The following is a 55232-nucleotide window of genomic DNA, read 5'->3' on the forward strand; positions in this document are numbered from 1 at the left end:
GGGATACCGGCGAGAATTTCCAGCAGCGGCTTGACCGTCGCGCGGAAGCCGGGCGCTGCATACTCCGTGAGATAGACGGCCGACAGGACACCGGTCGGCACGGCAACAGTCATGGCGAGGAACGAAATCACCATGGTTCCGAACAGGACCGGGATCATGCCGAAAGCGCCCTGTCCCGCAACCTGGTCCGCACGGATGGCGATCTGAGGCTCCCAGCGCAGGCCGAAGAGGAACTCGGTGATCGGCACTTTCGTGAAGAACTGATAGGCCTCGTAGAGCAGCGAGAAGACGATCCCTGCTGTCGTCAGAACCGCAACGATGGAGGAGAACAGCATGAACAGGGTGACGGCGCGCTCGACGCTGTGACGCGCCCTGTAGCGCGTGCTGATCACCCGCATGCCGAAGAAGGCGCCAACCACCACCAGGGACGCAACGACCGCAATGATCGCAACATTGGCTATCTGCTGAAGCGACCGCAAATGCTCGACTGCGGCCATAACTTCCGGAGAAGGCTCGCGGAAGATGTTCCCAGACGCCACCTGCCGGATTTCACTGATGAGAAGCGCCTTTTGCGGCCCCTCCATCATGTCCGAGCCCGGAAACGAGGCCATGACCAGCTGATTGATGATGTTGTCCTGACCGAGAAGCCAGAGAATGAGGAAGATAAAAGCCGGGATACCGGTCCAGATCGCGGCATTCAAGCCGTGATAGATCGGACGGGAATGAACCTTGATGCCCGATGCGGAACCGGCTGTCGCCTTGGCGCGCCCCGTCCCCATGAAAGCGACGATAAATGCGGCAAGCGCCATCAAGCCGAACAGATATCCAGACATACGACCCCCTGAACACAATGAAAACCGCCCGCCATCATGGCGGGCGGCGATGTTGGTACGCTCAGATTAGGAGCCGAGCTTCTTGGCGCCGGAAACGGCGTCCTGAACTTCCTTGCGCTTGTCGTCGGAGAGCGGGGTCAGGCCGCGCTCAGCGAGATAGCCTTCCGGACCCAGGGCTTCTTCAGAAGTGAACTCGGTGAGGAATTCCTTCATGCCCGGGATAACGTCGCGGTGCGCATTCTTCACGTAGAAGTAGAGCGGACGGGCGACCGGATAGGAGAAGTCAGCGATGGTTTCGAAGTTCGGCTCGACGCCGTTGACCTTCACGCCGACCAGCTTGTCGCTGTTTTCGTACAGGAACGAATAGCCGAAGATGCCGATGGCGTTCGGATCGGATTCGAGACGCTGAACGATCAGGTTGTCGTTCTCGCCGGCTTCAACGAAGGGACCGTCCTGACGCATGCGCGAGCAGACTTCGTTCCACTTGTCGGCGTCAGCCTTCTGGAGATCTGCCATGCCAGGCAGGTCCTTGCAGCCGTCATGCATGACCAGTTCGACGAAAGCGTCGCGGGTACCAGATGTCGGCGGGGGGCCGAAAGCGATGATGTCGATCGCCGGCAGGGAAGCGTCGATGTCCGACCACTTCTTGTTCGGGTTGGCAACGAAACCGCCATTGCCATCCGGAAGCTCAGCAGCGAGAGCCTTGAAGATCTGCTCTTCGGTCAGGTCGAGCGCAGCACCGGCGCGCGAATGAGCGATGGCGAGGCCGTCGTAGCCGATCAGGGCTTCGGTGATGTCGGTCACGCCATTGGCAGTGCAGAGCTCGACTTCCGAGTCCTTGATGGCGCGCGATGCGCCGGTGATGTCGGCGAAGTCAGGGCCGATACCGCCGCAGAATGCCTTGAAGCCGCCGCCAGTGCCGGTGGACTCAACAACCGGAGCAGCCGAGCCAGTCTTGTTGGCGAATTCTTCGGCAGCTGCCTGCGAATAGGGGAATACCGTCGAGGAGCCGACAACCTTGATCTGGTCGCGAGCAACTGCGGCACCGCTGAATACTACGGATGCAGCCAGAGCGGCTACGGTAAGTTTCAGAGCGTTCATGTTCCATCTCCCGTTTTATGGGCTTGTGTGTCTGAGGACCGCGATCGCGTCTGTCGCGCCCCGGCAGAGACGTCTTAGCGGCTCTTCGCCCTTGCTTTTATGTCAGTTCGATGAAACATTTGTGACAAAATTAGATGTTGAATTACAACAACTTAGTGATGGCGCATCGCGCAATCACACCGTTTTATGTCAAAAACGGACGGTGAAGACGCTGCCCTCGCCAAGCTCGGACCTGACGATCAGGCGCGCACGATGGCGGGTCAGGATATGCTTGACGATGGCAAGGCCCAGACCGGTCCCTTTTTTCGAGCGGCTATCCTCGACATTCACGCGGTAAAATCGCTCGGTCAGGCGCGGCACATGTTCCGCCGGAATGCCAGGACCGTGGTCGCGCACGCTGACCTCCGTCGCACCGCCAGGGTCCCGGCGCAGCGCAACTTCCACCACTTCTCCATCCTGACCGTATTTGCAGGCGTTTTCGATCAGGTTCTCGAAGACTTGGACGAGCTCGTCGCGCTCGCCCAGAACCTCGATCTTCTCCTCGGGCAGATCGAGCCGGATCTCGACGCCAAGTTCGGCGGCCAGCGGAGCGAGACTGTCCCTGACATGACCGAGGATCGGCGCGAGCTCCACGCTCTGGTCCGGCGCCACATGGGCCTTCAGCTCCAGCCGCGAAAGGGACAGGAGATCATCCACCAGGCGGCTCATGCGGTTGGCCTGATCGAGCATGATTGCGAGAAACCGGTCCTTGGCCTTGGCATCGTCGCGGGCCGGGCCCTGCATGGTCTCGATGAACCCGCGCAGCGATGCGAGCGGCGTGCGCAACTCGTGACTGGCATTGGCAACGAAGTCGCTGCGCATGCGATCGAGGCGACGTAGCTCGGATATGTCCCTGAACGACAAGAGGAAGTAGGAAACGCCGGCTGCCTTGTCGGCGTCGATCGGTGCTACGCGCACAACATAGACCCGCTCGGAGGGATGACGCTCGGAATGTTCGATCTGGTTCGGCTGGGAGGTTTCGGTCGTTTCCCGGATCATGTCGAGAATGCCGGGGGAGCGCCAGCGGGTCGACACATGCAGGCCGGCGACAAGCTCGCCGAACACCTTCTCCGCTGCCTGATTCTGGGCGACCAGCTCAGCCTCAGGGCTGAGGACGAAGATCGGCATATCAAGGCCGTCGAGCGATGCCAGGATAAGGGGAAGCGGATCAGCCGGCGGGCTGGGCACCATCACGTCCAGCGTCGTCACGACCGGCGTGTCTTCCGCCGGCAGCTGCCGAAAAACCACGAGAAGAAAGAGCAGGACGAACAGCAGGATGGCGTATCCGGTGGCAGCACCGGTCGCCCAGGCGCTGACCGAAAGGACCGCGGCAGCGAGAATATAGACCCAGGCCGAAAGCAGCCGCCGGAGATCTTTGCGCCATCCGTCACCCTTATCGTCCTGCATTCGCGCGCATTCCCCGCCTTGTCCTGGTTCAAGCCTGATAGTCCTGATTCATGACAGAAGTTACACCGCTGTGCCATCGCTTGGCCGGCCTTTCCCCGGTGGATCGACCGAGGCGCCTCCAGATGGAACCGAGATGCTTGAACTTCATTTCGGCTTGGGCTCAAGTAAGGTCATTGGCAATTTACATGGCACAGGGAGCCGAGGATGGACGCGCAAACGGAAAGCAGGGCAGTCACCCTTTCGGTCGGAGGAACCCAACAGGTCTTCGACATCGACCTGCCGGACCTGCCGGACTGGATCGAAGACAAGGCGTTGAAGTCCGGGGGCTTTCCCTATGACAAGAAGCTCTCGGAGAAGGACTATGAGAAGGAACTCATCCAGCTTCAGATCGAGCTGGTGAAGGTGCAGTTCTGGATGCAGAAGACCGGCGAACGCGTGATGGCCTTGTTCGAGGGCCGGGATGCGGCCGGCAAGGGCGGCGCCATTCATGCGACGCTTTCCTATATGAACCCCCGTTCCGCCCGCGTGGTCGCCTTGACCAAGCCAACGGAAACCGAGCGCGGCCAATGGTATTTCCAGCGCTATGTCTCGCACTTTCCGACGGCCGGCGAATTCGTTCTGTTCGACCGCTCCTGGTACAACCGCGCCGGCGTCGAGCCGGTCATGGGCTTCTGCACGCCCGATCAGTACGAGAGCTTTCTTGAGCAGGTGCCGCGCTTCGAGAAGCTGATCGAACGGGAAGGCATCCGCTTCTTCAAATTCTGGCTCGATACAGGCCAGGAAATGCAGCTCAAGCGCTTTCATGACCGCCGGCACGATCCCCTGAAGTGCTGGAAGCTTTCACCGATGGATATTGCCGCCCTGCACAAGTGGGACGACTACACGAAAAAGCGCGACCGGATGCTGAAGGAAACCCACACCGAGCGTGCGCCGTGGACGGTGCTGCACGCCAATGACAAGCGCCGCGCGCGGTTGAACCTCATCCGCCACATGCTGCTGTCGCTAGACTACGAGGGCAAGGACATCGAGAAGATCGGCAAGCTCGACAAGAAGATCATCGGCAGCGGCCCCGACTTCCTGAAGTGACCTTTTTGTGGGGCCGTCTGCCCCCACCTCATCCCGCGTCCGCGACCGTCACTGGCCGGGCAGCACGCGGATCGCGTAAAGGTTCACGCCGCGTCCGGTGCCCGCGAGATCCGCATTGATCAGGAGGCGACCCGGGGTGGACGGTGCCATTCCGTTGTCGAAGGAGACGCGGAACAGCGCATCGAGCTTCTGCGGGTTGACCGTGAACCGATGGCGCGGACAGTCGCCCATGCGCGGAAAATCGCATTCGACGGAGATCTGGACCGGCTCGTCATCCATCGACTGCACGGTGAGCGCAATCGTGGAGGTGCGGCCTGCCATTTCACGCAAGACCTCTGTCGGGACCGTCACTTCGATCACGCCAGCCTCGTCACCGCTGCGCGAGACGATCTGCGCGGCACTGCCGTCGCTGGCCGTGACGATGTCGACGAGCGCGTTGGCGCGGGGACGAAGCGCCGAGACCTGCTGTGGGGCAAAGACCTCGACCCAGTCATCCGAGAAGCCACCGCGTGCATCGAGCGCCTGCGGTCCGGCGGATCCGGCCGGGACTGCCTCCTCTGGCGCTCCGGTAAAGTCTTCCGATTCCGCGCGCGGCGGCGGATTGGGTACGGAGGTGTCGCGCTCGGCATCCGTGAGCAGCAACCCGGAAGAGTAGATCCACCATGCGCCGATCCCAAGCGTCGCGAGGAAGATCGACATGATCGTCAGCCGGGCGACTACCCCGCGACGCCGGCGCGGCGCACGTAACGGGCGTTCGGACCGCATGTCGGGCATTGGCCCTTCGTCATCGGCATGGGCCTCGACAGAAGCTCTCGGCTCAAACTCAGCCTCCTCGTCGAAGGAGGGCTCGCGATAGGCGGGGTGAGCGCCGCGTGGCGGATCACCCGCGGTGAAACCGGGTTCGACACGACCGGTTCGCCGGTCGGACGGCGTTGGTGCCGGCGGCTCGGCGGCCCGCTGAGGGGGCGGCGGCACTGGCGCAGTCGGCTGTGGTGCGGCCGGTTCGGGCCGCACCTCCAGGCGGGCGCGCTCTTCGAGCTCGATGGAATGGATCAGCGCCTCCAGCCGGCGACGCTGATGGTTCACAGCTTCGGGGTCGTCGATGTTCTGCTTGCGCAGGCCCGTTTCGAGGGCCTGGCGGGCGGATTGATAGACCCGAGCCCGGGCCTCCGCATTCGAGCGGTCGGCGCGCTCCAAGGCGTTTCTGATGGCCGTTTCCAATCCGCTCATTGGCCGCCATACTCCTTCGGGGATCGCCCCAGCCACATCGCAATCATAGTTTCGATTCGGTAAACTCTGGATATTTCAAGCACAAGCCCGGAAAACCCGTATGGGGCCGAATAAACACAGGAATGAGGCCGAGAGGCCGATGGCAAGGACCCCACAAATGGACACGCGCAGCGCCGTTGACCATAGGACCGGCTTTCCTCGGCGTCCATGATCTGTTATTTGACGTTTGCGTAAACGTAAACTTCATGGGAGGTGAAGTGATGGCCCTGCCGCCGATCCTGAAAGACAATCTGAGGCTCCCCGTCGTCGCCTCGCCGCTCTTCATCATATCACATCCGAAACTGACGCTCGCCCAATGCAAGGCGGGAATCGTCGGTTCGTTTCCGGCGCTGAATGCGCGGCCGGAGGCACAACTCGACGAATGGCTGGCCGAAATCACCGAGGATCTCGCCGCTCATAACGCGAACAACCCGGACCGTCCGGCCGCCCCCTTCGCGGTGAACCAGATCGTTCACATGTCGAACAAGCGGCTCGAGCACGACCTGATGATGTGCGTCAAATACAAGGTGCCTATCGTCATTTCCTCGCTCGGCGCCGTGCCGGAGGTCAATGCCGCCGTGCATTCCTATGGCGGCATCGTCCTGCATGACGTGATCAACAACCGCCATGCCAATTCGGCGATCCGCAAGGGCGCCGACGGCCTGATTGCGGTGGCAACCGGAGCGGGCGGCCACGCCGGCACGCTCTCGCCCTTTGCCCTCGTCCAGGAAATCCGGGAATGGTTCGATGGGCCGCTTCTGCTCGCCGGGGCGATCGCCAATGGCGGTGCGGTGCTTGCTGCCCAGGCGATGGGCGCCGACATGGCCTATATCGGCTCGCCCTTTATTGCGACTGAAGAGGCACGTGCATCCGCCGAGTACAAGCAGGCAATCGTCGACGCCCATGCCAACGACATTGTCTATTCCAACTACTTTACCGGCATTCACGGCAATTATCTGAAGCCGTCGATCGTTGCCGCCGGCATGGATCCCGACAACCTGCCGGTTGCCGATCCCTCGAAGATGGACTTCGACAAGGCGACCACCGGGGCCAAGGCCTGGAAGGATATCTGGGGCTGCGGCCAGGGCATCGGGGCGGTGAAGGCCGTCGAGCCGGTCGCGGCCGTGGTCGACCGGTTGGAGCGCGAATATATAGGCGCAAAAAAGGCGATTTGCGGCTGAGACTGCCGCTGCTAGCGTCCCCGCAACACTGATTTGCGGGGACCCGACATGCGCCTTTCCATCTTGAGCCTAACGCTTGCCGCTCTGGCCGGCAGCTCCTTTGCCGTCAACGCTGCCGACGGCGCCTATAAGGAGTTCAAATCCTGGCAGGTGAGCTGCTCGCAGACACTGTCCTGCAGCATGCGCCAGTTCATCTCAGACAGCCCCGTCTCAGGCTTCGAGCTGCAGCGCAGCGGCTTGCCGGAAGCGCCCGTCGCGCTCTTGATCTCCCCGTCCGAGACCGCGCTTCTTGAGGGCGAGGGTGAGATTGCCGTTGCGATTTCGATCGATGGCGGGGCGCCGGTGAGCTTTCAGAACGGCGACATCGCTGTTGACGCCAACGCCGCCGCTCTCTCGCTGTCCGGCGACTTCATCGGCAACGGCCTGATCGACAGCCTGAAGAATGGCACCACGGCGAAGATCACCATCTCCCGCGGTCAAATGACCGCGGAAGGCGAGATCCCGCTGGCTGGCGCTGCCGCAAGCCTGCTCTTCATTGACGAATTCCAGAGACGTGTCGGTCACCTAGATGCCATGAGCGCCAAGGGCGACAAGGCCCCAAATCCACCGCCGCCAGTCTCTGACATCCGCCGCTTCTCCGACTTTCCCGAGACGGTCCGCGCCCGCTTCGCCGATGGCGGCGAATGCGCAGAAACGGAAGAAACCATGCTCGAGGGCAACGCGCTTGCCCATAAGCTGGCCGAGGAGCAAACGCTTTATGTGACGCCCTGCGGCATGGGTGGCGCCTACAACTTTCCCTACGCCGTCTTCGTGGACGTCTATGGCACCGTTTCGACACTGCCTTTCCCGACGATGCAGGAGGGCGCACCGAGTGCGACAACCAGCGCCTTCAATCTCAGCTATGATTACGAAGCAAAGACCTTCTCGGCCTTCTTCAAGGGACGCGGCGTGGGCGATTGCGGAACCTTCAACGAATGGAAGCTCGCCGAGGGCGCAATTGGCCCGCAACTCGTGCTCGTCGAGGAGGCATTCCGGGATTGCCCGGCCGAAATCGACGAAAACGAGACCATCGATCTTCAGAACTGGCCGAAGACCTGGCCGTTGCGGTAAACGGAAAGCCAGCGCGGCGGCTGCGGAATTTTTCCGCCGCCGCCGAAATGCGTCTTGAAATCAGAAGGCAATCCCTGTATCAGCCCCTCACCAAACGCGACGGGGTTTTTCCCTGCACAGCGGGCGCCGCTTTAGCTCAGGTGGTAGAGCACATCATTCGTAATGATGGGGTCGCAGGTTCGAGTCCTGCAAGCGGCACCATTTTCCAAGATAATTCTAGGGCCCGTCCCTTTCCCACTCGGCCATTCTGTGCCATGAGCGCCGTCGGGCGCGAGTGCCGTAAACTTTAGTACGGGCTCGGGCGGGTTGATTGACGTCTCTCCTGCTGCAGCGCGATTACGCTGCCGTCCACTTTACCCAATTCCATCGATCCGAACAGCAAAAGGGCCCCGACAAGCGAGGCCCTTCCACGGCATAGTGGTGATCCTCCGATCAGATCCAGTATGGCGGAACGCCATAGTAGTCATAGACCGAGCGGCCATTGTTACGATACCAGTCGTCGCTGTCGTCAGTGGCGCGCGGTGCACCCTCGACTTGCTCCTTGGTCAGGTCGATGCGATAGCCGTCAAGGCTTTCGTCATAGGTCAGCTTTTCCCAGGGGAGCGGGTAGTAATCGTCGCCGATACCCCAGAAGCCGCCAAAGCCCAGAACGGCGTAGGCGACACGGCCACCCTTCTTTTCCAGAATGACGCGCTGGATGGAGCCGATACGGTCGCCATCGCGGCCATAGACGGCTGTCCCTTCGACCTTGTCGCTGGCGATCAGGCTCGGGGTGTCCTTGACGTAAGGATCCTGGCTGGCGGCGGTGTTACGGTTTTCGTGCAACATGGGAAGTCCTCCTTCTTGGTTGTGCATGAAGAGTTAACGGACGCCCCAGCGCATGGTTCCCCACAAACGACTTGCAAAGCCGAGCGACGCAATGTTGACGTTTACGTCAAGGTTATATAGCCTTCCCACACTTGCACTGCCGGTGTGAAAGCATAAGCTTTCGGGACCTGAGGAGGAACCAGCCCCGAAAGGGCGTGCCTGGCAGACCAATGATTTTCGGGAGGATTACATGACGGAAACCCTGAGCCGCCTCAGCGGCCGCGCCGCAGAAAAAATCTGGGTCAACTCCTATCCGGCATCGGTTCCGGCCGAGATCGCACCGCATGCGCATTCTTCGCTCGGGGCGCTTTTCGAAGCGAGCTGCGCGAAATTCGCCGATCGCCTCGCCTTCTCCAGCATGGGCCGCGGCATGACCTTCCGCGAACTGGAACAGCAGTCCCGCAAGGTCGGGGCATGGCTGCAGTCGAAGGGCCTCGTGAAGGGCGACCGCGTTGCCGTCATGACGCCGAACATCCTGCAGAATCCGGTTACCGTCTACGGTATCCTGCGGGCCGGCATGACGGTTGTGAACGTCAACCCGCTCTATACGCCGCGTGAACTGGAGCACCAGCTCAAGGATTCGGGCGCCAAAGCGATCGTCGTGCTCGAGAATTTCGCCCATACGGTCGAGCAGGTGGTGGCGCGTACCGACGTCAAGCATGTCGTGGTCTGCACCATGGGTGACATGCTGGGCTTGAAGGGCCATATCGTCAATCTGGTCGTTCGCAAGGTGAAGAAGCTGGTGCCGGCCTGGTCTATCCCGGGTCACAAAGGCTTCAAGGCGATGCTAGCCGAAGGTGAGAAGCTTACGCTGAAGCCTGTCGACGTGGTGTCGAGCGACGTCGCCTTCCTTCAGTACACGGGGGGCACCACGGGTGTGTCCAAGGGCGCCACCCTGACGCATGCCAACCTGCTCGCCAACAAGCAGCAGATCGCGCTGTGGCTGGAGGCCGCCTTTGCCGGACAGTCCCGTCCGGACGTTCTGAACTTCGTCTGCGCGCTGCCGCTCTACCACATCTTTGCGCTGACGGTGAATTCGCTCATGGGCGTGGCGCTTGGCGGCCACAACCTGCTGATCGCCAATCCGCGCGACATCCCGGCCTTCATCAAGGAGCTGCAGAGCTTCAAGGCGCATGTCTTCCCGGGCCTCAACACGCTGTTCAACGCGATGATGAACAACCCCGAGTTCAAGAAGATCGACTTCTCGTCGCTGATGCTGGTGCTCGGCGGCGGCATGGCGATCCAGCGTCCGGTTGCCGAACGCTGGCTCGAGATGACCGGCCGTCCGATCACCGAAGGCTACGGCCTCTCGGAGACATCGCCGGTCGCGACCGTTAACCGCCTGGATGCGCGCGAATTCACCGGCATGATCGGCCTGCCGTTGCCTTCTACCGACATCGAGATCCGTGATGAGGACGGCGCCACGATGGCGATCGGCGAAGTCGGCGAAATCTGCATCCGCGGCCCACAGGTCATGGCCGGCTATTGGCAGCGTCCGGAAGAAACCGCCAAGGTGATGAGCGACGACGGGTTCTTCCGTTCCGGCGACATGGGCCTGATGGATGAGCGCGGCTATGTGAAGATCGTCGACCGCAAGAAGGACATGATCCTGGTCTCCGGCTTCAACGTCTATCCGAACGAGATCGAGGAAGTGGCCGTCATGCATGCCGGCGTACTCGAATGCGCCGCCGTTGGCGTGCCGGACGAGCATTCGGGAGAGGCGGTGAAGCTCTTCGTGGTCAAGAAGGACGAGAACCTCACCATCGACGAGCTAAAGGCGCATTGCGCTGCCAATCTCACCAACTACAAGCGGCCGCGCTACATAGAATTCCGCACCGAACTGCCGAAAACCAATGTCGGCAAGATCCTGAGGCGAGAGCTGCGCGACGGAAAATAAATCGATTTAAATTTGGGGAGGCTCTAGCCTCCCCTTCGTCTTGATCCCGTCTCAACTCACTAATAAGGTCCCCGGCATCATCGTCGAACCAGGGACATTCCGATGCAATCCATCATCGACACGCTGACGAGCACGGTCGCCGCCACCCATGCCGAAGACCTGCGCGCCGCCTTTGCCGCAGATCCGCAGCGCTTCAGCCGGTTTTCCGCTTCGCTCGACGATCTGTTGATGGATTACTCCAAATGCGCCGTGAATGACGACGTGCTCGAACAGCTCGAGCAACTGATGACGGCGGCTGGCGTTTCGGAAAAGCGCGATGAGATGTTCTCGGGCGCGCCGATCAACTTCACCGAAGGTCGCGCCGTTCTCCATACCGCGCTTCGCAACCGCTCGAACCGTCCTGTGATGGTCGATGGACGCGATGTCATGCCCGACGTCAACGGCGTTCTCGAGGCCATGGGCAAGTTCGCTGACGGCATCCGCTCCGGCGAGATAAAGGGTGCTACCGGCAAGGCGATCACTGACGTCGTCAATATCGGCATTGGCGGCTCGGATCTCGGGCCTGTCATGGCGACGCTCGCGCTATCCCCCTTTCATGACGGCCCGCGGCTGCATTTCGTCTCCAATATCGACGGCGCACACATCGCCGACACGCTGAAGACGCTTGCACCCCAGACCACGCTCTTCATCGTCGCCTCGAAGACATTCACCACCATCGAAACGATGACCAACGCCCAGACGGCGCGTGCCTTCATTGCCAGCACGCTCGGCGAAGCCGCCGTCGGCCACCACTTCTGCGCCGTGTCCACCGCGCTCGACAAGGTCGCGGCCTTCGGCATCGACCCGGCCCGCGTCTTCGGTTTCTGGGACTGGGTCGGCGGTCGTTATTCGATCTGGTCGGCGATCGGCCTGCCGCTGATGATCGCCATCGGGCCAGACCACTTCGGCGAGTTCCTCGCTGGCGGCCATGCGATGGACGAACATTTCCGGACCGCACCTTTCCGGCAGAACCTGCCGATGCTGCTCGGCGCGCTCGGCGTCTATCACCGCAATGTCCTGGGCTATCAGACACGGGCGATCCTACCCTATGACCAGCGCCTGTCGCGCTTTCCGGCCTATCTGCAGCAGCTCGACATGGAATCGAACGGCAAGAGCGTGACGATCGATGGCAAGCCAGTCCAGGGCGCGTCCGGCCCGGTCGTCTGGGGCGAGCCGGGTACCAATGGCCAGCACGCTTTCTACCAGCTGATCCATCAGGGCACGAGCGTGATCCCGGCCGAGTTCCTGATCGCCGCCAACGGCTTCGAGCCGGAACTCCGCCACCAGCACGAATTGCTGATCGCCAATTGCCTGGCGCAGTCGGAAGCGCTGATGAAGGGCCGCACACTTGCCGAAGCCAAGAGCCAGCTGACCGCCAAGGGCGTATCCGACGAAGAGGCCGATTTCCTTGCCCCGCACCGCGTCTTCTCCGGCAACCGCCCCTCGATCACCTTCGTCTACGAGCAGCTGACCCCATTCACGCTCGGCCGCCTCATCGCGCTCTACGAACACCGCGTCTTTGTCGAAGGCGTCGTGTTCCGCATCAATTCCTTCGACCAGTGGGGCGTGGAGCTTGGCAAGGAACTGGCGACGGGGCTGTTGCCGGTGGTACAGGGGAAGGTTGCGGCCACAGGGCATGACAGCTCGACGGCGGGGCTGGTCTCGGCGCTGGCGGAGCGGAAGAAGGTGTAAGTCGCGAGAACTCCCATCTGATGCGGCATCTGGAAGTTTTAACGATTCGCTACTAGGTTGCGAACTCAATCACTGTTCGCGGCTATTGCATGAGGCTTTGGCGCTGGTGCTCGGATTGTCCATGATCTGGATATATCGAGCTAGCGAGAGAATCCCATGACAACAGTCCCCTCCATAAATTCAGCGGCTCTTCTGATCCTCCAGCAGACAGGCCCCATACAAACGAGCCAGCAGCAAGCCGCTGGTTCCGACGACTTGCTGGCGGTCGCAAATGGCATGAGCAAGCAGGTCAGCAGCGATCAGCAGCCGACGCGGGCCCAGGCAAAAGTTTCGGAATCCCTCTTCAGCGTGAACCATGTCAGCATCAACAAGCTGAAAATGGATCTGATCGACCGCACCGGCAAAGCCCTCGGCGTCGATCAGGCCGACTATGCCTCGAGAAAAGACTTCGTCGATGCCATGCAGAAAGCGCTCGGGAAACTGAAGATGGAAGGCGGAGATGACGCTGTTCGGGGCCTGGAGAAGGAACTCGGCCTCGACAAACTCGGCGTGTCCATTCAGGACGTGATTGACAGCGCCAAGGATCCCGAGGCGAACGACAAGCTGACCAAGGCCCTGGAGAAACAGGCCAAGATCAATCTCGGGCTCGACGAAGTCGCATCACAGCGCTTTCCGATCCAGTTTGACGAGGCTGGAACCTACGGTCTGCAAAGTTTTTGACCAATTCACCGGGCCAGCCCCCAAAGCGGCCCTGTTTGAGTTGAGGCGACTTTGATACAAAGTTGACAGAGCGTATGTCTGGGGAACACCATGAAGATCGCCAAATGGGGCAATAGCCTCGCTGTTCGCCTTCCCGCAAGCGTAGTCGATGCGCTGAGCCTAAAGGAGGGCGATGACATCGAAGTTCGCGCTGTCGACTGGCGTGTGCTTGTTGTTGCCCGCAAGCCAGCCCCGCAAGATCTTCTTCAGCGCTTACGAGCCTTCCGGGGACGGTTGCCGCCCGACTTCAAGGTTGACCGAGACGAGGCAGATTGGCGATAGGTTCGTCATATGAACTCGCCGGCCGCCGGCCTGCCCCTTCAAAACCCAATCTCCGCCGCCGTCGGCGGATTGGCCCCTGCCCGCGACACGGTCACGGCGGCAGCCTTGGCCCCCACCGTCAGCGCGTCGCGTACGGCCTCTTCCGAGAGCGTCGTGACCTTTTCCTTGGTCAGCAGGCCCTGACGCTTCAGCGACGCCAGGATGCCCGCGTCGAAAGTGTCGCCGGCGCCGACGGTGTCGACGACTTCGACCTTGTTCGAGGGCACTGAGACCTTGAAGTTGGCGGTATAGGCTGTCGCACCTTCAGCCCCCTTGGTCAGGACGACGAGCTTGGCGCCGCGCGTCAGCCAGTAGGCGGCGCGTTCGTCCTGGGTTCCCTGGAGATCAAACCAGTCGAGGTCTTCGTCGGAGAATTTCAGGATATCGGACATGTCGGCCATGCGGGCGATGCGGGCCTGGTGCGCCGGCTTGTCCTTGATGAAGCCGGGGCGGATGTTCGGGTCGAGCGAGATGACGCGGGTCTTGTGCTCGCGCGTCATCAACGCCTCATAGGTCGAGCCGCAGGGTTCGGGGATCAGGCTGATCGCGCCGAAATGCAGGGCCTCGCAGCTGTCATCGAGCTTGGGCAGATCGGCTTCTGATATCATCCGGCCGGCCGTGTTTTCGTCGTAGAAGGCATAGGATGCCTGACCGTTGGTGAGCTTCACCAGCGCGATCGTGCAAGGGCGCGAGAGCGTCGCGCAATAGCTGAAATCGACGCCCGAGGATTTCAGCGTGTCGCGCAGGATGTCGCCCAGCATGTCGTCGGAGAGGCCGGTGAAGAAGCCGGTGTCGATGCCTAGCCGACCGAGCGCTATCGCCGTATTGAAGATCGCGCCGCCGGCATAGGGCGCAAAAGCGCGCTCACCGAGCGTGGTTTCGCGTGGCAACATGTCGATCAGTGCTTCGCCGCAACACAGGATCATCTCGACCTCCCAGTCTTCAGTTTCAATCGATTTAAACCAAGTCGCTCTCGATTTCCAGTGCGACTGCGGGCATTTGCTCAACCGAGCGACGAAACCCCACCATTGCGGCCCGACCAGGCGAGTGGCGCATCGAGGAAGGCCTCGACCTCCGACAGGGTTTTCTCGTCGAAGAGCTTCTGTTCGCGGGCCACCGCCAGCACGTTGCGCCAGGTGGCGATGTAGTGGAGCTTGACCTTGCCGTCGTCGAAACGCTGCTCAGCCTCGGGGAAGATGCCGTAGAAGAAGAGCGCGATGCCGTGGTCGACCACACCGCCGGCAGCCCTGATTGCATCGATGAACTTGAACATGCTGCCGCCGGCGGTCGTCAGGTCCTCGATGACGAGCACGCGCGACCCTTCCGGCATGTTGCCCTCGATCTGAGCGTTGCGACCATGACCCTTGGGGGCTTTACGCACATAGATCATCGGCAGGCCGAGGCGATCGGCAAGCAGAGCTGCGAAGGGAATGCCGGCCGTTTCGCCGCCGGCAATGCAGTCGAACTGCTCGAAGCCGGCATTGCGCATCAGGGTGGCTGCGGCGAAATCCATCACGGTGGAGCGGACACGCGGATAGGACAGAAGCTTGCGGCAGTCGATATAGACAGGGCTCTTCATGCCGGACGAGAGCTTGTAGGGCTCGGCCGCATTGAAATGCACAGCCTTGATCTCCCAGAGCATCTTCGCCACGAGTTCGGCCATCACGGCGGGATCGGTGAAGGGGGTCTGGATCATGGCTTTCTCCTGTCAAACACGGTCAGAAGCGCAATAGCAGCAAGCCGCGCCGCCCGCCAGATGGGCGCGCCATGGAACATTCCTCGTCAGCGGGTCTTTAGTGCTCGTCGAACCACAAAGGAATACAAAGCCATGGACAACATCCTCGTCATCCAGCCGCTCGTCGCGCTCATTGCCGGCGTTCTCATCCTGATCATGCCGCGCCTGCTCAACTATGTCGTCGCGATCTATCTGATCGTGATCGGCGTGCTTGGCCTCTGGCCGCAGCTCGGCTCGCTCGGAACCTGAGCGCGTCGCTGATCAGGTAACGTCCCAGAGCAGCGGGAATTTCGGATCGAAGACGGTGACCGGGCCCGCACCGGTGGAGATCTTCGTCGGAAACTCGACCGGTTCGTCGCGCTTCACGAGGGTTATCCTCTCCTCGTTTGCGGGCAGGCCATACCAGGCCGGCCCGTTCAACGAGGTGAAGGCCTCGAGCTTGTCCAGCGCGTCCTCCTGTTCGAAGACATGGGCGAGGCAGCTCATGGTGTTGATCGAGGTGTAGATGCCGGCACAGCCGCAGGCGCATTCCTTCAACGGATCGACATGCGGCGCGCTGTCGGTACCGAGGAAGAACCTAGCATCGCCGGAGACGGCTGCCTTGCGCAGCGCCTGGCGATGGTTCTCGCGCTTGGCGACCGGCAGGCAGTAATAATGCGGCTGGATGCCGCCGACGAGAATGTCGTTGCGGTTGATGATCAGGTGATGGGTGGTGATCGAGCCGGCGAGATTGCGATCGGCCGATCGGATATACTGGATACCGTCCTCAGTGGTCACATGCTCCATGGTGACCTTCAGCTCCGGCAGGCGCTTGCGGAGCGGCTCAAGAACCGTGTCGATAAAGACCTTTTCACGGTCGAAGATGTCGACTTCGGGCGTTGTTACCTCGCCATGGACGCAGAGCGGAAGCCCGACCTTGGCCATGCGCTCGAGCACCGGCATCGCCTTTTCCATGTCGCGCACGCCGCCATGGGAGTTGGTCGTCGCACCTGCGGGATAGAGCTTCACTGCGGTGATCAGGCCCGAGCGCTTGCCCTCCTCCACATCATCAGGATTGGTGTGTTCCGTGAGGTAGAGCGTCATCAATGGCTCGAAGCGGTCGCCTTGTGGCACCGCCTTCAGGATCCGCTCGCGATAGGCGCGCGCGTCATCGGTCGTCACCACCGGCGGCACGAGATTCGGCATGATGATCGCACGGGCGAAGTGGCGGCTGGTGTCGCCGATCACGCCTTCCAGCATGGCGCCGTCGCGCAGGTGCAGGTGCCAGTCGTCGGGGCGGCGGATGGAAAGGGATGACATGGGGCGAGCCTCCGGCTTGACGAGAACTCGCCGCCCTTAGCATGTCCATCCAGCCGGATCAAAGGATCAGGCGACCCGTTCGTTCGCGGAAGCCACCGCCTTGTCGGCCTCTTCCATCTGCTCGCGGCGATCCTGCTCCATGATTGCCTGGATCCGCGGAAGCGCCCGCCCGAAGGCGGCCACACAATCCGGATCGAACTGGGTGCCGGCACGGCCGAGGATATGCTCGACTGTGCGCTCGAAGCTCCACGCCGGCTTGTAGGGGCGTTCCGTCGTCAGCGCGTCGAAGTTGTCCGCCACGCAGACGATGCGGCCGGAGATCGGGATCGCGGTCCCGACGAGCCGGTTCGGATAGCCCTGTCCATCCCAGCGCTCATGGTGGCTAGCTGCAATCTCCGAGGCCAGTTGCAGCAGCGAGGAACGGGAGCGCCCGAGGATGTCGCTGCCGATCTCCGCGTGAGACTGCATCTGGCGATATTCGGCTTCAGTCAAGCGGCCCTGTTTCAGAAGAACCGTGTCGGGCATCGCGACCTTGCCGATGTCGTGCATTGGGGCCGCGAGCCGAATGTCGTGGCAGACATGGCTCGGCAGACCCAGTTCGATCGCGATCGCTTCCGAATAGGCCGCAACGCGCAGCGTATGGCGGGCCGTCTCCGGGTCCTTGTACTCGGCCGCAAGTGTCAGGCGATGGATGATCTCCTGCTCGCGTTCACGCAGTTCGCCCACAGCACGTTCGACCTCGCGGCGAAGCCACTCGGCCTGGTCGGCCAGCTGGCGACGGGCACGGGCGAGGCTGACGATGTTCTGCACGCGCGCCTGAAATTCGACTGGGTTCACCGGCTTGGTGAGGAAATCGATCGCACCGGCATTCAATGCCGCCATGCGAGTGGTCATGTCCTTGTCGGCGGTAACGAAGATGACGGGCACTTCGGCATATTTCTCGAAGCGGACGATCTCCGTATAGAGCTCCACTCCGTTATAGACCGGCATCTGGTAATCGATGATGGCGATGTCGAAATCGAGCTCCGGCAGGGCTGACAGCACAGCGTCGGGGCTCGCAAAAGGCAGGGCTTCGCAGTGATCGAGCTTCGCGACGAGCTTCGTCAGGAGCTTCAGATTGGTGCTGTTGTCGTCCACCAACAAAATACGCATGAACGCCTCCGTGCTTCTCAGGCAACCAGTTTGAATTTCAGCGCGAGAATTTCCTCGCCCAGCATTTCGATATCCGCGGCCGCCGGTCTCTGGCTGCGCAGCGCATGGGCCTTGACGGCCAAATCATTGAGCCCGACATTCGAGGCCGCGCCCTTGATGGTGTGCAGGACCCGGTCGATTTTCTCCGGATCGTTGCGGCGAAGGGCCTCGTTCAGCTCGTCGAGCAGACCGGTCGCATCGTCGAAGAAGGATTCCACCAGCTCCTGGAACACCTCTTCGCCCAAAGCATCGACCAGTTCGGCGTGACGCGCCTCGTCAAGGCCCTCGATGCCAAGGGCCGGCATGGCCTGAAGTGGGATTTCGGCAAGATCGAGCTCAGGCAATTCGAGCTTCTGGGGGGCGGTTGTCGTGGCCGCTGCCGGCACGCTTTCGCGGGCGGAAGACGTGGTATGGGCAATCATTTTCTTCAATCTCTCAAGTGTCACTGGCTTGGATTCAAATCCCTGCATGCCCGCTTCCAGGCAGCGGCGTCGGTCATCGTCGGAGGCGTTGGCGGTCATGGCAATGATCGGGGCATCGGCAGAGGGACCGCGCTCTGCGATGATCCGCTTCGTCGCCTCAATGCCGTCCATGACGGGCATCTGCATATCCATCAGGATGAGGTCGAAGGCTTGTTCGCGAGAGATGGACACGGCTTCTGCACCGTCATTGGCGATCTCGACGTCCTGGCCCAGACGTGCCAGAAAACGGGTCGCGACGATCTGGTTGACCTTGTTGTCTTCGACCAACAGGATGCGACAGCGCGGAAGCGTTTCTTCGGCGACAACCTTGGCAGCAAGGCCGTTTGCCTCTTCGCGGGTGACCGGGACAACGCCCAGTTCGAACCAGAAGATCGAGCCGACACCGACCGTGCTGCTCATGCCCAGCTCGCCACCGAGCTTCTCGACGATCTGCTTGCAGATGGTGAGGCCGAGACCGGTGCCGCCATAGCGACGGCTGATCGAGGCATCGACCTGGGAAAAGGGCTTGAACAGCTTGTCGAGGCCAGCCTCATCGATGCCGATGCCCGTATCTTCCACCTCGAAGCGGATCATCAGCTTGCCTTCGCGGTAGAAGTCACGCAGGCGCAGAGTGACTGTCCCCTGATGGGTGAACTTGACGGCATTCGACAGCAGATTGAGCAGAACCTGACGCAGGCGCGTCGGGTCGGTCTTGACGTAGAGCGCCTGCAGGGAATCCGGCAGGTCGAGGATCACGGTGTTTTCGTGATCGTCGGCGCGGCCGCGGATGATGCTAACCGTGCTTTCAGCGAGCGCACAAACGTCGAAGGCACGCTCCTCCAGCTCGAGCTTGCCGTGCTCGATCTTGGAGAAGTCGAGGATCTCGTTGATGATCTCGAGCAGCGCCTCGCCAGACGAGCGGATGGTTTTGACGCTCTGGATCGTGTCGTCGGGCAGCTCCGAGAGCTCGAGCAGTTCGGACATGCCGAGGATCGCGTTCAGCGGCGTACGGATCTCGTGGCCCATGGTGGCCATAAATTGCGACTTCGCGCGGTTGCCGGCATCGGCCGCTTCATAGGCCTCGCTCAATTGAGTCGCCATGACCTGCAATTCGTGGCTCGACTGACGGACCGAGCGAAGCTGTCGATTGAGCGTGACGACGAGGAAGACGACCGACACCATCAAAAGGGTCAGCATGACGGTGGAGGTTCGCTCCAGGTTGAGGATCGTTGACCGGCTGCCGGCCCGCTCATGGCTGACTCGGGTATTGGTATAGAGCAGGAAATCCTCGGCCACGCGCCCCATGGAAATCAGCACTGTGTCGAGTTCTTCCAACTGCCCGGGACCTGGCATTGTCCCGGCCGTGTATGCATCAAAAATCGGCTGGACCTTGCGGACACCTTCCGTCACGGCGGCGATGTAGCCGCGAATATGCTCGTCGCCGGAGAAATAGGTCCCGAATTTTGCCTGATCGAGGATCGAGACGCGGGAATAGAGGATGTCGTAGCGCAGGGAAAGTTCGTCGAGCAGCCGGGGATCCTGTGGATCGCCCTTTACGCCGGTCAGGCTATGATTGAACTGCCGCACTTCGCGGTCCAGTTGATAGACGGACCAGAGGGAGTTTTCGCGGACGCCATCCTCCATGATCCGGTATTGGCGCGCGATATCGACAAAGAGCACCAGAAGCACGATCAGGAGCACCGCAGACACGGTCTGCAGGACGAAGGCAACGGTGCCTCCGCCTGCAAATTTCCGTGCTGTGGCGCCCGTCATTGTCACTGGCCGACCTCGATTTCCTTGATCTGCCAGACCGAGCGCGAGAAGTATTTCTCGTTGAACAGGTCTGCGTTGAGATCAAATGGATAGACCAACATCAGCGGACCCTTGTCGCGGATCGACATCGGCTTGCCGTCGAGCTTGGTTGCAAGCATGGTGTCGAGCTTGGCGTCTTCGGCCGGTACATCGGCGGCGTAGTCGTTCAGAGCGCGGACCTTCAGGCTCGTGCCGGTCGCACCGACGGCAGCGAGGATCTCGCGCAGGAGCGGACCTTCGAAGGTGACCTTACCCGTCGTCCAGGGCGTTTCCATCTCGCCCTTGCGCCCTTTCAGCTTCTCCAGCATCGCCAGGTCGAATTGAGCGGCGTCACCGGCATTGGTGTTGGAGATCTTGCCCGTCACGGTCAACACGACCGGCCCGGTCGGCGCTTCCAGCGCCAGTACCGCCGTCGCGGAGAGGCCGATTGCGAGGAGCGCCGCGATAATGCTCTTCATGGTGCAGCTCCCTTCGATCAGGCCGAACGCAGTTCCGGATGCACGGCGCCCGCGCCGAGGTGATCCGAAAGCAGCTTGCGGAATGCGACCGCTTCAACCGGCTTGTGCAGGAAGTCCGTGATACCGGCGGCCTTTGCTTCCTCGCGAAGACGCGGCTCGTCGTCTGCCGTCACCATCACCACAGGAACATCACGGTAACGGTCCATCAGGCGCACGGCCTTGACGAACTGAAGCCCGGACATGCCCGGCAGCAGGTGGTCGACAATCAACATATCGAAGTTCTCGGCATGGCACAGCATCAAAGCCGTGTTGCCGTCGCCGGCAACCTTGATCTCCTCAACGGTGACCTTCTTTGCGAGATGCTTGATGATCATCGCATTGGTCGGATTGTCTTCGACAATTAGTATGGCCATTTCCAAACCCCCATAAACACGCCCAGCCCGGGCTCCGTCAGCCTTGCGGGCCGGACGGGAACTGCGTTAACCTTTCATGGAGGAGTTGTATCAGGGGGAGGCTGAAATTCGCTGAACCAAACCGGTACAATTTTACCGATGGCACATTTAATTAGAACTTAAGAATTTTCGCAGGCTCGACTATGCCTTGAGCCAAACAGGTTCAGAACGTGTCGAAGGTGAAATCGGCCGTCCGACTGCATTCGATGACGAGCCTGCCATTGGGCAAATCGTTGCTTTTCACTTTCGCATCGATCTGTGCCGGTGTGAGACCGTAATGGGTCCAGCGTGCCACGAGCCTGCGCTCCAGTTCACTGATCGGCGGCGCGACCATGACGGTGAGGTCGAAGAGATCCGCGAGGCTTGCCCAGCGCCCCTGCTGCAGCAGCAGGTAGTTGCCCTCGGCAATGACGATGCGATCTTCCGCTGCAATGCATCGAGCGGCGGCGATGGCGAGTTCGCGGTCACGATCGAAGACGGGCGTAAAGACTTCGCCGCCGGCCTTTATGGCCCTGAGGAGATCGTCCAGGCCCCTGATGTCAAAGGTATGCGGAGCGCCCTTGCGCGCGATGTCACCGCGCTCTTCAAGGATCGCATTGTCGAGGTGGAAGCCATCCATTGGCAGGACCGCGCTGCGGTGGCCCCTCTCCGTCAGAGTTTCATGCAGGCGATCCGCCAGCGTCGACTTTCCCGCACCAGGCGGTCCGGCGACGCCGACGAGCAAGCGGGCACCATCCTGCGCCCGCCGCTCGATCTGGGTGATGAGATCATCCAGCACCGGCGTCATGCGGCGCGCTCGACCTCTGGGGCCGGACGGGCGCCGGTCATGAAGGCGACGGCATCCGACATGGTGTAGTCCTTCGGATTGATGACGCAGAGACGCTTTCCGAGGCGGTGAACGTGGATGCGATCGGCCACTTCGAAGACATGCGGCATGTTGTGGCTGATCAGCACGATCGGCAGTCCGCGCGAGCGGACGTCGAGGATCAGCTCGAGCACCTTGCGGCTTTCCTTGACCCCGAGTGCGGCCGTCGGCTCGTCGAGGATGATCACTTTCGAGCCGAAGGCCGCAGCCCGCGCCACAGCCACACCCTGGCGCTGGCCGCCCGAGAGCGTCTCCACCGCCTGGTTGATGTTCTGGATGGTCATCAGGCCGAGTTCGGAGAGCTTGTCGCGGGCGATCTTCTCCATTGCAGGCCGGTCCAGCTTGCGAAACAGACTGCCCATGACGCCCGACTTGCGAAGTTCGCGACCGAGGAACATGTTGTCGGCGATCGACAGTGCCGGCGACAAAGCGAGGTTCTGGTAGACGGTCTCGATGCCGGCCTTGCGCGCCTCGATCGGCGAGCGGAATTGCACCGGATTTCCATCGAGGCGGATCTCGCCCTCGTCTGGTATCACGGCGCCGGAAATCGCCTTGATCAGCGAAGACTTTCCGGCACCGTTGTCGCCGATGACGGCAAGGATCTCACCCGGATAGAGATCGAAGTCTGCCTGGTCGAGGGCCGTGACGCGGCCGTAACGCTTGACCAGGCCGCGGGCTGTGAGAATGGGTTCCTGGGTCATCAGCCTGCTACCTTTCTGATCCACTGGTCGATTGCGACGGCGGCGATGATGAGAACGCCGATCAAGAGATAGGTCCATTGCGGGTCCGTGCCGATCAGGCGCAGGCCAAGCTGGAAGACACCGACAATCAACGCGCCGAAGATCATGCCGAGGATCGAGCCACGCCCGCCAAAGAGCGAGATACCGCCGATCACCACGGCCGTGATGGATTCGATATTGGCGAACTGGCCGGCGGTCGGGGAGACCGAACCGATACGGCCGATCAGCGCCCAGCCAGCGAGTGCGCAGATGAGGCCCGATAGCGTGTAGACCGAGATCAGCATCCGCTTGACGTTGACGCCTGCGAGTTCCGCCGCATCCGGGTCGTCGCCGACCGCATAGACGTGGCGGCCCCAGGCGGTGTGGTTCAGCACATACCAGAGGAGTGCAACAAGGAGCACCATGGCAATGACGCCATAGGTCAGCACCGCGCCGCCCATGCGGATGTTCTCACCGAAGAACTTGAGGATCGGCGCGTTGGCGTCGATGTCCTGGCTGCGGATCGTCTCGTTGGCGGAATAGAGGAAGTTGGTGGCGAGCACGATCTGCCACATGCCGAGCGTGACAATGAAGGGCGGCAGCTTCATGCGCGCCACGAGCACGCCGTTGATGAAGCCACAGAAGGCGCCGACGCCGAGACCGCAGATCACGGCAAGCTCGGGCGGAAGGCCGTAGCGGAAGACGAACTGGCCCATGACGACCGAGGAGAGCACCATGATGGCGCCGACCGAGAGGTCGATGCCCTTCGTCAGGATCACCAGCGTCTGAGCAGCTCCGACGATACCGACGATGGCAACCTGCTGGAGAATAAGGGTCAGCGTGAAGGCGGAGAAGAACTTGCCGCCGAGAACAACGCCAAAGACGGCAATCGAAAGCACAAGCACGATCAGCGCTACGGCTGCAGGGCTCGAATGCAGGAAATGCTGGAAGCGCTCGAGAGCACTCTTTTCGTGACGGTCGAACGAGGCGACTTCGGTCGAACTCGACGTTAGGACCTTCTCGAATTCCTGCGTGGTCCGCGTCTCAGGATTGGCCGGCTGCATGGGTCATCCTCCCTGCCGTTGGTCTTAGTATTCTACATGAAGGATACGCCCGGCCTGCCGCCGCGCAAAGGCCGGGCGTTGCGCCTGGCGGCGGGAGACGAACTCCCGCCGACGTTTCAGTTCAGGCGCAGGAGTTCGATCAGCCCCAGCACTTCTCGGTGCCGACCTTGGTGTCGATCGACTCGACGCCAGCTGCCGGCTTGTCGGTGACGAGAGCGACGCCCGTATCGAAGAAGTTCTTGCCTTCGGTGGCAGCCGGCTTTTCGCCGGTGTCTGCGAACTTCTTGATCGCTTCGATGCCGAGCGATGCCATCAGCAGCGGATACTGCTGCGAAGTCGCACCGATGACGCCTTCAGCGACATTCTTGACGCCCGGGCAACCGCCGTCGACCGACACGATCAGCACGTCGCCTTCCTTGCCAACGGCCTTCAGCGCTTCATAGGCGCCGGCAGCTGCCGGTTCGTTGATGGTGTGAACGACGTTGATGGACGGATCCTTCTGGAGAAGGTTTTCCATGGCGGTACGGCCGCCTTCTTCGTTGCCGTTGGTGATGTCGTGGCCGACGATGCGCGGATCGGTTTCGTCGCCGATCTTGTTGATGTCGACGGTGTCGATGCCGAAGCCCTTCATGAAGCCCTGGTTACGCAGGACGTCAACAGACGGCTGCGAAGGCGTGAGGTTCAGGAAGGCGATCTTGGCGTCCTTGGCGGCGTCGCCGAGGGTTGCAGCAGCCCACTTGCCGATCAGTTCGCCGGCGAGAAGGTTGTCCGTCGCGAAGGTCATGTCGGCGGAATCGATCGGCTCCAGCGGCGTGTCGAGGGCGATGACGAGGAGACCTGCGTCACGAGCCTTTTGGACGGCCGGAACGATGCCCTGCGTGTCGGATGCGGTGAGCAGGATGCCCTTTGCACCGTCAGCAATGCAGGTTTCGATGGCGGCAACCTGGCTTTCCGAATCGCCGTCGATCTTGCCGGCATAGGACTTCAGGGTCACGCCGAGTTCGGCAGCCTTGGCGGTCGCGCCTTCCTTCATCTTGACGAAGAAGGGGTTGGTGTCGGTCTTGGTGATGAGGCAGGCGGAAACGTCGGCGGCCTGTACCGGGGCGGCGAAAACAACGCCGAGGGCCAGGGTCGACAGGGCAGCAGTGATCAGAGACTTTTTCATTTGGTAATCCCTCCCGAATGGTGTCGGCCAGCTCCTCCGGCCGCAGCGTGTCGGCACGGATCGCCCTTCGGCGATCCGATCGGCTGCCATCAGGCATCCACTCCTCCACGGACCCATTTAGAACATGAGGACATTTCAGCTGTCAATAAATAAATCCAGTTGAATTATTAAATCGGTGTGACATTCTGCACGAGCTTTCGTAAAAGAAAGCGGTCGGGAGGAGCGGCCTCAAGTGTCACAGGATGATCATGCACGACTGGCGGATCCGGCGCCCAGGGTGAGCGCCGGTGGCGGCTCGAACCAGGTGCGCGTGCGCGCCTACAACGAGCGGCTGGTGCTGTCCCTGGTTCGGCAGAATCCCGGCTGCTCGAAGGCCGATATCGCACGCCTTACCGGCCTTTCCGCCCAGACAGTCTCGGTTATCATGCGCTCGCTCGAAAGCGACGAACTCTTGATGCGCGGCGAACCGATCCGCGGCCGCGTCGGTCAGCCCTCCGTCCCGATGTTCATCAACCCGGAAGCGGTCTTCTCCTTCGGCGTGAAAATCGGCCGCCGCAGCGCCGACCTCGTGCTGATGGATTTCGCCGGCACGATTCGAGAGCAACGCCACCGCACCTATCGCTACCCCCACCCCGACCACCTCCTACCCTTCATCTGTGACGGCATCGCCGCCATGGAAGCGGAAATGGACGAAACGATGCGGGCGCGCATAGCCGGGATCGGCATTGCCGCCCCCTTCGAACTCTGGAACTGGGCCGAAGAGGTCGGTGCCCCGGAAGGCGCGATGGATATCTGGCGCAAGGTCGACCTGCAGGTCGAGGTGCAGACGCGCATGGCGCATCCCGTCTATCTGCGCAACGACGCGACCAGCGCCTGCGGCGCAGAACTGGTCTTCGGCGCCGGCCAGCGCTATCCAGATTTTGTCTATTTCTACATCGGCTCGTTCATCGGCGGCGGCATCGTCGTCAATTCGTCTCTCTTCGTCGGCCGAACCGGGACCGCTGGAGCCATCGGGCCCCTTCCCGTTCGTGACAAGCATGGCCAGACGCGCCAGCTTCTCGACATCGCCTCGATCTTCGTACTCGAGAACCTGTTGCGCGAGCGCGGGCTCGATCCGCAGCCGCTCTGGTATGCGGCGGAAGAATGGATCGACTTCGGCGAGCCGCTGGAGATCTGGATCCAGGATACGGCAGCCGCGCTGGCCCAGGCCGTCATTGCGGCCGCATCAATCATCGACTTTGCCGCCGCGATCATCGACGGCGGCTTTCCCGCATGGGTCCGCCATCGCCTGGTCAATGCCACCATCGAGGCGATGAACCGCCTCGACCTGCAGGGCGTGGTCATTCCCGACATCGTCGAGGGCGAGGTGGGCGACCAGGCCCGGGCCATCGGCGGCGCGAGCCTGCCGATCTTCGACCGCTATCTCATCGATCAAACCGTATTGTTCAAGGATACCCCCCATGCTGAAGGGCATTGATCCCCTCTTGAGTCCCGAACTGCTTGCCACCCTGCGCGCCATGGGACATGGCGACGAGATTGCCATTGTCGACGGCAACTATCCGGCGCTGGAACACGCAAGACGACTGGTTCGCCTCGACGGGCATGCGCTGGTCCCTATCTTGAACGCGATCCTCAGCGTCATGCCGGTCGACGACTTCGTGCCGGAGGCGATCTTTCGCTCTGTCGTCGGCGGCAAGCCCGACCAGATCGATCCGGTGCATCAGGAAATCATCGATTGCTGTGCCCGCCACGAACCAAAGGTAGCGGTGACGAAGCTGATCGGTGCGGATTTCTACAACCGGGTGAAGGCCGCCCATACCGTCGTTCAGACGGGGGAGCCGCGGCTTTACGCCAATGTCATTCTTCGCAAGGGCGTCATCTACCCGTAAGCCTCAGCCTTCGAGGGCGCGCGAGATCCGGCGGGACAATTCCACGGGGTTCTTCAGAACGATGGCCCGGCTGGTGCGCTCCACCAGCTGCTCGCGCGCCAGCCTCGACATCTCGCGTGACACCGTTTCGCGGCTTGCGCCGATATGTTCCGCCAGTTCCGCATGGACGAGCGGCGGTGAAATAATCCGCTCTCGTCCGCCATCATTGCGCACACGCGAAAGCCTGAGCAGCGTGTTGTAGAGACGGTGCTTGGTGTCAAGGAAGGACAGTTCCGACAAACGGTCGTTCATCGCCCTGATGCGCTTCGACAGAAGCTGCAGCAGCGCCAGCGCGACGTCCGATCTCTGCCGCAGGATGTCGAGGAAGACGATGCAGGGGATCACGGTCACTGTTGCGTCGCTGACAGCCATGAGGCTTGCGGATCGCGCCATGTCATCGATGGCCGACTGCTCGCCGAGGATGTCGCCGCGCTTGAAGCTGCCGAGAATGGCTTCCTTGCCGACGGAAAAGCGCAGCACGGCACGAATCTCGCCCGTCTGGACGATGAAGACGTCCTTGGACATATCCTCGAAGTCGACCAGACTTTCGCCGGCACTCAACGTGCGCGAATGGCAGCGCAATAGCCATTCGCGGTCTTCTTCCGGCGTGAGACCAGCAAAAATTGCACATCCGCGCAGTGTCGGAAGCGTGGTTGCCGGAAGCGGCAGGGCGGAGCCTGTCGTAGCGTTTGCTTTCATTTACGGATTACTTGTCGCGTTCATGACGATGGAGCTTACTTATTCGGCGGCATCGATGCTTAGCAAGATGCCGGAAACCAAGACCCTTACAATTCGACTACCGCAGAGCATCGAATTTCATTCAATTTGAAACAATGCAGAAACCGGTGCGCAAGAGTCAACCGATCGAGCCGGAGGACGGTCCCCAGACGTCGGTGAGGGCAAAGCCCCGCTCGAAGGGATCGAAGGGGTCGAGCGCCACTTGATGCAGTCCGAATGTGAAACCGCGGCCGCTGATGGTCGGGATGACGGCGGGACATCCGGCGACCTCCGACAGGGCCGAGAGCCCAATCTCGAATTCGGAGCCGATGATCGACCGCGACAGCATCACGTCGCCGACCTTCGCCTTGCCACGCGCATGGAGCGCCGCGAGATTGGCCGAGTTGCCGGTGCCACAGGGCGAGCGATCGACGCGACCCGGCCACATCGTGGTGCAGGTGCGGATCGCGCCGTCAGGATCGACATCGCGGAACATCACATAGGCCACACCCGAAATCGCGGGAATTTCCGGATGAACAACGGGGATCTTGCGATTGATCTCTTGCTTCAGGATCATGCCGGCGTCGACCAGCGCGCGGGCATTGCCCTTTTCGATCGTCAGCCCGACCTGCCCGACATCCACCAGCGCATAGAAGATGCCGCCATAGCTCAGATCGAAGGTGATGCGGCCCCATTGCTCGGTGTCGAGCGTCACGTCCAGCTCGTGGACAAAGGATGGCACCATGGTGAGCTTGACCCGCTCGCAGCGCCCATCGCGGCAGGTGGCGGTCGCCTTGACGAGGCCGGCCGCCGTTTCCAGCATGACAATCGTCTCGGGTTCCTGCATCTCGACCATACCGCTTTCCAGCAGCGCGGTGGTCACGCAGATCGAGTTGGAGCCGGAACTGGCATGCGCCTGATCCGGCTGCAGGATGACGAAGGCTGCGTCGGCGGCTGGGTTCTTCGGCGGGAGCAGCAGGTTGACGGAGCCGATCGGCGCGCCGCGCGGCTCGAGCACCAGCAGGCGACGCAGCGCCTCGCCCTTGGGATCGGTGTTGAGCCACAGCAATTGCTCCGCCACGGTGTCACCCGGGATCTTCGGCACGCCGCCGACGGCGACCTTGCCGATTTCACCCTCGGCGTGAACGTCGAGCAGTTGAAGAGTGCGCTTCCATCTCATGTCATTCCCCCATGCCGTTCGATGGCCCCGTTGCAAAAAAAAGGGCTCCTGCCCTTCAAGAGCACAAGCTTATGCGTCATCTCAAGGGGAGACATCACAGGTAACGACCTGCAACGTTACCGGCGTCGTGTTAAATCAGGGGAACGTGATATCCAAGGGCTTTTATCGCGCGTGTGCGAAAACGCGTTCGCCAATCGCCGGCGAGGAAGCCCACGGAGCGACATTGCAATGAGCTTGCACGCGGTGCGCCGAAGCGCAAAATCGTATCGTTATGAAAGGAGAAGGAATGGCGCACCCGAAAGGATTCGAACCTCTGACCCCCAGATTCGTAGTCTGGTGCTCTATCCAGCTGAGCTACGGGTGCTTGCCAAAACCGACTGTGCGTCGGCGTGTGGCGATCCTCTAAAACGGGACGATCAGGATTGCAAGCGCCCATTTGAAAAAAGAGTCATTTTCCTGTCACGTGCCTTGCGGGACGATCTCAAGCGCGGGCGCGCCAATCGTCGAGAGCCACTGGCCTGTCGGGGATTTCAACGCGGAACATGGTGCCAGGACCCGGTTTTTCCACGAGGGCGATCGTTCCGCCATGAGCGATCACAAGCTCGCGGGCAATCGCAAGGCCGAGGCCCGTACCACCGGATCGAGCCGAACCACGGAAGGCGGCGAACAGGTTTTCCCGCGCCTTGCGCGGCATGCCGGGCCCCGTGTCGTCGATGACGATCGCGACGACCGACCCGGTTCGCTGGGCGGATAAGGTGATGCGCCGTCCATGCTCGGGATCGTCGGGCGTGAAGGTGGCCAGCGCCTGGACGGCATTGCGGCAGATGTTGTGAATGACGCGGAAGAGCTGTTCGCTGTCGGCATCCACTTCGATGTCGACGCCGACATTGTCGATGAATTCGATACCCGCCTCGTGGCCTAGATGCAGGAGGTCCCGAACCTCCTGGCAGACTTCCGACAGAAGGAAGCGGCGACGACGCGGTTCGGCTTCCGAGGTCTGGCCATAGGAGAGAACCTCGCTGGTGTAACCGACGGCGCGGTCGATGGTGCGTAGGAGCTTGGGCGCAAAGCTTTTCACCAGGGGATCATCGACATCGACCAGGCGGTCTGACATCAGTTGGGCCGAAGCCAGGATATTGCGCATATCGTGATTGATCTTGGAGACGGCGAGACCGAGATCCGCGAGCGTCTTCTGCTGACGCAGCGTCTTCTGCAACTGGTCCTGCATCCTCGAAAGGTGACGGCCCGCGACCGCAATCTCGTCATTTCCGACGGTCGTCGGCAAGACGCGGGCGGGATCTTCGGGATTTTCCGCGAAGACCTGCATACTGCGGGCCAGACGCCGCACCGGCATGATCATCACGCGATTGATCGCCAGGAACATGAGTACGGCGGCGATGACCGAAATCATCAAGGAGACGAAGAGGATGTTGCGCGCATAGCCGAGCATGGCCTTGCGCAGGGGCGCCTCGTCCATGACGATCTCGACCGTGACGTCACTGCCTTCCGCTATGGGCCCGTAGACGCGCAGCAGACGGTCGCCGCCAAAAATGAGGGTATAGAAGGCATCGCGGATCGATCCGAGTTCCGAATAATCCGAGAGATCGAAGGCGGCATCCACCTCGTTCGGCATTTCGGTCACGGCAAGCAGGCGCGAGGTACCATCCTTGCGAAGCACGATGGCCTTCGTTCCCGTGGTTGTCAGCGTATCTTCCTGGACGTTGCGCGGCAGTTCCAACGGCTGGAGACCGTCGATCACCACGCCGGCGGCAGCGGCCGTATTCAGGCGGTCCTGCAGCCAGCGCTGGCGCATTGTGGCGACGGACGGCGCAAAGATCAGGATTTCGGCCAGCATGACAAAGGCGATCGTCAGCCACAGGAGTTTGCCGGAGAGCCCCCTGATGCGGGACGGCATGGCGTACCCCTCGGAGAGGTCGGCCTGCAGATGATTGTCCTGCCGGTCGAACATCGGCCCTCATTCCTTGTCGTCCGTGTCTGTCGCGGCGCAATTGTGACGCTGCCCAAAACGACGTGACGACGCCAGTGTAAAGCGGTGTTTTCAATGCCTAGCACGCGCAAGCCGTGAAGAAACATGAAAGTTTGGTCATGTTCTTTCGCGGCGTTACCGACCTTAACGAAGGAAGCGGCGTGGCGGATGTGTGGCAAGGCGAGGTTTTTTCGCCTTCATTCGCAGGATAAAGGCATCACGGCGACCTGATTGACTCCTGCGCCCCCTGACACTATAAGCCGCGCACGTTCGGAAACAGGCGCCCGGCGGCGCTTACCCGTGCGACGAACCAAAACGCTGTTGCAATTTGCACATCCAAGAAGGGCCGCACCCCGCGGTATTAAATAAATGTCGAAGCGTACTTTCCAACCTTCCAAGCTTGTTCGCAAGCGCCGCCACGGCTTCCGTGCGCGTATGGCCACCAAGGGCGGCCGTCAGGTGCTCAACGCTCGCCGCGCTCGCGGTCGCGCCAAGCTTTCGGCCTAAGGCCGGATGAGCCCGACGAGACTGACGGGCCCATGACGTCCACGGACTCCAAGACATCTGTTGGCCGGCTCAAGAGCCGGCCTCAGTTCCTCGCCGTCAGGCACGGCGAAGCGCGCAAGGGTCGCACCTTCCTGCTGGAGGTTCTCGACCGCAAGGATGATGCGCCGCCCCGCGTGGGCTTCACGGTCACCAAGAAACATGGCAATGCAGTGGAACGGAACCGCATGCGGCGCAGGCTGAAAGAAGCCGTGCGACTGAATGCGGCGTTTGCAATGCAGCCGGGACACGACTATGTCATTGTCGCCCGGCGCGAGGTACTCGGTGTGCCATTCGATCAATTGTCCCGGCAATTGATCCAGCGCATCGAAAACCGCCAGACGAATAACTCCCGGTCGAACAAGACCGCTCCCAGGAAAGAGTGATGCAGAACAACCGCAACTATTTCATCGCGATTGCCTTATCGGTGGTGATCGTCCTCGCCTGGCAGTTCTTCTACATGAACCCGCGCATCGAGGCGCAGCGTCAGGCTCAGGAGGCGCAGATCGCCCAGCAGCAGGCACAGACCGAGCAGCAGGCGACGAGCCCTGCAGCCACGGTCGACGGCAGCTTGCCGGCGGGTGCTGCCGTCAATCCGGAAGCAAGCCGCGATGCCGCCGTTGCCACGACCGCACGCATCGCAATCGAGACCCAGGACCTTGAGGGTTCGATCAACCTGACCGGCGCCCGTTTCGACGACCTGAAGCTCAGACAGTATCGCGAGACCGCCGACCCGACGAGCCCGATCGTCACGCTCTTCAACCCTGCCGAAACGCGTGATGCCTATTTCGCCGAACTCGGCTTCATCGCCGGTGAGAATGCCGGATCGGTTCCGGGTCCGAACACCGTCTGGACCGCGCCGGAAGGTGCCACGCTCACGGAAGCGACACCGGTGACGCTGACCTATACGAACGAGGCCGGCCTCACCTTCTCCCGCACAATCTCGGTCGACGAACACTATATGTTCACCGTCGAGGACCAGATCGCCAACAATGGCGCCGCCTCCGCAAGCCTCGCGCCCTATGGCCGCGTCACCCGCTACAACAAGCCGAGCACGCCTTCGATCTTCGTTCTGCATGAAGGCTTCCTCGGCGTTCTCGGCGCCGAAGGCAGCCTGGTCGAGCACGACTATTCGGATGTCGAAGAAGCCGCGATCACCAATGCCAAGGCGACCGGCGGCTGGCTCGGAATCACCGACAAGTACTGGGCCGCATCGCTGATCCCGCAGCAGACCCTGCCTTACGAATCGCGCTTCTCCTACTTCACCGACGGCCAGGCCCGTTTCCAGGCAGACTACAAGAACGATGCCGTGAGCATCCCGGCCGGCCAGAGCACCTCGGTCAAGACCCTGCTGTTCGCTGGAGCCAAGCAGGTTCCGGTCATCGACAGCTATCAGGAAAGCCTCGGCATCCCGAAGTTCGACCTGATGATCGACTGGGGCTGGTTCTACTTCATCACCAAGCCGATGTTCCACCTGATGGACTACTTCTTCCATCTCGTCGGCAATTTCGGCGTGGCCATCCTGCTCACCACCATCGTCGTCAAGCTGCTGTTCTTCCCGCTCGCCAACAAGCAGTACGCCTCCATGGCCAACATGAAGCGCGTGCAGCCGAAGCTCGAAGAGCTGAAGACCAAGTATGCCGACGACCGCATGGGTCTGCAGCAGGCGATGATGGCGCTCTACAAGGAAGAGAAGATCAATCCGGTGGCCGGCTGCTGGCCTGTGCTCTTGCAGATCCCGGTCTTCTTCGCCCTCTACAAGGTCATCTACGTCACCATCGAAATGCGCCATGCGCCGTTCTTCGGCTGGATCCAGGATCTTTCGGCACCCGACCCGACGAGCTTCATCAACCTCTTCGGCCTGTTGCCCTTCGAATCCCCGACCTTCCTGCATCTCGGTGTCTGGCCGATCATCATGGGTGTCACCATGTGGCTGCAGATGCGCATGAACCCGACACCGCCGGATCCGACCCAGGCAATGCTGTTCAACTGGATGCCCGTCATCTTCACCTTCATGCTCGGCACCTTCCCCGCCGGTCTGGTGATCTACTGGGCCTGGAACAACACGCTGTCGATCCTGCAGCAGGCCTTGATCATGAAGCGCCACGGCGTGGAGATCGAGCTGTTCAAGAACATCGGCAACATGTTCCGGCGAAAACCAGCTCAGACCAAGTGATACGCAAAGCCCCGGCCATGCCGGGGCTTTTTCTATGGTGATCGAGACTCAGGCCCATGGCAGACATTTCTTCCTCCCCTCAGCGCTCCTGGCTTGGCGTCGCTCTCGTCGCCGGCTCGGCGGTCGCCTGGAGCTATGGCGGTGCGATCCAACGCTTCATCGGCGTCGCCGACGGCTGGACGATCGTGTTCTGGCGTTGCCTGTTCGCTGGCCTCTTCCTGCTTGCCTTCATGCTGATCCGTGACCGGATCGACGGCACGATCCGCCTGTTTCGGGCCATGGGCTGGCCGGGCTTTTTCATCGCCGTCGGATTTGCCCTCGTCTCGACCTTCTTCGTGCTTGCGGTGACCATGACACCGGTCGCGAATGTCGTGCTGTTCATGGCATCCATCCCGCTGTTTGCAGCCCTTCTCGCGCGCATCGTCCTCGGCGAGCCGATCACGCCGGTCACCTGGGGTGCCATCGGCGCCGTCATCCTCGGTGTGGGAATCATGGTGTCGTCCTCGATCGGCGAAGGTGGCTCGATCCTCGGACTGGCGCTTGCCGCCGCGATCCCGGCGATCTTCGCCTGCATGACGGTGCTGACCCGCCGCTATCCCGGCATCCGCATGACGCCGGCTGCCTGCGGCGGCTCCTTCATCGCCTGCGCTATCGCAGCAAGCCAGGCCGGCGCCTTTGCCGTCGGCTTCCAAGACCTCACCTTGCTCTTCTGCTTCGGCGCCCTCAATCTCGGGCTCGGCATGGCGCTCTATGTCACCGGTGCGCGCATGATCCCCTCGGCACTCGCGGCGCTTCTCGGCACCGCCGAGATGATCCTTGCGCCGGTCTGGATGGTCCTTCTGCACAACGAGATCCCGTCCGGGCGCACGATCATCGGCGGCGCCCTCGTCATGGCCGCCCTGTTCACCTATCTGATCAGCCATGCGCGGCAGGCCTCGCGTCCGGTCCCGACCGCGGCTGCTTGACTTTCCGGGCCAAAACCCGGATCAGTCCCGCTTACGAAAGGCCAGCCCATGACAGAAATACACGACAAACCCGACCAGCCGCTTTTCGGCCGCCCCTGGATCTTCATCCGCGGCGTGCCGTCGATGGAATTCCTGCCGCCGGAAGGACCGCTTGAAGTGGCCTTTGCCGGACGCTCGAATGTGGGCAAGTCGTCGCTGATCAATGCGCTCGTCGGCCAGAAGGGTCTGGCGCGCACGTCAAACACGCCCGGTCGCACGCAGGAACTCAACTACTTCGTGCCCGACGGCTATTCCGGCCAGGCAGGTGACCTGCCGCCGATGGCGCTCGTCGACATGCCCGGCTACGGCTATGCGCAGGCGCCGAAGGAACATGTCGATGCCTGGACGAAGCTAGTTTTCGATTATCTTCGGGGTCGCGCGACGCTGAAGCGCGTCTATGTGCTGATCGACAGCCGTCACGGCATAAAGAAGAACGACGACGAGGTGCTGTCGCTGCTCGACAAGGCCGCCGTCTCCTACCAGATCGTGCTGACCAAGACCGACAAGATCAAGGCCCCAGGTGTCGTGAAGCTAATTGCGGAGACGCAGGAAAAGATCAAGAAGCGCCCCGCCGCTTTCCCTGTCGTGCTTTCGACATCTTCTGAAAAAGGTGATGGCCTCGACCAATTGCGCGGGGCAATCAGCGAGGCCATCGGTCGGAGCCTTTGACGCTCAGGCTCCGATCAGGTCGACCCTAGCCGGCGGAGACAGGGCCGAACCGTATTCCTTACATCTTCGGCAGGATCACGGCGTCGACGACGTGAATGACGCCGTTCGACTGCTTGACGTCTGCGATGGTCACGGTCGAGACGCCGCCGTTTTCGTCGGTCAGCGTCACCTTGCCGTCAGCCGCCTTACCCTTCAGGACACAGCCGCCGACGGTCGGCACATCGGCTTCACCGCCATTGTCGGAGATCATCTTGACGAGGGCTTCCGCCATCACCTCCGACGCCACCACATGGCAGGTCAGGACCTTGGTGAGCTGTTCCTTGTTCTCAGGCTTCAGCAGCGTGTCGACTGTGCCGGCCGGCAGCTTGGCGAAGGCGTCGTTGGTCGGAGCGAAGACGGTGAACGGACCGGCGCCCGAAAGGGTCTCGACGAGACCGGCTGCCTGGACGGCGGCAACGAGCGTCGTGTGATCCTGCGAGTTGACGGCGTTTTCGACGATGTTCTTGGTTTCGAGCATTTCACCACCGCCGACCATCGGATTGGCTGCATAGGCTGCGGCAGCGCCGGCCAGGATGGCTGCGGAGAAAGCGAGCGGGCGAAGAGCGGTCTTGAACATTGAAGGTATCCTCTGTCCTTGGTGTTCGCGATCGTGTCCCTGCGTTTCGGGCGGGACATCGGGGGGCATTCCCTTTGGCGGGAACACCTGCAAGGACGGAAGCTCTTTCAATGAAGTTTCAGGCGGCTCGAAAAATTCGGCCGCCTTCCACTCACCTCATTGATTTCAAATCAAAATAATTTGCATCAGGGGCGCACTTCGCCAAGCGCCACCACAGGCCCGGTCGCTTGACCGGTCGGGGATCCGCCAAAAGGCTCGAGGCTGACGGCGAGCACCACGCCTTGCGTCAGGCGGGCGCGCAGATCCTCGGGCACATCGAGCTCGCCCTGCCCGGTCTGCGGCAGCACACCGAGCGAGATCGGCGCCTGTTCGCTCTCGACGAGCCAGAGTTCAAGCGACCTTTGCTCCGCGCCACCTGTCGCCACCGGGGTAAAGGACAAGCGACCCGAGCTGCCGTCATAGCGGGCATGGAGCGCAATGGCCTCGTTTTCACCCGCAAGTTCTGCCGTGAGCATTGCCTGCGGCTTCGGCCGGATGCGCTCGGCATAGTCGAGACCGACGACAAGCCCGAGGGCTGCGATCGAGGCGAAGCTCAGGCCGCGCCACAGGAGAAGCGAATTCCACAGATTGCCCTTTGCCACCGCCCCTGTCGCAGCGGATGCAAAAAGCCTGTCCTCGATCTTCGCGAGCAGCTGATCCGGCGGTGTGGCCTCGGCGTAATCGTCGTTGAACTGGGTCAGGTTCTCTTCCCAGCGCTTGACCATGGCGGCAAACTGCCGGTCGTGGCGCAGGCGCGCCTCGACCTGTCGTCGCTCGGATCCGCCGAGGACGCCGAGGACGTATTCGCCCGCGAGAACTTCATCCCGCGACCGGTCTCCCTTGCTCTGGTCAGGCGTGCTCATCCATGCACTCTCTCAATTTCAAAAGGCTGCGTCGCAGCCATGTGCGCATCGTGTTCAAGGGAACGGCGAAATGATCCGCCAGCTCCTGGTAGGACAGCCCCTCGACATAGGCCTGGCGAACGGCGAGCGCACGGTCAGGATCCAATGCCTCCAGGCAGGTGTCAATGCGGCCGCCCTCGGATCTCAGCACCGCATGCTCTTCTGGATCGGGCGCCAGATCGGCAATATCGACCGCAGCTTCGATGTCTTCTCCTTCCGGCCGCCTTGCGCGCAGGCGGTCGATGCAATGGTAGCGGACGATCGCGCAGAGCCAGGGATAGGCGTTGTCGCCCGCGCCCGTATAGGTCCCGGCCTTGTGCCAGATCTTCACGAACACATCCTGGAGAGCCTCTTCAGCCTCTCCCCTGTCTTTCAGCATACGCAGACAGATGGCGAAAAGTTTCGCCGAAATGCGACCATAGAGCAGAGAAAAGGCGGCACGGTCCTTCAGCGCCACGCGGGCCAGCAAGCCGCCGATATCGTCGCGTTCCATGAAGCCCCCTGGTGCAGTTGGCCGAGATATAGAGCGCCATCTTCAGCGGACAATGCGACGAGAAGAAGAAGCATGTCATGATGCGCCCATCATGGGTCGCTTATATTGGCGGACAATTATTCCCTCTGTCGTCCGGATGCGCTAAAAGGCCGCGATCCAGAACGAGGGTATCCGATGACGGCTTCCGAAAGCGAAACGCAGGCCAGGCTTCTCGCCCAGGCCCTGCCCTTCATGCAGCGCTATGAAAACAAGACCATCGTTGTGAAATACGGCGGTCATGCCATGGGCAATCCGGAGCTCGGCAAGGCTTTCGCTGCCGATATCGCGCTTCTGAAGCAGTCCGGCGTCAACCCGATCGTCGTGCACGGAGGCGGTCCGCAAATCGGCGCGATGCTGGCCCGCATGGGCATCGAATCACGCTTCGAGAACGGCCTTCGCGTCACCGACCAGAAGACGGTCGAGATCGTCGAGATGGTTCTCGCCGGCTCGATCAACAAGGAAATCGTCGCGCTGATCAACCAGACCGGCGAATGGGCGATCGGGCTTTGCGGCAAGGACGGCAACATGGTCTTTGCCGAAAAGGCGCAGAAGAAGGTCCGCGATCCCGACAGCAATATCGAGCGCGTGCTCGATCTCGGCTTCGTCGGTGACGTCGTTGAAGTGGACCGCACCCTGCTCGACCTGCTTGCCCGCTCCGAAATGATCCCGGTCATCGCGCCGGTTGCGCCTGGCCGCGACGGCGCGACCTACAACATCAACGCCGACACCTTTGCCGGTGCGATTGCCGGCGCCCTCAATGCCTCGCGCTTGCTCTTCCTCACCGACGTGCCGGGCGTGCTAGACAAGAACGGCAAGCTGATCAAGGAATTGTCTGTCGCCGAGGCGCATGCGCTGATCGCTGACGGCACGATCTCGGGCGGCATGATCCCGAAGGTCGAGACCTGCATCGAAGCTATCCAGGCCGGCGTCCAGGGCGTCGTTATCCTGAACGGCAAGACCGCCCATTCCGTCCTGCTCGAACTCTTCACCGAGACGGGTGCGGGCACTTTGCTCGTGCCCTGACCCGATGATCTCGCCGCTGACGGTCACTCGATCGGCAGCGGCCGTTCCAGCCTTTCGCTCGCCGGCGTCACTGTGCGCATCGAGGCAACCGCGATCAGCACGATCGCATAGGCGACGAAGTTGTAGATCAACCCGAGGCTCAGGCCTTCGGCATACACCTCCTGTCCCGACATTCCCGCAGCGGCGTTCCGCGCCAGATCAGAGAAGAAGATCTCGCTGACGATGGCGATCCCGAGCGCACTTCCCACCTGCTGGATCGCCTGAAGGGCGCCTGATCCGCCGCCGGCATCCTGCGGCGGCACACCGGCCAGCACGAGCTGGAACATCGGCGCAATCGCGATGCCCATGCCAAGGCCGCTCAGAAGAAACCAGGGCAGAAGCGCCATGCGGTCGATGGTATCGCCGACCGTTTGGATCTCCATTCGTAGCAGGCCCATGCCGATCGCCACCATGACGACGCCGGCAACTACTCGGATACGCGGCGCAATACTGCCGAGGCGGCCAGAGATGAGCGAGGCGACGAAGATGCCGACGGAGAAGGGCACGGTGGTCATGCCCGACTGCAGCGGGGTGAGGCCATAACCCTGCTGCAAGAACATCGCGAAGATCAGGAAGAAACCGGGCAGCGTCGAGAAGAAGGTCGCAGTCATCAGCGAGCCGATGACATAGTTGCGGTTTTTCATCAGCGCGACGGGTAAAAGTTCCGGTGCCTTGATGCGGTGCTGTCGGCGCTCCCAGAGGCCAAAGGCGATCGCGAAGGGAACGGCCATGGCCAACATGACGAAGCACCAGGCGGGCCAGCCGAAGCCTCGGCCCTCGATCAGCGGGAAGACGACGCAGAAGATCGCGAGTGCTGCCAGAATGATGCCACCAAAATCATTCTTCAGGCCGGGCTTCGGCGCAAGTGCCGGGATCAGGCGCCAGCCGAGCAGAATGGTGACGATCCCGACGGGGATGTTGATGAGAAAGATCGGCCGCCAGCCGAGATCGAACAGATTGAGCGCAATGAGCCAGCCGCCGAGGATCGGGCCGGAGACCGAGGCAAGACCGGCACTTAGACCAAAGAGCGAAAAGGCCGCGGCCCGCTCCTTCGGCGGGAACATCATCTGGGCGATCGCCAGGACCTGCGGCGTCATCACCGCGGCGCCCGCGCCCTGCAGGAGGCGTGCGACGACCAGCCAGCCGATATCGGGTGCGAGACCACACAGCAGAGAGGCGAACGTGAAGGCCGCCACACCGACGAGAAAAACCTGCTTCTTGCCCCTGACATCACCCAGTCGCCCGAAAGGCAGGAGCCCCAGCGCAAAGACCAGAACGTAGCCAGCGACCACCCATTCGATCTGGCTCGAGGTCGCGCCAAGTTCGGATTGCAGGCTTGGCAACGCGACGTTGACGATGGTGACATCGAGCAAGTTCATGAAATTTGCCAGCATCATGACCGCCAGCGCCGTCCAGCGCTTGGGGTATGGCTGTTCGGCGTCGGCGCTGATCGTTGGTGACGCGGGTGTCTTGGTGTGCACTTTTGTCTCCCCGCCCTCGGCGCGCTTGTGCCGTCCGGTGTATCGCGCAGCGGGATGGGTCGCAACGGGGCAAGGGTGTCCGTCATGGTGAGTCGGCCGTGGCGGCGTTCCTCTCCCCCTTGCGGGAGAGGATGGAAAAACGAAGGCTTAGGCGAGCGCAAGCCGCCTAAACTTCAGATTTTGCCGGAGAGGGGCAAGGTTCCGCTGGCGCAAAGCTCACCGAGCCCTCCTCTTGCGAAACCGCAAGGGGGGAGATGCGCGTCGCGCGCCTCCTCACACCAGAACCAACAACAAGACCCCGAATACAATCAGCACGCATCCCGCAATCTCCAGCCTGTTGATCCTCTCCTTGAAGAACAGCACCGACGACGCAAAGGTGAAGAGCATCTCGACCTGGGCCAAGGCTTTCACCACCGCCACCTGCTGCAGGGTCATCGCCGTGAACCAGCCGAAGGAGGCCGTGGCGCCGACGAAGCCGACGAGGGCGCTGACTTTCCAGGCGGCTCGGACGCGGGTCAGCTCTGTCCGATCACGCCAGGCCATCCAGAGAAACATCGACAGGGTCTGGATCGTGATGACGACGCAGAGCGTGTAGCCGGCCTGCACCATGGCATCCGGTGCGGGCAGGCTCGGGGACAGTGACAGTGAGGCGGTGCGATAGGCGATCGCGGAGACGCCGAAGAAGAAACCGGAGGCGAGGCCGATCAGAGCCGTTCGGCTTCCCACAGAGGTGACAAGGCTCAAGGGCGTGAAGGCCGTGCGCGCCACGGAAATCAGCATGACGCCGAGGATCGAGACGAGAATTGCGGCGGTCGTGCCCAAGCCGATCGTTTCGCCGAACAGAAGAAGCGCCAGCAAAGCCGCTTGCGCGGGTTCGGTGCGCGAATAGGCAGTGCCGACGGCGAAGTTACGGAACGAAAAGAGGTGCACAAGCAGGAAGGTCGCCGTGATCTGCGAGAGTGCGCCGATGACCGCCCAGATCGCAAAGGTCAGCCCTGGCACCGGCAGGGGACGGTCGAGGCCGAGGTGCAGGATTGTGAGGTAGAGGAAGGCGAAGGGCAGGCCGAAGCCGAAGCGGACGAAGGTCGCGCCTGTTGTGCCCATTCGGCCTTTCAGATGTTTTTGCAACGTCGAGCGCAGGTTTTGCAGGAAGGCGCTGCCAACCGTGATGAGGGCCCAAAGTTCCATGGAAGAGCGTCCAGAAGAGCCGCAGCGCGGGTGAATCGGCTTGCGGCGAGAGATCGGAAAAGGAGGCGGTTCGGCCTTGAGCTTACGCCTCAGGTCCTGCGGCTCACGCCTGACGCTTACGGATCGTGCCTGAACTCACCGGATGAAAACGCGCGGGCAGGCGCTTGCGGTCCTGCAGGACCACCACGCGTTCCATCGCCGAAATCGCCATCTTCTTTCCCATCTTTCCCAGATAGCACTTCCCGAACCGGCGACCAATGCTAATTAGAGGCAACGCGCCTGACGTCGTCAGGCCCTTCGCACCGCCCCAAGAGGACATGATGAACACGCCAGCCAAGATCCCCTCGCCCGCCGATTTTTCCCATGTGCGCGACTGGGTCTTCGACCTCGACAACACGCTCTACCCTCATCACATCAACCTCTTCGCGCAGATCGACACGAACATGACGGGTTTCGTGGCGGAACTGCTGCAGATGGAGCCAGCCGAGGCGAAGCTTCTGCAGAAGCGCTACTACCATGAACACGGCACGACGCTCGCCGGACTGATGCTGCACCACAAGGTCGATCCGAACGCGTTTCTGGAGCGGGCGCATGCGATCGACTATTCGGCGCTGATCCCGGATGAAGCACTGGGCACTGCGATCAAGCAGCTGCCGGGGCGCAAGTTTATCTTCACGAACGGCACGGTGGCGCATGCGGAAGCGGCTGCCCGGGCACTCGGGATCCTCGACCATTTCGACGACATCTTCGACATCGTCGCCGCCGATTACGTGCCGAAACCGGCAGGTGCCACCTACGACAAGTTTGCCAGCCTCAACCGGATCGACACGAAACATGCGGCCATGTTCGAGGACCTGCCGCGCAATCTGATGGTGCCGAAGGCGCTCGGCATGAAGACCGTGCTGCTCGTGCCGCGCAATCTGGATACCGCGATCCTGGAGACCTGGGAGCGGGTCGAACATATCGATGCTGCTGTCGTTGACTATCTCACCGACGATCTCACGACCTTCCTGCAGCGGCTGCTCTCCAATGCAGTGTGAGCTCAAGCTTACGAAAGTTTCATGCAGCTTACCGAGAGTTAAGTAGGTCCCGGACCTTGCCGCCGCTACGGTCACCCCATCGAAGCAGACACTCGAAAGGATACCAAATGAACGGCAAGACCCTGACGCTGGCCGCCGTGGCCGCCTCTCTGATGATCGGCACGGCCGGCAGCGCCTTCGCACAGGACCGCGGTGAACGCCGGGGCCCCGGCCGTGGTGGTCCGGAAGCGATGTTCGTACAGATGCTGCAGCAGCATGACACCAACAAGGACGGCAAGATCAGCAAGGAAGAAGCGACAGCAGCAAGCACCGCGCTGTTTGCCGCCATCGATGCCGACAAGGACGGCGTGCTGACCCCAGGCGAGATGCGCCAGCACCGCGAAGCGATGCGCGAAGAGAACAAGGCCAACCGTGAAGCCATGCGGGCCGAGCGCCAGGCGGCACGGGAAGCGGCCAAGGCCGACGCACCCACCCCACCCCCGGGTGATGCACCGCAGGAGCAGGCCATGAACGACGGCACGCGTGGCGAGGCTCGCGACGGCAAGCGCCATGAGGGCAAGCGTCAAGGTTGGCACAATGAACGTGCCGAGCGCGGCGAAAATCGTCGCGGTCCGGATGGCATGCGCGGCGCAGGTCGCATGATGCGGGTGGCCGATACCGACGAAAACGGCCAGATCAGTCAGGCAGAAGCCACCGCCATGGCCGACCGGATGTTCACGCGCATGGACCGCAACAATGACGGTTTCATCAGCGCCGACGACATGCCGAAGCGTCCGGTCATGTTCCGCTGATGCGGATCTTTGCAGATCGATGAATGCCGAAACGGCCCCTTACGGGGCCGTTTCTTCGTTGAGATCATAGAAGTCCGCGATGATCTTCCAGGCCTCTTCGGCCGTTTCGGCAAACTGGAAAAGCTTGAGATCGTCAGGGGCGATCGTGCCGAAGGCAGCGAGCGCTTCGAAGTTGACGATGTCCTCCCAGAAGGCCCGGGAGAAGAGGATCAGCGGGATCGGCGCCATGCGCTTGGTCTGGATCAGCGTGATCGTTTCGAAGAATTCGTCCAACGTCCCGAAGCCGCCGGGGAAAATCGTGATCGCCTTGGCGCGCATCAGAAAATGCATCTTGCGGATGGCGAAATAGTGGAAGTTGAAGCTGAGCTCCGGCGTGACGTAAGGGTTCGGCGCCTGCTCGTGCGGCAAAACGATGTTGAGACCGATCGAGGGGGCGCCAACCTCCTGAGCCCCGCGATTGCCGGCTTCCATGACACCCGGGCCACCGCCGGTCACGACCACATACTCCTGGTAACCGCTGTGTTGTGCCTGCTGCGAGCAGAGCTGGGCGAACTTGCGCGCCTCCTCATAGTAGATGGAGGCGTTTTCAAGGTTCTTCTTCTGGATATCGTTCTTGGCCGCCCATGCCGCTTCGCCGGGCGCGGGAATACGCGCGCCGCCGAACATGACGACCGTCGACTTGATGTTTCGCTCGGTGAGGATCATCTCCGTCTTCAGCAGTTCGAGCTGCAGACGGACCGGGCGGAGCTCCTCTCGGCAGAGGAATTCCTCATCGACATAGGCGAGCGTGTAGGAGGACGAAACCGATTGCGGCGTGCGCGGAATGACCTCAGCCGTCTGCTTGTCGGTCGAGCTGTCCTTCAAGGGATCCCAGGACCCATCCTTGCGCCTGTGCTTGCCGTTCTTCCACTGTGCCATGCCTCTTCCTTTCCCGAGCGCAGACTTCCTGCGGCTGTTTTCTTCCAGCCCTTTATGCGCTAGAGCTTTGCGCGAATTTTCGATCAGATCCTGATCGTTTCCATCCCCACGGTAGACAACGAAGTTTAAGGAATTCAGATGAGCGCCTCCGATCTCACCCAGCTCGAACACGTCATCGAAGCGGCATTCGACAACCGCGATACAGTAACGACGACGACCAAGGGCGAGATCCGCGATGCTGTGGAATCGGCGCTCAACCTGCTCGACAGCGGCAAGGCCCGGGTCGCCACGCGTGGCGAAGATGGCAGCTGGACCGTGCACCAGTGGCTGAAGAAGGCCGTGCTTCTCTCCTTCCGTCTGAACGACATGGAAGTCGTCAAGGGCGGCCCGGGCGCCTCGACGTGGTGGGACAAGGTGCCGTCGAAGTTCGAAGGCTGGGGCGAGAGCGAATTCCGCTCGGCCGGCTTCCGCGCTGTGCCGAACGCCGTCGTCCGTCGCTCGGCTTACGTTTCCAAGGGCGTCGTTCTGATGCCGTCCTTCGTCAATCTTGGCGCCTATGTCGGTGAAAACACCATGGTCGACACCTGGGCGACCGTCGGCTCCTGCGCCCAGATCGGCGCGAATGTGCATCTGTCCGGCGGCGTCGGCATCGGCGGCGTGCTTGAGCCACTGCAGGCCGGCCCGACCATCATCGAGGACAACTGCTTCATCGGCGCGCGTTCGGAAGTCGTCGAAGGCTGCATCATCCGCGAAGGCTCGGTGCTCGGCATGGGCGTCTATATCGGCAAGTCGACCAAGATCGTCGATCGCGCCACCGGCGAAGTGATGTATGGCGAAGTACCGCCCTATTCCGTCGTCGTTGCCGGCTCCATGCCCTCGGGCAATGCCGTCATGGCGAATGGCATGGCCGCGCCGCATCTCTACTGTGCCGTCATCGTCAAACGCGTCGACGAAAAGACCCGCTCGAAGACCGGCATCAACGAATTGCTGCGCGACTGAGCCTGATGGCGAAGCCGGGGCGCGAGATATCAGTCGGCTGGGCGCTTTTCCTTTGGGACGGGCGCATCGGCCGGCGCATCTTCATCCTCGGCACCCTTTTCTGGATGATGACGAACGCGGCCGTGCTCGCGTTCATCACGGGGCAATCGGACGAACAGGTCGCGTCCGGCTTCCTCTCGCTCTTCCTCGCCTTCGCTTCCCTCTCCCTGCTGTCGTTGCTGATGCTCGGCACCAAGAGGCTGCACGACATCGGCATGCCGGGTGTGGTGGCGGCCCTCCTGATCATGCCCGCGTTCTCACTGATCATCTTCTTCGTGCTCTGCGTCTGGCCCTCGGTCGATGATGACAACCGCTATGGACCGGGTCCTGATATGCGCTCGACCTGAGCGGGCGCGTGGTGGGTGACAGGCTCCGGCGGATCGGCTAAGTCTGCCTTATCTTCTCAAGGCACCGACGGCCGGGCTGAACCGGCACTCGGTCAATCCCGTAAAAGTTTTCATGACCGCTACCAATCCCGTCGATATCCTCCAGGCCCTTATCCGCTGCCCCTCCGTCACGCCCGCAGAAGGCGGCGCGCTCGATGTGCTGGAAGGCCTCCTTTCGCCTCTCGGCTTCAAGGTCGACCGAATGGTCGCCAAAGACGAGGGCACACCCGATATTGAGAACCTTTATGCCCGGGCGGGATCGGACGGACCGCATCTGATGTTTGCCGGCCATAGCGACGTGGTCCCCGTTGGTGCCGAGACAGACTGGAGCGCTGGCCCGTTCTCCGGTGATATCCGCGATGGCATGCTGTACGGCCGAGGCGCCGTCGACATGAAGGGCGGCATCGCCTGCTTCATAGCGGCCTACGCGCGGCTGGTCGAAGCCGGCAAGGTGCCGAAGGGCTCGGTCTCGCTGCTGATCACCGGCGACGAGGAAGGCCCTGCCGTCAACGGCACAGTGAAGTTGCTCGAATGGGCAGCAGAACGGGGCGAACGGTGGGACGCCTGCCTGGTCGGTGAGCCGACCAACCCCGATACGCTCGGCGACATGATCAAGATCGGCCGGCGCGGCTCGGTATCCGGTACCGTGACGGTCAAGGGTGTGCAGGGCCATGCGGCCTATCCGCATCTTGCCGACAACCCGGTGCGCGGAGCACTGTCGCTTGCGAAGAGCCTTATGTTCCCGGCTTTCGATCAAGGCACAGAGAACTTCCAGCCGTCCAACCTCGAAGTGACCACGGTCGACGTCGGCAATGCAGCAACGAACGTCATCCCGGCATCCGCTCGCTTCAAGTTCAACATCCGCTTCAACGATGTCTGGACTGCAGACAGTGTCAAGGCAGAGATCATTCGCAGGCTGGATGCGGCAGCTGTTGATCCGGAGCTTCGGCCGGACCGAGCGGCAATCGGCTATGACATCACCTGGTCGGAGCGGCCGAGCCATGTGTTTTTGACGCGCAACAATGCGCTGATCGCCTCGCTGTCGGGTGCGATCGAAACGGTGACGGGCAAGACGCCGAAGCTCTCGACCACGGGCGGCACGTCGGATGCGCGGTTCATCAAAGATTACTGCCCCGTCGTCGAATTCGGCCTCGTCGGCCAGACCATGCATATGGTCGACGAGCGGGTCGCCGTTTCGGATCTGGAAACGCTCGCCGTGATCTATCAGACCTTCATCGAACAGTGGTTCGCCCATGCCGACGCTTAAAGAGGTCGAGTTCTATCTCAGGGGCCTCTGGCTGCTGTTCAAGCAGGATCCATCAGGCTTTTCCTATCTCGACCTCAGCGATCGCGGTGCGATGCGCTCTTTCTGGGCGATCCTCTGGGCACTTCCCGCGATCCTGATCTCGTTTGCCTGGTGGCGGCTGCTCTATCTTCAGGGGCGGCCGGAGGGGACGGAGACCGGGGCAGTGTTCTTCTTCCGCCTTGCGCTGGTCGAGGCGTCGAACTGGCTCTTTCCGCTGATCCTGCTGGGGGTTCTCTGCTGGACTATCGGGATCGGCGAGAAGTTCGCGTCCATGGTGGTGGTGACCAACTGGCTCGCGCTGCCGGTCTCCTATTCCTACGGCCTACTGGTCCTGCTGATGATGTTCGTGCCCGGCCTGGCGGGCATCGTGGCGCTCTTGTGGTTTCTGCTGATGATCACGGTCATCGCGGCGCTCTTCCGCATCATGCGCATGGTCGTTGGCGAGCAGTTGCTGATGGTCTCGACCATCGTCCTGATTCTGCTCGTGCCCTCGATGATCATTGCCGAACTGCTGGAACGCTATCTCGGCGTCTATCCGGGTTGAGCCTGAGGCTCAGCGAGCGAACGGCTCGTCGCCGGGATAATCCACTGCCATGAAGAACAGTCCTTCCGGCGGGGCGACAGGCCCGCAGGCTGCTCGGTCGCGGGCTTCGAGCGCCGCAAGCACATCTGAAGGCGTCATCTTGCCCTCGCCGGCAAGCTTCAGCGTGCCCGCGAAAGACCGGATCTGATTGTGCAGGAAGCTCTGGGCCGTGGCGCGGATCTCTATGAGCTCAGCTGATCGCTTGACATCCAAACGATCCAGCGTGCGAACGGGGCTTTTCGCCTGGCAATGGGCCGAGCGGAAGGTGGTGAAGTCGTGATGACCGACGAGCTGCTGGGCTGCCGCATGCATGGCCTCGTGGTCGAGAGGCTTCGGCACCCACCATGCCCGTTTGTCCTCGAGCGCGAGACGCGCCGGGCGGGTGATGATGCGGTAAAGATAATGGCGGCGAAGCGCCGAGAAGCGTGCATCGAACTCGTCCGGTACGGCCTGTATGTCGAGCACGGCGACCTGTTCCGACGCCATGGCCAGATGGGCGTTCAATGCATTGCGCAGCTTGTGCGGCACCCAGTCCCGCGACAAATCGGCATGGATGACCTGGCCCATGGCGTGAACGCCGGAATCGGTGCGGCCGGCGCCCCGGATCACGACAGTCTCGCTGGTCAAAGACAGGATCGCCTGTTCCAGGGCGGCCTGGATCGAGTGACCGTTCTCCTGGCGCTGCCAGCCGACATAGGCCGAGCCATCATATTCGACGGTCATGCGGAAGCGGGGCATCAGGCGATCACCGTGCCCTTGGGGAGTGGCGTACCACGCAGGAAGTCCTCGGCGTTCAGTGCCTTGCCGCCGGCCTTCTGGAGGCGGGCGAGGCTGACGGCGCCGATCCCACAGGCGATCGTCAGGCGATCGTCGAGGGCCGTGCCGGCGGCCGCCAACACTCCATCCTTCTCGGCGAGATGCGAGGCGAGGAGCTTGACGCGTTCGGGCTTGCCGTTGACCTCGACCTCGGTCCAGGCGCCCGGGAAGGGCGAGAGGCCGCGGATATGGTTGTGGACCTCAGTTGCCGAACGAGAGAAGTCAACGCGGGTCTCGGCCTTGTCGATCTTGGCCGCATAGAGCACACCATCTTCGGCCTGGGGGACGGTTACGAGTGTTCCAGCTTCGAGCCCCGCCATTGCCTCGACCATGGCTTCGGCGCCGGCCAAGCTCAGGGCGTCGTGCAATTCGCCAGCAGTCATGTCGGGACCGATCGCAACCTTCCAGGTCAGCGCAACAGGGCCCGTGTCGAGGCCCTTGTCCATGTTCATCACCATCATGCCGGTCTCGGCATCGCCGGCCATGATGGCGCGCTGGATGGGGGCGGCCCCCCGCCAACGCGGGAGCAGCGAAGCATGGCCGTTATAGGCGCCGAGGCGCGTGCCGTTGAGGATCGCCTCCGGCAGCAGCAAGCCATAGGCAACGACCACCGCGACGTCGGCCTGGAGCGCAACGAAGGCGTCCCTGTCCGCCTGATCGCGGAAATTCAGGGGATGGCGGACTTCGATGCCGAGTTCTTCGGCGGCCTGATGGACCGGCGACTTCTGCAGGTCGAGACCGCGGCGCCCGCCCGGACGCGGCGGCTGCGAGTAAGCGGCGACGATCTCGTGGCCCGCCGCATGCAGCGCTTTCAGGGTCGCGACGGAAAAGTCCGGCGTGCCCATAAAGATGATGCGAAGTGCCATCGTGTCTGCCTCAAGCGGTTGCTGACGCCCAGAGCACTTCCGGCGAAGACGGAGTCGCCGTCAATGCTCTATCATTCTATTTTTACGCAATTCCGGACGCAAAACCGCTTCGCACTTTTGCTGGATTTGCTCGATATCAGATCTTCTGACGGGCGGCCTTGGTGAACCTCTTGATCACCATCTCGCGCTTCAGACGGGAGATGTGATCGATGAAGAGCACGCCGTTCAAATGGTCGATCTCGTGCTGCAGGCAAGTGGCGAGCAGGCCATCGGCTTCGGTCACGGTTTCCTTGCCGTCACGGCCGATCGACTTCACCGTGATCGAGGCCGGGCGCTCGACCTCGGCGTAGTAATCGGGGATCGACAGGCAGCCTTCCTCGTAGACCGAGCGCTCGTCGGAGCTTTTGATGATTTCCGGATTGATGTAGACGAGCGGCGCTGGCTCTTCGCCTTCCTTGGCGAGATCGATGACGAGCAGCCGGCGCGGCACGCCGACCTGGATGGCCGCCAGCCCGATGCCGGGCGCTTCATACATGGTTTCGAGCATGTCATCGATCAGCTGCTCGAGCTCGGCATCGACGCGCTCGATGGGCGCGGATACCTGACGCAGCAGGGGATCGGGCAGGATAATGAGAGGCTTGATGGTCATGGCCTCCCTTAGCGCAACTTCCCCACGGAGGAAACGGAAAAAACGCGTGGCTCTTCCCGTTTGACAACCGGTCAGGCGGCTCGACGCCCCCCGACCTGGCGCGCCTCAGGCATGGTGCCGTCGCCACGGGTTCGGATCTGCGACAACTGCTCGACGAGACCAGCGACCTCGGTCCGCAGACGGCGCGTCTCGTCCGACGTGCGCTCGACCATGTCGCTGTTCTCATGGGTGAGCAGGTCCATATTGCGGGTCGCCTGGTTCACTTCGTTGAGCCCGATCGCCTGATCCTTGGCGGCCGTCGCGATGTCGGAGACGAAGGTGTCGATCGCATCGATGCGCGTGATGATGTCTGTCAGCGCTTCGCCGGTGCCGGTGACGAGGCCGACACCTTCCTTGACCTGGGCGGAGCTCTGGGAAATCAGCTGCTTGATTTCCTTGGCCGCATCGGCTGAGCGCTGGGCGAGCTGGCGGACTTCCTGGGCGACCACGGCAAAGCCCTTGCCGGCATCGCCCGCGCGAGCTGCCTCGACGCCGGCGTTGAGCGCGAGCAGATTGGTCTGGAAGGCAATTTCATCGATCACGCCGATGATTTTGGAGATCTCGGTGGAGGACTTTTCGATCGCATCCATGGCGGAGACAGCCTTCGACACGACCGTGCCTGATGTCTTCGCCTGCTGCTGCGTATCGCGCACTTCCTGCGAGGCACGCTCGGCATTGGCGGCCGTCTGGCTGACGCTGACGGACAGCTGCTGCAAGGCGGTGGAGCTCTCCTGCACGCCGCTTGCCTGTCGGGTCGTACGGCTTGCCAGCTCGCTGGAGGCGTGAGCGATCGCATCGGTTCCGCTCAGAATGCCTTCCGAGGCGCGGCGGATTGCGGCAAAGGATACGTTCAGGCGATCGACCGTATCGTTGTAATACCCTGCCATCTCCTTGAAATTCTCGGGCAGATCGGTGGTCATGCGGGCTTCAAAGTCACCCTGCGCGAGCGATTCCAGGCCACGACGCAGATGCTCCATGGCGATCGCCTGATCGGCCTCGAAACGGGCACGCTCTTCCTCGAGCGCCCGGCGCCGGCTTTCGAGCTCTTCCAGATAGACGGAAATCGAATAGTCCATGTCGAGCATGGCGGCCTTGACCACGGCGCGCATCTTGTCGGCAAGCGAGGCGGCATGCTGTTTGCCGAACGGGAAGGGCCAGTGCTTGACCAGGATGCCGGCCAGAAGTTCGCCCACCAGCATGGAATAGCCACCGATATACCAGCGTGGCTCAAGCCCGATACGGGCATGGGCCTTGCCGACTGCGGTGACGCCGCGGACGTAGTTTTCATCGAAGTTGCCGCTCGCGACCTTGTCCCAATGACCGATCTGGGCGCTCTTTGCGCCATTCATGTGGGCGCCGTCGCGGAAATGTGCGGCGGTCTTGCCGGTCTTTGAAACCTTGGCGTAAAACTTGTCGAGTGCCCCGCCCAGGATATCCTTGATCGTAGGGCGAAGCTCGGAGAGCGTACCGCGCGTCTTCTGATCGATTTCCAGGAATTCAAGACGTTCGGTGAGGTCGTTCTGAGTGTTCGAGGTCATGATGCGATGAGGACTTTCGGTTTGACTGCTATCAACCAGAACTGCCACGGTTTGCTGAATAGTTTCTAAACGGTAGCGCGCATTCCGCGCTACCGTGTGGGGCAGAGTCCGGTTTAGGAGGCCATGCGGTAGTTGCTGCCATGGTTCGAGGTCTGCGTGCGGCTGCCGCTCGTCTTGAAACCTTGCAGCGCCTGAACGAGGCGCCCTGCCTCTTCCATCAGCGTTGCGGTCTGGGCCGAGCTCTCCTCGACCATGGCAGCGTTGCGCTGAGTAATCTGATCCATCGACTGCACTGATGTGTTGACCTCACGCAGACCGCCCGACTGATCGGCGGCAGCAGCCGCGATCTTGGAGACGATCTCGTTGATCTCGCCGATGCGCACGATGATCTTGCCAAGGGCACTGCCTGCATTGTTGACGAGGCCAACACCGGCTTCGACCTGCGTCGAACTCTGCGAGATCAGGTTCTTGATCTCGCGGGCGGCGTTGGCGCAACGCTGCGCGAGCTCGCGGACTTCCTGGGCGACGACGGCAAAGCCACGTCCGGCCTCACCCGCACGGGCCGCCTCGACGCCGGCATTCAGCGCCAGAAGGTTGGTCTGGAAGGCAATCTCGTCGATGACGCCGATGATCTTGGAGATCTCGTCGGAGGATTTCTCGATCGCACCCATGGCATCCACGGCGCGGGAGACGACTTCTTCGGAGACGCGGGCTTCCGTCAGGGCCGCGCCGACGACCGAGGCCGCCTCCTTCGCGCCATCGGCGGTCAAAGTGACATTCTGGGTCAGTTCGTGCAGCGCGGCCGTGCTTTCCTCGAGACCTGCCGCCTGCTGTTCGGTGCGCTGGGCGAGATCATCGGTGGCATCGGAAATCGCAGTCGTCGACTTGAAGATCTCGTCGGCGGAATGGCGGACCGTCGTGATCGTCGCCCGCAGAGCATCGACCGATGCGTTATAGTCGACTGCCATTTGCGCGAAATTGGAAGGCAGGTCGGCCGGAAGGCGAGCTTCGAGATCGCCGGCAGACAGCTTGCCGAGTGCGCCGCGCAGGGCTGCGAGCGCCGTTGCCTGCTCGGCCTCGGCCTTCAGGCGAGCGTCTTCTGCCGCCTGACGCTGCTCGGCCAGGATCGCAAGATAGACGGAGATCGAATAGTCCATGTCGAGCAGGGCAGCCTTGACGACGACGGAGATCTCTTCGGCGAGCTGCTCGGAATTGCGCCGACCGAAACGGCTCGGCCAACGTTCGCGAACGACCGCATGCACGAGCTGCTCGAGAACGAGCGCATAACCGCCGATATACCAGCGCGGCTCGAGGCCAATGCGGGCATGAGCCTTGCCGACCTTCGTGACACCCTCGACATAGCTGTCCGTGTAGTCGGCGGTGCCGACGATGCCCCAGTGTTCTTCCTGGCGCTTCTTGGCACCCTTGATGTGATCTTCGTTGCGAAAGAAAGCGGCGGTTTCCGGAACCTTGCGCACCTTGTCGTAGAAGATTTCGAGCGCACCGCCGATATTCTTGCGGATCAGCGGTCCCAGTCGTCGCAGGGTATCCCTACCCTTGTCGTCCAATCCCAGGAAGCGAAGACGGTTCTTCAGATCTGTATTTTCGGTTTGCGACGCCATGGACGGTACTTCACTTTTCTGATTCACAAAAATATCAGCGATTGCTGATAAATGACCTTCAGGGAATTCTAAAATGGTAAAGTTTCGGTTGCCGAAGGAGAGCTTATTTTCACCTCCGTCGGAATGCCGGCGTGCCGATGAACGAAAAATGTCCAGATATCCGGGCAGAGATTGATCATCGTCACCAATGAAAGACGTGTAGTTGTTTCGCCGACGCAACCTGCGCCGCCCCATCAGTCCGCCGGCGTTCACTCTTTGATCTGTTTTCGCAGACCGAATCAGCTATCATCCGAGCTATGAACCTTCTCGACATCCCGGCAGTGACCATTGGCTCAGTCACTCTTCAGCCCGCGTTCCTCATTGGCCTTGCGGCTGCTCTGTTTTTCCTGCCCGTCGTTGTGATAGTCATCGCCGCGATGCGGGCCGCACGTCTGCGTGCCGAATTGCGAGAGGAGACAGCCCGGCGGGACGAAGCTTCAGAAGCGCGGCTTGCAGAACTGCTGAAAGCCCAGGCCGAAATGCAGGGACGGCTTGCAACCATGGCCGAGGTCTTCGGCAGCCGCCAGGCAGAGCTCAACCAGTCGATCAGCCAACGGCTTGACGGCATGACGCATCGGCTGGGCACGACGATCACCGAGCAGACAAAGTCGACGCATGACAATCTGCGAACGCTGCAGGAGCGACTGGCGGTGATCGATGCCGCGCAGAACAACATCCAGTCGCTGGCCAAGGATGTCGTTGGCCTCCAGGCGATCCTGTCCAACAAGCAGACGCGCGGCGCCTTTGGCCAGTCGCGCATGGAGACGATCGTCGCAGACGGGCTGCCGATGGGCGCCTATGCGTTCCAGACCACACTCTCCAACGGTTCGCGACCGGACTGCACCATCCGAATGCCGAACAATTCGCCGCCGCTGGTGGTCGATGCAAAGTTCCCGCTGGAAGCCTGGAACGTGATCCGGGAGACGGAAAATCCGGAGCAGAAGAAAGCAGCGTCGCAGCAGTTCCGCCGGGATATGGAGGTGCATATCCGCGGCATATCGGAGAAGTATCTGATCCCCGGCGAGACCCAGGACATGGCCTTCCTGTTCGTGCCGTCGGAATCGATCTTCGCCGAGATCCACGAGAACTTCGAAGGCATTGTGCAGAAGGCGCACCGACAGAAAGTGGTGATCGTTTCGCCATCGTTGCTGATGCTCTCCATCCAGGTGATCCAGGCGGTGCTGAAGGACCAGCGCATGCGCGAGCAGGCGCACCTGATCCAGGGCGAAGTCATCCGCCTGATGGAAGACCTTGGACGTCTTGATGATCGGACGCGAAAGCTGCAGAGCCACTTCCTCGCGGCCCAGAAGGATGTCGAGATGATCATCACGTCCTCAGACAAGCTGGCAAAACGCGGCGCCAAGATCGAAGCCATGGAATTCGAGACGCCGGGCGGACGAGACGATAGCGACGAGGCGCCCGCCCGCGCCGTCGAGAGCCGCACGGGCCTCCTCAAGCTCAGGGTTGTTGACGAGGACTGAGACCCGGTCCAAAAGAGCGCGACAGCCTAGAGCACTCAGGGAGGCACCGCGCTCATGATCACCGTTTTCGGCTCCATCAACATGGACCTCGTCGCCACCACGCCAAGGCTCCCGAAGCCGGGCGAAACGGTCGCCGGAACGGGATTTGCGACAGCCGCGGGCGGCAAGGGTGCCAACCAGGCGCTGGCGGCCCGGCGCGCCGGGGCCGAGGTACGTATGACGGGCGCTGTCGGTCGCGACGAGTTCGCGGACCCCGCGCTTGATCTTCTCGACAAGGCTGGGACCGATCTTTTAGGTGTGGCCCGTGTCGATGGTCCGACCGGCACCGCGCTGATCCTGGTGGGTGGCGACGGCGAGAACATGATTGCCGTCGTGCCCGCCGCCAATGGTACCGTCAGCACTGCGCAGGCCGAGAGCGCCGTAGAGGGCATGCAGGACGGCGATATCCTGATGGTGCAGCAGGAGGTGCCAGCGGGCTCCGTCGAGGCTGCGCTGAAGAGCGCGAAAGCCCGGGGCGTCCGCACGCTGCTCAACATCGCCCCCCTCATCCCGGAGACAGAAGCTCTGGCAGCACTTGCGGATATCGTGATTGCCAACGAGACCGAATTCGAACGACTGGTCGGCCGTGACAACCTGACAGGCGATGAGCGGGAGCAGATCCTCCTCGACATGCATGGCAAGACCGGACAGATCCTGATCGTCACCCTCGGCGCCGATGGCGTGATCGCTGCCGAAGCTGGTACTCTGCACCGGACCAAGGGCCTGAAGATCGTGCCGGTCGATACGGTCGGCGCAGGCGATACCTTCTGCGGCTATCTTGCAGCGAGCCTGGACGCTGGTCTTGCTTTCGGCGATGCGCTGCGCCGCGCGGCCGTCGCCGGGTCACTTGCCTGCCTCAAGGCGGGCGCCCAGCCGGCAATCCCGGACGCGGGCGAGGTTGCCGCCGCGCTTTGAGCGTTCGCGGGGCGCGGGCACAAGTCTGATTTATTGCCCGTTAAGCAATGGATCATAGCATCGGTCGCGATCGGGGTATGTGAAAGCATGCCCGGCCGCGCCATGAGGGTGTGGAACGAATGCCCCTGCGTCCTGATCCTCAGTTTTCGAGGCTTCCATGTTCGCCTTTTTTACCCGTTCGATCGCCGCCAAGCTCCTGGTCGTCACCGGAGTCGCCATCGGACTTGTGCTTTTCCTTTCCAATCTCGTTTTGATTTCGCAGACCCGCGACCGTGTTCACGCGCTGACCATGGAACAGGCGGATGCCGAGGCGAAATCGA

Annotated in this window: 56 protein-coding genes and 2 tRNA genes (2 of these 58 running past the window's edge); 26 read left to right on the top strand and 32 right to left on the bottom strand. The window is 61.8% G+C overall.

The window, feature by feature from the left end; translation table 11 throughout:
* From pstC to phoR, 3 genes are all read right to left on the bottom strand, one after another.
* Positions 1–833, bottom strand: partial view of a phosphate ABC transporter permease subunit PstC gene (gene pstC, locus QWE_RS19855; RefSeq protein WP_006727964.1) — the 5' portion only. It extends 541 nt beyond the left edge of the window; 833 of the gene's 1374 nt are visible here — the first part of the coding sequence; it begins with the start codon at positions 831–833; its stop codon lies beyond the left edge, outside the window.
* 66 nt (positions 834–899) lie between these two features.
* Positions 900–1934, bottom strand: a complete 1035-nt coding sequence (locus QWE_RS19860; RefSeq protein ID WP_006727965.1) for a substrate-binding domain-containing protein — start codon at positions 1932–1934, stop codon at positions 900–902.
* Between the two features lie 189 nt (positions 1935–2123).
* The gene (phoR, locus tag QWE_RS19865) at positions 2124–3380 is read right to left on the bottom strand and encodes a phosphate regulon sensor histidine kinase PhoR (protein WP_006727966.1); all 1257 of its coding nucleotides are present in this window, start codon (positions 3378–3380) and stop codon (positions 2124–2126) included.
* A gap of 204 nt (positions 3381–3584) precedes the next feature.
* On the opposite strand from phoR, the gene ppk2 reads away from it, so the two are divergent.
* Positions 3585–4466 carry a polyphosphate kinase 2 gene (gene ppk2 / locus QWE_RS19870; RefSeq protein ID WP_006727967.1) on the top strand — a complete coding sequence of 294 codons (882 nt, stop codon included), beginning with the start codon at positions 3585–3587 and terminating at the stop codon, positions 4464–4466.
* Positions 4467–4514: 48 nt separating this feature from the next.
* Here the strand turns inward: ppk2 and QWE_RS19875 are convergent, their stop codons facing one another.
* Entirely contained in the window at positions 4515–5696 is a 1182-nt protein-coding gene (locus QWE_RS19875) for a hypothetical protein (RefSeq protein WP_006727968.1), read from the bottom strand.
* 260 nt (positions 5697–5956) lie between these two features.
* On the opposite strand from QWE_RS19875, the gene QWE_RS19880 reads away from it, so the two are divergent.
* The 3 genes from QWE_RS19880 to QWE_RS19890 all read left to right on the top strand — a co-directional run bounded on the left by QWE_RS19880 (position 5957) and on the right by QWE_RS19890 (position 8227).
* Entirely contained in the window at positions 5957–6916 is a 960-nt protein-coding gene (locus tag QWE_RS19880; RefSeq protein WP_006727969.1) for an NAD(P)H-dependent flavin oxidoreductase, read from the top strand.
* Positions 6917–6964: 48 nt separating this feature from the next.
* Positions 6965–8026, top strand: a complete 1062-nt coding sequence (locus tag QWE_RS19885; RefSeq protein ID WP_006727970.1) for a DUF1176 domain-containing protein — start codon at positions 6965–6967, stop codon at positions 8024–8026.
* 125 nt (positions 8027–8151) lie between these two features.
* Positions 8152–8227: transfer RNA gene (locus QWE_RS19890), tRNA-Thr, on the top strand.
* A 231-nt stretch (positions 8228–8458) separates the two neighbouring features.
* On the opposite strand, the gene QWE_RS19895 is transcribed toward QWE_RS19890, so the two are convergent.
* Positions 8459–8854 (bottom strand): PRC-barrel domain-containing protein, encoded by a 396-nt coding sequence (locus QWE_RS19895; protein ID WP_006727971.1) that lies wholly within the window; start codon positions 8852–8854, stop codon positions 8459–8461.
* A gap of 229 nt (positions 8855–9083) precedes the next feature.
* On the opposite strand from QWE_RS19895, the gene QWE_RS19900 reads away from it, so the two are divergent.
* From QWE_RS19900 to QWE_RS19915, 4 genes are all read left to right on the top strand, one after another.
* The gene (locus tag QWE_RS19900) at positions 9084–10790 is read left to right on the top strand and encodes a long-chain fatty acid--CoA ligase (protein WP_006727972.1); all 1707 of its coding nucleotides are present in this window, start codon (positions 9084–9086) and stop codon (positions 10788–10790) included.
* A gap of 102 nt (positions 10791–10892) precedes the next feature.
* Complete coding sequence (gene pgi, locus QWE_RS19905; protein WP_006727973.1) at positions 10893–12521, top strand: glucose-6-phosphate isomerase; 1629 nt, start codon at positions 10893–10895, stop codon at positions 12519–12521.
* Positions 12522–12677: 156 nt separating this feature from the next.
* The gene (locus tag QWE_RS19910) at positions 12678–13241 is read left to right on the top strand and encodes a hypothetical protein (RefSeq protein ID WP_006727974.1); all 564 of its coding nucleotides are present in this window, start codon (positions 12678–12680) and stop codon (positions 13239–13241) included.
* 90 nt (positions 13242–13331) lie between these two features.
* Positions 13332–13562: an AbrB/MazE/SpoVT family DNA-binding domain-containing protein gene (locus QWE_RS19915; RefSeq protein ID WP_006727975.1), complete on the top strand. Its 231-nt coding sequence runs from the start codon at positions 13332–13334 to the stop codon at positions 13560–13562.
* Between the two features lie 38 nt (positions 13563–13600).
* On the opposite strand, the gene QWE_RS19920 is transcribed toward QWE_RS19915, so the two are convergent.
* Both QWE_RS19920 and QWE_RS19925 read right to left on the bottom strand, forming a co-directional pair.
* Positions 13601–14527 carry a carbohydrate kinase family protein gene (locus tag QWE_RS19920; RefSeq protein WP_006727976.1) on the bottom strand — a complete coding sequence of 309 codons (927 nt, stop codon included), beginning with the start codon at positions 14525–14527 and terminating at the stop codon, positions 13601–13603.
* Positions 14528–14604: 77 nt separating this feature from the next.
* Complete coding sequence (locus QWE_RS19925; protein ID WP_006727977.1) at positions 14605–15297, bottom strand: orotate phosphoribosyltransferase; 693 nt, start codon at positions 15295–15297, stop codon at positions 14605–14607.
* Between the two features lie 132 nt (positions 15298–15429).
* Between QWE_RS19925 and QWE_RS24860 the strand changes: the two genes are divergently transcribed.
* On the top strand, positions 15430–15585 hold the full coding sequence (locus QWE_RS24860; RefSeq protein WP_006727978.1) for a DUF3096 domain-containing protein: 156 nt from the start codon (positions 15430–15432) through the stop codon (positions 15583–15585).
* 12 nt (positions 15586–15597) lie between these two features.
* Here the strand turns inward: QWE_RS24860 and pyrC are convergent, their stop codons facing one another.
* The 9 genes from pyrC to QWE_RS19970 all read right to left on the bottom strand — a co-directional run bounded on the left by pyrC (position 15598) and on the right by QWE_RS19970 (position 24822).
* Positions 15598–16635 (bottom strand): dihydroorotase, encoded by a 1038-nt coding sequence (gene pyrC, locus QWE_RS19930; protein WP_006727979.1) that lies wholly within the window; start codon positions 16633–16635, stop codon positions 15598–15600.
* A gap of 66 nt (positions 16636–16701) precedes the next feature.
* On the bottom strand, positions 16702–17787 hold the full coding sequence (locus QWE_RS19935) for an HD domain-containing phosphohydrolase (RefSeq protein WP_006727980.1): 1086 nt from the start codon (positions 17785–17787) through the stop codon (positions 16702–16704).
* 17 nt (positions 17788–17804) lie between these two features.
* Entirely contained in the window at positions 17805–20060 is a 2256-nt protein-coding gene (locus QWE_RS19940; RefSeq protein ID WP_006727981.1) for an ATP-binding protein, read from the bottom strand.
* 2 nt (positions 20061–20062) lie between these two features.
* Positions 20063–20557, bottom strand: a complete 495-nt coding sequence (locus tag QWE_RS19945) for a putative pterin-binding protein (RefSeq protein WP_006727982.1) — start codon at positions 20555–20557, stop codon at positions 20063–20065.
* 17 nt (positions 20558–20574) lie between these two features.
* Positions 20575–20970 carry a response regulator gene (locus QWE_RS19950; protein ID WP_006727983.1) on the bottom strand — a complete coding sequence of 132 codons (396 nt, stop codon included), beginning with the start codon at positions 20968–20970 and terminating at the stop codon, positions 20575–20577.
* A 202-nt stretch (positions 20971–21172) separates the two neighbouring features.
* On the bottom strand, positions 21173–21796 hold the full coding sequence (locus QWE_RS19955) for a nucleoside/nucleotide kinase family protein (protein WP_006727984.1): 624 nt from the start codon (positions 21794–21796) through the stop codon (positions 21173–21175).
* Positions 21793–22575 carry an ATP-binding cassette domain-containing protein gene (locus QWE_RS19960; protein WP_006727985.1) on the bottom strand — a complete coding sequence of 261 codons (783 nt, stop codon included), beginning with the start codon at positions 22573–22575 and terminating at the stop codon, positions 21793–21795. The genes QWE_RS19955 and QWE_RS19960 overlap by 4 nt, the downstream gene beginning before the upstream one ends.
* Positions 22575–23657: an ABC transporter permease gene (locus QWE_RS19965; protein ID WP_006727986.1), complete on the bottom strand. Its 1083-nt coding sequence runs from the start codon at positions 23655–23657 to the stop codon at positions 22575–22577. Before QWE_RS19965 ends, QWE_RS19960 begins: the two co-directional genes overlap by 1 nt.
* 139 nt (positions 23658–23796) lie before the next feature.
* A complete protein-coding gene (locus QWE_RS19970; protein WP_006727987.1) occupies positions 23797–24822 on the bottom strand; it encodes a sugar ABC transporter substrate-binding protein in 1026 nt (341 codons plus the stop codon).
* 232 nt (positions 24823–25054) lie between these two features.
* Between QWE_RS19970 and QWE_RS19975 the strand changes: the two genes are divergently transcribed.
* Both QWE_RS19975 and QWE_RS19980 read left to right on the top strand, forming a co-directional pair.
* Positions 25055–26299: an ROK family transcriptional regulator gene (locus tag QWE_RS19975; RefSeq protein WP_006727988.1), complete on the top strand. Its 1245-nt coding sequence runs from the start codon at positions 25055–25057 to the stop codon at positions 26297–26299.
* Positions 26283–26711, top strand: a complete 429-nt coding sequence (locus QWE_RS19980; protein WP_006727989.1) for an RbsD/FucU family protein — start codon at positions 26283–26285, stop codon at positions 26709–26711. The genes QWE_RS19975 and QWE_RS19980 overlap by 17 nt, the downstream gene beginning before the upstream one ends.
* Before the next feature lie 3 nt (positions 26712–26714).
* Here the strand turns inward: QWE_RS19980 and QWE_RS19985 are convergent, their stop codons facing one another.
* From QWE_RS19985 to QWE_RS20000, 4 genes are all read right to left on the bottom strand, one after another.
* Positions 26715–27449, bottom strand: a complete 735-nt coding sequence (locus QWE_RS19985) for a Crp/Fnr family transcriptional regulator (protein ID WP_006727990.1) — start codon at positions 27447–27449, stop codon at positions 26715–26717.
* 157 nt (positions 27450–27606) lie between these two features.
* Complete coding sequence (locus QWE_RS19990; RefSeq protein ID WP_006727991.1) at positions 27607–28647, bottom strand: 4-hydroxyproline epimerase; 1041 nt, start codon at positions 28645–28647, stop codon at positions 27607–27609.
* A gap of 287 nt (positions 28648–28934) precedes the next feature.
* Positions 28935–29011, bottom strand: a tRNA-Arg gene (locus tag QWE_RS19995).
* Between the two features lie 117 nt (positions 29012–29128).
* Positions 29129–30616 (bottom strand): sensor histidine kinase, encoded by a 1488-nt coding sequence (locus tag QWE_RS20000; RefSeq protein ID WP_006727992.1) that lies wholly within the window; start codon positions 30614–30616, stop codon positions 29129–29131.
* A 387-nt stretch (positions 30617–31003) separates the two neighbouring features.
* Between QWE_RS20000 and rpmH the strand changes: the two genes are divergently transcribed.
* Genes rpmH through yihA form a run of 5 tightly spaced genes read left to right on the top strand, consistent with a single transcriptional unit; the run spans position 31004 to position 35026 of the window.
* A complete protein-coding gene (rpmH, locus tag QWE_RS20005) occupies positions 31004–31141 on the top strand; it encodes a 50S ribosomal protein L34 (RefSeq protein WP_006727993.1) in 138 nt (45 codons plus the stop codon).
* A gap of 32 nt (positions 31142–31173) precedes the next feature.
* Positions 31174–31563, top strand: a complete 390-nt coding sequence (gene rnpA, locus QWE_RS20010) for a ribonuclease P protein component (protein ID WP_006727994.1) — start codon at positions 31174–31176, stop codon at positions 31561–31563.
* A complete protein-coding gene (gene yidC, locus QWE_RS20015) occupies positions 31563–33353 on the top strand; it encodes a membrane protein insertase YidC (RefSeq protein ID WP_006727995.1) in 1791 nt (596 codons plus the stop codon). The genes rnpA and yidC overlap by 1 nt, the downstream gene beginning before the upstream one ends.
* Positions 33354–33409: 56 nt before the next feature.
* Positions 33410–34318, top strand: coding sequence for a DMT family transporter (locus QWE_RS20020; RefSeq protein ID WP_006727996.1), 909 nt, complete (start codon positions 33410–33412; stop codon positions 34316–34318).
* 48 nt (positions 34319–34366) lie between these two features.
* Positions 34367–35026, top strand: a complete 660-nt coding sequence (gene yihA, locus QWE_RS20025) for a ribosome biogenesis GTP-binding protein YihA/YsxC (RefSeq protein WP_006727997.1) — start codon at positions 34367–34369, stop codon at positions 35024–35026.
* A 58-nt stretch (positions 35027–35084) separates the two neighbouring features.
* Here yihA and QWE_RS20030 read toward each other — a convergent pair whose 3' ends face one another.
* From QWE_RS20030 to QWE_RS20040, 3 genes are all read right to left on the bottom strand, one after another.
* Positions 35085–35642 carry a fasciclin domain-containing protein gene (locus tag QWE_RS20030; RefSeq protein WP_006727998.1) on the bottom strand — a complete coding sequence of 186 codons (558 nt, stop codon included), beginning with the start codon at positions 35640–35642 and terminating at the stop codon, positions 35085–35087.
* A 185-nt stretch (positions 35643–35827) separates the two neighbouring features.
* Positions 35828–36544, bottom strand: a complete 717-nt coding sequence (locus QWE_RS20035) for an anti-sigma factor (protein WP_006727999.1) — start codon at positions 36542–36544, stop codon at positions 35828–35830.
* On the bottom strand, positions 36531–37076 hold the full coding sequence (locus QWE_RS20040; protein ID WP_006728000.1) for a sigma-70 family RNA polymerase sigma factor: 546 nt from the start codon (positions 37074–37076) through the stop codon (positions 36531–36533). Before QWE_RS20040 ends, QWE_RS20035 begins: the two co-directional genes overlap by 14 nt.
* A 174-nt stretch (positions 37077–37250) precedes the next feature.
* Between QWE_RS20040 and argB the strand changes: the two genes are divergently transcribed.
* Positions 37251–38138 carry an acetylglutamate kinase gene (argB, locus tag QWE_RS20045; protein WP_006728001.1) on the top strand — a complete coding sequence of 296 codons (888 nt, stop codon included), beginning with the start codon at positions 37251–37253 and terminating at the stop codon, positions 38136–38138.
* 23 nt (positions 38139–38161) lie between these two features.
* Here the strand turns inward: argB and QWE_RS20050 are convergent, their stop codons facing one another.
* The 3 genes from QWE_RS20050 to QWE_RS25360 form a co-directional block, all read right to left on the bottom strand.
* Positions 38162–39658, bottom strand: coding sequence for an MFS transporter (locus QWE_RS20050; RefSeq protein ID WP_006728002.1), 1497 nt, complete (start codon positions 39656–39658; stop codon positions 38162–38164).
* A 273-nt stretch (positions 39659–39931) separates the two neighbouring features.
* Positions 39932–40846 carry an EamA family transporter gene (locus QWE_RS20055; protein WP_006728003.1) on the bottom strand — a complete coding sequence of 305 codons (915 nt, stop codon included), beginning with the start codon at positions 40844–40846 and terminating at the stop codon, positions 39932–39934.
* A 103-nt stretch (positions 40847–40949) separates the two neighbouring features.
* Entirely contained in the window at positions 40950–41183 is a 234-nt protein-coding gene (locus QWE_RS25360; RefSeq protein ID WP_157790743.1) for a hypothetical protein, read from the bottom strand.
* Between QWE_RS25360 and QWE_RS20060 the strand changes: the two genes are divergently transcribed.
* Together QWE_RS20060 and QWE_RS20065 are read left to right on the top strand one after the other, a co-directional pair.
* A complete protein-coding gene (locus QWE_RS20060; RefSeq protein ID WP_040300729.1) occupies positions 41167–41886 on the top strand; it encodes a pyrimidine 5'-nucleotidase in 720 nt (239 codons plus the stop codon). The genes QWE_RS25360 and QWE_RS20060 overlap by 17 nt on opposite strands.
* A gap of 107 nt (positions 41887–41993) precedes the next feature.
* Complete coding sequence (locus QWE_RS20065; RefSeq protein WP_006728005.1) at positions 41994–42677, top strand: calcium-binding protein; 684 nt, start codon at positions 41994–41996, stop codon at positions 42675–42677.
* Positions 42678–42716: 39 nt separating this feature from the next.
* Here QWE_RS20065 and QWE_RS20070 read toward each other — a convergent pair whose 3' ends face one another.
* Positions 42717–43595, bottom strand: coding sequence for an LOG family protein (locus QWE_RS20070; RefSeq protein ID WP_006728006.1), 879 nt, complete (start codon positions 43593–43595; stop codon positions 42717–42719).
* Between the two features lie 138 nt (positions 43596–43733).
* Here QWE_RS20070 and dapD point away from each other — a divergent pair, with 138 nt between their 5' ends.
* From dapD to QWE_RS20090, 4 genes are all read left to right on the top strand, one after another.
* Positions 43734–44594, top strand: coding sequence for a 2,3,4,5-tetrahydropyridine-2,6-dicarboxylate N-succinyltransferase (gene dapD / locus QWE_RS20075; RefSeq protein WP_006728007.1), 861 nt, complete (start codon positions 43734–43736; stop codon positions 44592–44594).
* 5 nt (positions 44595–44599) lie between these two features.
* Positions 44600–44980 carry a DUF805 domain-containing protein gene (locus tag QWE_RS20080; protein WP_006728008.1) on the top strand — a complete coding sequence of 127 codons (381 nt, stop codon included), beginning with the start codon at positions 44600–44602 and terminating at the stop codon, positions 44978–44980.
* 112 nt (positions 44981–45092) lie between these two features.
* Positions 45093–46286 (top strand): succinyl-diaminopimelate desuccinylase, encoded by a 1194-nt coding sequence (gene dapE, locus QWE_RS20085; RefSeq protein WP_006728009.1) that lies wholly within the window; start codon positions 45093–45095, stop codon positions 46284–46286.
* Entirely contained in the window at positions 46273–46869 is a 597-nt protein-coding gene (locus QWE_RS20090) for a hypothetical protein (protein WP_006728010.1), read from the top strand. The genes dapE and QWE_RS20090 overlap by 14 nt, the downstream gene beginning before the upstream one ends.
* 9 nt (positions 46870–46878) lie before the next feature.
* Here the strand turns inward: QWE_RS20090 and truA are convergent, their stop codons facing one another.
* From truA to QWE_RS20115, 5 genes are all read right to left on the bottom strand, one after another.
* Positions 46879–47646, bottom strand: coding sequence for a tRNA pseudouridine(38-40) synthase TruA (truA, locus tag QWE_RS20095; protein WP_006728011.1), 768 nt, complete (start codon positions 47644–47646; stop codon positions 46879–46881).
* Positions 47646–48590, bottom strand: a complete 945-nt coding sequence (fmt, locus tag QWE_RS20100; RefSeq protein WP_006728012.1) for a methionyl-tRNA formyltransferase — start codon at positions 48588–48590, stop codon at positions 47646–47648. Before fmt ends, truA begins: the two co-directional genes overlap by 1 nt.
* 136 nt (positions 48591–48726) lie before the next feature.
* Complete coding sequence (gene def / locus QWE_RS20105) at positions 48727–49239, bottom strand: peptide deformylase (RefSeq protein WP_006728013.1); 513 nt, start codon at positions 49237–49239, stop codon at positions 48727–48729.
* Between the two features lie 71 nt (positions 49240–49310).
* Entirely contained in the window at positions 49311–50816 is a 1506-nt protein-coding gene (locus QWE_RS20110; protein ID WP_006728014.1) for a globin-coupled sensor protein, read from the bottom strand.
* A gap of 113 nt (positions 50817–50929) precedes the next feature.
* The gene (locus QWE_RS20115) at positions 50930–52438 is read right to left on the bottom strand and encodes a globin-coupled sensor protein (protein WP_006728015.1); all 1509 of its coding nucleotides are present in this window, start codon (positions 52436–52438) and stop codon (positions 50930–50932) included.
* 296 nt (positions 52439–52734) lie between these two features.
* Between QWE_RS20115 and QWE_RS20120 the strand changes: the two genes are divergently transcribed.
* From QWE_RS20120 to QWE_RS20130, 3 genes are all read left to right on the top strand, one after another.
* Complete coding sequence (locus tag QWE_RS20120; RefSeq protein ID WP_006728016.1) at positions 52735–53958, top strand: DNA recombination protein RmuC; 1224 nt, start codon at positions 52735–52737, stop codon at positions 53956–53958.
* A 54-nt stretch (positions 53959–54012) separates the two neighbouring features.
* On the top strand, positions 54013–54912 hold the full coding sequence (locus tag QWE_RS20125) for a ribokinase (RefSeq protein WP_006728017.1): 900 nt from the start codon (positions 54013–54015) through the stop codon (positions 54910–54912).
* Between the two features lie 157 nt (positions 54913–55069).
* A protein-coding gene (locus QWE_RS20130) for a methyl-accepting chemotaxis protein (RefSeq protein ID WP_006728018.1) crosses the window boundary here: on the top strand, positions 55070–55232 show its beginning. The gene runs 2183 nt beyond the window's last position; 163 of the gene's 2346 nt are visible here — the first part of the coding sequence; it begins with the start codon at positions 55070–55072; its stop codon lies off the right edge, out of view.

Origin of the sequence: Agrobacterium albertimagni AOL15, from assembly GCF_000300855.1 — a bacterium.
Classification (GTDB): domain Bacteria; phylum Pseudomonadota; class Alphaproteobacteria; order Rhizobiales; family Rhizobiaceae; genus Allorhizobium; species Allorhizobium albertimagni.

What these genes read in the sequence shown, in the direction of transcription:
- QWE_RS20115 (WP_006728015.1), bottom strand. Translation starts at nt 52,438, where the DNA reads ATGGCGTCGCAAACCGAAAATACAGATCTGAAGAACCGTCTTCGCTTC.
- QWE_RS20110 (WP_006728014.1), bottom strand. Translation starts at nt 50,816, where the DNA reads ATGACCTCGAACACTCAGAACGACCTCACCGAACGTCTTGAATTCCTG.
- QWE_RS19940 (WP_006727981.1), bottom strand. Translation starts at nt 20,060, where the DNA reads ATGACGGGCGCCACAGCACGGAAATTTGCAGGCGGAGGCACCGTTGCC.
- QWE_RS20060 (WP_040300729.1), top strand. Translation starts at nt 41,167, where the DNA reads ATGAACACGCCAGCCAAGATCCCCTCGCCCGCCGATTTTTCCCATGTG.
- QWE_RS19860 (WP_006727965.1), bottom strand. Translation starts at nt 1,934, where the DNA reads ATGAACGCTCTGAAACTTACCGTAGCCGCTCTGGCTGCATCCGTAGTA.
- QWE_RS19915 (WP_006727975.1), top strand. Translation starts at nt 13,332, where the DNA reads ATGAAGATCGCCAAATGGGGCAATAGCCTCGCTGTTCGCCTTCCCGCA.
- QWE_RS19945 (WP_006727982.1), bottom strand. Translation starts at nt 20,557, where the DNA reads ATGAAGAGCATTATCGCGGCGCTCCTCGCAATCGGCCTCTCCGCGACG.
- fmt (WP_006728012.1), bottom strand. Translation starts at nt 48,590, where the DNA reads ATGGCACTTCGCATCATCTTTATGGGCACGCCGGACTTTTCCGTCGCG.
- phoR (WP_006727966.1), bottom strand. Translation starts at nt 3,380, where the DNA reads ATGCAGGACGATAAGGGTGACGGATGGCGCAAAGATCTCCGGCGGCTG.
- QWE_RS20000 (WP_006727992.1), bottom strand. Translation starts at nt 30,616, where the DNA reads ATGTTCGACCGGCAGGACAATCATCTGCAGGCCGACCTCTCCGAGGGG.
- pyrC (WP_006727979.1), bottom strand. Translation starts at nt 16,635, where the DNA reads ATGTCATCCCTTTCCATCCGCCGCCCCGACGACTGGCACCTGCACCTG.
- QWE_RS19965 (WP_006727986.1), bottom strand. Translation starts at nt 23,657, where the DNA reads ATGCAGCCGGCCAATCCTGAGACGCGGACCACGCAGGAATTCGAGAAG.
- QWE_RS20090 (WP_006728010.1), top strand. Translation starts at nt 46,273, where the DNA reads ATGCCGACGCTTAAAGAGGTCGAGTTCTATCTCAGGGGCCTCTGGCTG.
- QWE_RS20030 (WP_006727998.1), bottom strand. Translation starts at nt 35,642, where the DNA reads ATGTTCAAGACCGCTCTTCGCCCGCTCGCTTTCTCCGCAGCCATCCTG.
- QWE_RS19875 (WP_006727968.1), bottom strand. Translation starts at nt 5,696, where the DNA reads ATGAGCGGATTGGAAACGGCCATCAGAAACGCCTTGGAGCGCGCCGAC.
- QWE_RS24860 (WP_006727978.1), top strand. Translation starts at nt 15,430, where the DNA reads ATGGACAACATCCTCGTCATCCAGCCGCTCGTCGCGCTCATTGCCGGC.
- QWE_RS19985 (WP_006727990.1), bottom strand. Translation starts at nt 27,449, where the DNA reads ATGAAAGCAAACGCTACGACAGGCTCCGCCCTGCCGCTTCCGGCAACC.
- QWE_RS19885 (WP_006727970.1), top strand. Translation starts at nt 6,965, where the DNA reads ATGCGCCTTTCCATCTTGAGCCTAACGCTTGCCGCTCTGGCCGGCAGC.
- dapE (WP_006728009.1), top strand. Translation starts at nt 45,093, where the DNA reads ATGACCGCTACCAATCCCGTCGATATCCTCCAGGCCCTTATCCGCTGC.
- QWE_RS19895 (WP_006727971.1), bottom strand. Translation starts at nt 8,854, where the DNA reads ATGTTGCACGAAAACCGTAACACCGCCGCCAGCCAGGATCCTTACGTC.
- QWE_RS19970 (WP_006727987.1), bottom strand. Translation starts at nt 24,822, where the DNA reads ATGAAAAAGTCTCTGATCACTGCTGCCCTGTCGACCCTGGCCCTCGGC.
- rnpA (WP_006727994.1), top strand. Translation starts at nt 31,174, where the DNA reads ATGACGTCCACGGACTCCAAGACATCTGTTGGCCGGCTCAAGAGCCGG.
- ppk2 (WP_006727967.1), top strand. Translation starts at nt 3,585, where the DNA reads ATGGACGCGCAAACGGAAAGCAGGGCAGTCACCCTTTCGGTCGGAGGA.
- QWE_RS19880 (WP_006727969.1), top strand. Translation starts at nt 5,957, where the DNA reads ATGGCCCTGCCGCCGATCCTGAAAGACAATCTGAGGCTCCCCGTCGTC.
- QWE_RS19925 (WP_006727977.1), bottom strand. Translation starts at nt 15,297, where the DNA reads ATGATCCAGACCCCCTTCACCGATCCCGCCGTGATGGCCGAACTCGTG.
- QWE_RS20120 (WP_006728016.1), top strand. Translation starts at nt 52,735, where the DNA reads ATGAACCTTCTCGACATCCCGGCAGTGACCATTGGCTCAGTCACTCTT.
- rpmH (WP_006727993.1), top strand. Translation starts at nt 31,004, where the DNA reads ATGTCGAAGCGTACTTTCCAACCTTCCAAGCTTGTTCGCAAGCGCCGC.
- QWE_RS19980 (WP_006727989.1), top strand. Translation starts at nt 26,283, where the DNA reads ATGCTGAAGGGCATTGATCCCCTCTTGAGTCCCGAACTGCTTGCCACC.
- QWE_RS20040 (WP_006728000.1), bottom strand. Translation starts at nt 37,076, where the DNA reads ATGGAACGCGACGATATCGGCGGCTTGCTGGCCCGCGTGGCGCTGAAG.
- yidC (WP_006727995.1), top strand. Translation starts at nt 31,563, where the DNA reads ATGCAGAACAACCGCAACTATTTCATCGCGATTGCCTTATCGGTGGTG.
- pgi (WP_006727973.1), top strand. Translation starts at nt 10,893, where the DNA reads ATGCAATCCATCATCGACACGCTGACGAGCACGGTCGCCGCCACCCAT.
- dapD (WP_006728007.1), top strand. Translation starts at nt 43,734, where the DNA reads ATGAGCGCCTCCGATCTCACCCAGCTCGAACACGTCATCGAAGCGGCA.
- def (WP_006728013.1), bottom strand. Translation starts at nt 49,239, where the DNA reads ATGACCATCAAGCCTCTCATTATCCTGCCCGATCCCCTGCTGCGTCAG.
- QWE_RS20070 (WP_006728006.1), bottom strand. Translation starts at nt 43,595, where the DNA reads ATGGCACAGTGGAAGAACGGCAAGCACAGGCGCAAGGATGGGTCCTGG.
- truA (WP_006728011.1), bottom strand. Translation starts at nt 47,646, where the DNA reads ATGCCCCGCTTCCGCATGACCGTCGAATATGATGGCTCGGCCTATGTC.
- QWE_RS19950 (WP_006727983.1), bottom strand. Translation starts at nt 20,970, where the DNA reads ATGGCCATACTAATTGTCGAAGACAATCCGACCAATGCGATGATCATC.
- QWE_RS19955 (WP_006727984.1), bottom strand. Translation starts at nt 21,796, where the DNA reads ATGACGCCGGTGCTGGATGATCTCATCACCCAGATCGAGCGGCGGGCG.
- QWE_RS19990 (WP_006727991.1), bottom strand. Translation starts at nt 28,647, where the DNA reads ATGAGATGGAAGCGCACTCTTCAACTGCTCGACGTTCACGCCGAGGGT.
- QWE_RS19960 (WP_006727985.1), bottom strand. Translation starts at nt 22,575, where the DNA reads ATGACCCAGGAACCCATTCTCACAGCCCGCGGCCTGGTCAAGCGTTAC.
- argB (WP_006728001.1), top strand. Translation starts at nt 37,251, where the DNA reads ATGACGGCTTCCGAAAGCGAAACGCAGGCCAGGCTTCTCGCCCAGGCC.
- yihA (WP_006727997.1), top strand. Translation starts at nt 34,367, where the DNA reads ATGACAGAAATACACGACAAACCCGACCAGCCGCTTTTCGGCCGCCCC.
- QWE_RS20055 (WP_006728003.1), bottom strand. Translation starts at nt 40,846, where the DNA reads ATGGAACTTTGGGCCCTCATCACGGTTGGCAGCGCCTTCCTGCAAAAC.
- QWE_RS19935 (WP_006727980.1), bottom strand. Translation starts at nt 17,787, where the DNA reads ATGCGTATTTTGTTGGTGGACGACAACAGCACCAATCTGAAGCTCCTG.
- QWE_RS20020 (WP_006727996.1), top strand. Translation starts at nt 33,410, where the DNA reads ATGGCAGACATTTCTTCCTCCCCTCAGCGCTCCTGGCTTGGCGTCGCT.
- QWE_RS20035 (WP_006727999.1), bottom strand. Translation starts at nt 36,544, where the DNA reads ATGAGCACGCCTGACCAGAGCAAGGGAGACCGGTCGCGGGATGAAGTT.
- QWE_RS20125 (WP_006728017.1), top strand. Translation starts at nt 54,013, where the DNA reads ATGATCACCGTTTTCGGCTCCATCAACATGGACCTCGTCGCCACCACG.
- QWE_RS20080 (WP_006728008.1), top strand. Translation starts at nt 44,600, where the DNA reads ATGGCGAAGCCGGGGCGCGAGATATCAGTCGGCTGGGCGCTTTTCCTT.
- QWE_RS20065 (WP_006728005.1), top strand. Translation starts at nt 41,994, where the DNA reads ATGAACGGCAAGACCCTGACGCTGGCCGCCGTGGCCGCCTCTCTGATG.
- QWE_RS19920 (WP_006727976.1), bottom strand. Translation starts at nt 14,527, where the DNA reads ATGATCCTGTGTTGCGGCGAAGCACTGATCGACATGTTGCCACGCGAA.
- QWE_RS19910 (WP_006727974.1), top strand. Translation starts at nt 12,678, where the DNA reads ATGACAACAGTCCCCTCCATAAATTCAGCGGCTCTTCTGATCCTCCAG.
- QWE_RS19900 (WP_006727972.1), top strand. Translation starts at nt 9,084, where the DNA reads ATGACGGAAACCCTGAGCCGCCTCAGCGGCCGCGCCGCAGAAAAAATC.